47 protein-coding genes and 1 tRNA gene (1 of these 48 running past the window's edge) are annotated in these 57,398 nt (G+C 63.4%); 26 read left to right on the plus strand and 22 right to left on the minus strand.

The features are described from left to right. Positions 1-578: 578 nt before the first annotated feature. Both M2281_RS14475 and M2281_RS14480 read right to left on the minus strand, forming a co-directional pair. Positions 579-1,241: a dihydrofolate reductase family protein gene (locus tag M2281_RS14475; protein ID WP_280821881.1), complete on the minus strand. Its 663-nt coding sequence runs from the start codon at positions 1,239-1,241 to the stop codon at positions 579-581. A gap of 115 nt (positions 1,242-1,356) precedes the next feature. Continuing rightward, positions 1,357-1,692 carry an ArsR/SmtB family transcription factor gene (locus tag M2281_RS14480; protein ID WP_280822483.1) on the minus strand — a complete coding sequence of 112 codons (336 nt, stop codon included), beginning with the start codon at positions 1,690-1,692 and terminating at the stop codon, positions 1,357-1,359. A 160-nt stretch (positions 1,693-1,852) separates the two neighbouring features. On the opposite strand from M2281_RS14480, the gene M2281_RS14485 reads away from it, so the two are divergent. Further along, positions 1,853-3,028, plus strand: coding sequence for an MFS transporter (locus M2281_RS14485; protein WP_280821882.1), 1,176 nt, complete (start codon positions 1,853-1,855; stop codon positions 3,026-3,028). Positions 3,029-3,034: 6 nt separating this feature from the next. Here M2281_RS14485 and M2281_RS14490 read toward each other — a convergent pair whose 3' ends face one another. From M2281_RS14490 to M2281_RS14500, 3 genes are all read right to left on the minus strand, one after another. Beyond that, positions 3,035-3,787: a metallophosphoesterase family protein gene (locus M2281_RS14490; protein WP_280821883.1), complete on the minus strand. Its 753-nt coding sequence runs from the start codon at positions 3,785-3,787 to the stop codon at positions 3,035-3,037. A gap of 56 nt (positions 3,788-3,843) precedes the next feature. Continuing rightward, positions 3,844-5,193, minus strand: coding sequence for an Nramp family divalent metal transporter (locus tag M2281_RS14495; RefSeq protein ID WP_280821884.1), 1,350 nt, complete (start codon positions 5,191-5,193; stop codon positions 3,844-3,846). Positions 5,194-5,666: 473 nt separating this feature from the next. Next, positions 5,667-6,494, minus strand: coding sequence for a class I SAM-dependent methyltransferase (locus M2281_RS14500; protein ID WP_280821885.1), 828 nt, complete (start codon positions 6,492-6,494; stop codon positions 5,667-5,669). A 222-nt stretch (positions 6,495-6,716) separates the two neighbouring features. Here M2281_RS14500 and ypfJ point away from each other — a divergent pair, with 222 nt between their 5' ends. Beyond that, positions 6,717-7,619, plus strand: coding sequence for a KPN_02809 family neutral zinc metallopeptidase (ypfJ, locus tag M2281_RS14505; RefSeq protein WP_280821886.1), 903 nt, complete (start codon positions 6,717-6,719; stop codon positions 7,617-7,619). A 63-nt stretch (positions 7,620-7,682) separates the two neighbouring features. Here the strand turns inward: ypfJ and M2281_RS14510 are convergent, their stop codons facing one another. Together M2281_RS14510 and carA are read right to left on the minus strand one after the other, a co-directional pair. Next, complete coding sequence (locus M2281_RS14510) at positions 7,683-8,105, minus strand: DUF983 domain-containing protein (protein WP_280821887.1); 423 nt, start codon at positions 8,103-8,105, stop codon at positions 7,683-7,685. Between the two features lie 150 nt (positions 8,106-8,255). Beyond that, a complete protein-coding gene (carA, locus tag M2281_RS14515) occupies positions 8,256-9,458 on the minus strand; it encodes a glutamine-hydrolyzing carbamoyl-phosphate synthase small subunit (RefSeq protein ID WP_280821888.1) in 1,203 nt (400 codons plus the stop codon). A gap of 423 nt (positions 9,459-9,881) precedes the next feature. On the opposite strand from carA, the gene M2281_RS14520 reads away from it, so the two are divergent. Together M2281_RS14520 and M2281_RS14525 are read left to right on the plus strand one after the other, a co-directional pair. Beyond that, entirely contained in the window at positions 9,882-10,331 is a 450-nt protein-coding gene (locus M2281_RS14520) for a GatB/YqeY domain-containing protein (RefSeq protein ID WP_280821889.1), read from the plus strand. A gap of 55 nt (positions 10,332-10,386) precedes the next feature. After that, positions 10,387-10,947 (plus strand): GNAT family N-acetyltransferase, encoded by a 561-nt coding sequence (locus M2281_RS14525; RefSeq protein WP_280821890.1) that lies wholly within the window; start codon positions 10,387-10,389, stop codon positions 10,945-10,947. Between the two features lie 17 nt (positions 10,948-10,964). On the opposite strand, the gene M2281_RS14530 is transcribed toward M2281_RS14525, so the two are convergent. Continuing rightward, on the minus strand, positions 10,965-12,629 hold the full coding sequence (locus M2281_RS14530) for a Na/Pi cotransporter family protein (protein WP_280821891.1): 1,665 nt from the start codon (positions 12,627-12,629) through the stop codon (positions 10,965-10,967). 270 nt (positions 12,630-12,899) lie between these two features. Here M2281_RS14530 and dnaG point away from each other — a divergent pair, with 270 nt between their 5' ends. From dnaG to M2281_RS14555, 5 genes are all read left to right on the plus strand, one after another. Then, complete coding sequence (gene dnaG / locus M2281_RS14535; RefSeq protein ID WP_280821892.1) at positions 12,900-14,831, plus strand: DNA primase; 1,932 nt, start codon at positions 12,900-12,902, stop codon at positions 14,829-14,831. Positions 14,832-15,176: 345 nt separating this feature from the next. Beyond that, the gene (rpoD, locus tag M2281_RS14540; protein WP_280821893.1) at positions 15,177-17,201 is read left to right on the plus strand and encodes an RNA polymerase sigma factor RpoD; all 2,025 of its coding nucleotides are present in this window, start codon (positions 15,177-15,179) and stop codon (positions 17,199-17,201) included. Between the two features lie 83 nt (positions 17,202-17,284). Next, positions 17,285-17,569, plus strand: a complete 285-nt coding sequence (locus tag M2281_RS14545) for a putative hemolysin (protein ID WP_280821894.1) — start codon at positions 17,285-17,287, stop codon at positions 17,567-17,569. A gap of 236 nt (positions 17,570-17,805) precedes the next feature. Next, complete coding sequence (locus M2281_RS14550) at positions 17,806-18,099, plus strand: GYD domain-containing protein (RefSeq protein ID WP_280821895.1); 294 nt, start codon at positions 17,806-17,808, stop codon at positions 18,097-18,099. 210 nt (positions 18,100-18,309) lie between these two features. Further along, on the plus strand, positions 18,310-18,597 hold the full coding sequence (locus M2281_RS14555; protein ID WP_280821896.1) for an HlyU family transcriptional regulator: 288 nt from the start codon (positions 18,310-18,312) through the stop codon (positions 18,595-18,597). 94 nt (positions 18,598-18,691) lie between these two features. On the opposite strand, the gene M2281_RS14560 is transcribed toward M2281_RS14555, so the two are convergent. Then, positions 18,692-19,336, minus strand: coding sequence for a cytochrome c oxidase assembly factor Coa1 family protein (locus tag M2281_RS14560; RefSeq protein ID WP_280821897.1), 645 nt, complete (start codon positions 19,334-19,336; stop codon positions 18,692-18,694). A gap of 319 nt (positions 19,337-19,655) precedes the next feature. On the opposite strand from M2281_RS14560, the gene M2281_RS14565 reads away from it, so the two are divergent. Next, the gene (locus M2281_RS14565; protein ID WP_280821898.1) at positions 19,656-20,135 is read left to right on the plus strand and encodes a hypothetical protein; all 480 of its coding nucleotides are present in this window, start codon (positions 19,656-19,658) and stop codon (positions 20,133-20,135) included. Positions 20,136-20,181: 46 nt separating this feature from the next. On the opposite strand, the gene M2281_RS14570 is transcribed toward M2281_RS14565, so the two are convergent. Beyond that, entirely contained in the window at positions 20,182-21,966 is a 1,785-nt protein-coding gene (locus tag M2281_RS14570) for a GGDEF domain-containing protein (RefSeq protein ID WP_280821899.1), read from the minus strand. A gap of 221 nt (positions 21,967-22,187) precedes the next feature. On the opposite strand from M2281_RS14570, the gene M2281_RS14575 reads away from it, so the two are divergent. Together M2281_RS14575 and M2281_RS14580 are read left to right on the plus strand one after the other, a co-directional pair. Further along, positions 22,188-22,394, plus strand: coding sequence for a hypothetical protein (locus M2281_RS14575; RefSeq protein ID WP_280821900.1), 207 nt, complete (start codon positions 22,188-22,190; stop codon positions 22,392-22,394). A 27-nt stretch (positions 22,395-22,421) separates the two neighbouring features. Continuing rightward, positions 22,422-23,291 carry an SDR family oxidoreductase gene (locus M2281_RS14580; RefSeq protein WP_280821901.1) on the plus strand — a complete coding sequence of 290 codons (870 nt, stop codon included), beginning with the start codon at positions 22,422-22,424 and terminating at the stop codon, positions 23,289-23,291. Positions 23,292-23,391: 100 nt separating this feature from the next. Here the strand turns inward: M2281_RS14580 and M2281_RS14585 are convergent, their stop codons facing one another. Together M2281_RS14585 and M2281_RS14590 are read right to left on the minus strand one after the other, a co-directional pair. Continuing rightward, positions 23,392-23,928: a TIGR00645 family protein gene (locus M2281_RS14585; protein WP_280821902.1), complete on the minus strand. Its 537-nt coding sequence runs from the start codon at positions 23,926-23,928 to the stop codon at positions 23,392-23,394. Positions 23,929-24,213: 285 nt separating this feature from the next. Beyond that, on the minus strand, positions 24,214-26,724 hold the full coding sequence (locus M2281_RS14590) for an OmpA family protein (RefSeq protein WP_280821903.1): 2,511 nt from the start codon (positions 26,722-26,724) through the stop codon (positions 24,214-24,216). A 211-nt stretch (positions 26,725-26,935) separates the two neighbouring features. Here M2281_RS14590 and M2281_RS14595 point away from each other — a divergent pair, with 211 nt between their 5' ends. The 4 genes from M2281_RS14595 to M2281_RS14610 all read left to right on the plus strand — a co-directional run bounded on the left by M2281_RS14595 (position 26,936) and on the right by M2281_RS14610 (position 29,784). Beyond that, positions 26,936-27,382 carry a YcgN family cysteine cluster protein gene (locus tag M2281_RS14595; protein WP_280822484.1) on the plus strand — a complete coding sequence of 149 codons (447 nt, stop codon included), beginning with the start codon at positions 26,936-26,938 and terminating at the stop codon, positions 27,380-27,382. Between the two features lie 198 nt (positions 27,383-27,580). Continuing rightward, positions 27,581-27,949 carry a hypothetical protein gene (locus M2281_RS14600; protein WP_280821904.1) on the plus strand — a complete coding sequence of 123 codons (369 nt, stop codon included), beginning with the start codon at positions 27,581-27,583 and terminating at the stop codon, positions 27,947-27,949. Positions 27,950-28,216: 267 nt separating this feature from the next. Beyond that, positions 28,217-28,888, plus strand: coding sequence for an outer membrane protein (locus M2281_RS14605; RefSeq protein ID WP_280821905.1), 672 nt, complete (start codon positions 28,217-28,219; stop codon positions 28,886-28,888). Positions 28,889-29,094: 206 nt separating this feature from the next. Further along, on the plus strand, positions 29,095-29,784 hold the full coding sequence (locus M2281_RS14610; protein ID WP_280821906.1) for an outer membrane protein: 690 nt from the start codon (positions 29,095-29,097) through the stop codon (positions 29,782-29,784). A 106-nt stretch (positions 29,785-29,890) separates the two neighbouring features. On the opposite strand, the gene M2281_RS14615 is transcribed toward M2281_RS14610, so the two are convergent. Further along, positions 29,891-30,604 carry an SIMPL domain-containing protein gene (locus tag M2281_RS14615; RefSeq protein WP_280821907.1) on the minus strand — a complete coding sequence of 238 codons (714 nt, stop codon included), beginning with the start codon at positions 30,602-30,604 and terminating at the stop codon, positions 29,891-29,893. A gap of 134 nt (positions 30,605-30,738) precedes the next feature. Between M2281_RS14615 and M2281_RS14620 the strand changes: the two genes are divergently transcribed. Next, positions 30,739-30,814, plus strand: a tRNA-Ile gene (locus M2281_RS14620). A 177-nt stretch (positions 30,815-30,991) separates the two neighbouring features. Here M2281_RS14620 and M2281_RS14625 read toward each other — a convergent pair. After that, positions 30,992-32,539 (minus strand): sensor histidine kinase, encoded by a 1,548-nt coding sequence (locus tag M2281_RS14625; protein WP_280821908.1) that lies wholly within the window; start codon positions 32,537-32,539, stop codon positions 30,992-30,994. 453 nt (positions 32,540-32,992) lie between these two features. Here M2281_RS14625 and M2281_RS14630 point away from each other — a divergent pair, with 453 nt between their 5' ends. Both M2281_RS14630 and M2281_RS14635 read left to right on the plus strand, forming a co-directional pair. After that, positions 32,993-35,455 carry a phosphoketolase family protein gene (locus M2281_RS14630; protein WP_280821909.1) on the plus strand — a complete coding sequence of 821 codons (2,463 nt, stop codon included), beginning with the start codon at positions 32,993-32,995 and terminating at the stop codon, positions 35,453-35,455. 163 nt (positions 35,456-35,618) lie between these two features. Next, positions 35,619-37,289 (plus strand): ABC transporter ATP-binding protein/permease, encoded by a 1,671-nt coding sequence (locus tag M2281_RS14635; protein WP_280821910.1) that lies wholly within the window; start codon positions 35,619-35,621, stop codon positions 37,287-37,289. An 8-nt stretch (positions 37,290-37,297) separates the two neighbouring features. Here the strand turns inward: M2281_RS14635 and M2281_RS14640 are convergent, their stop codons facing one another. After that, positions 37,298-38,740 carry a DUF3300 domain-containing protein gene (locus tag M2281_RS14640; protein WP_280821911.1) on the minus strand — a complete coding sequence of 481 codons (1,443 nt, stop codon included), beginning with the start codon at positions 38,738-38,740 and terminating at the stop codon, positions 37,298-37,300. A gap of 326 nt (positions 38,741-39,066) precedes the next feature. Between M2281_RS14640 and M2281_RS14645 the strand changes: the two genes are divergently transcribed. Further along, positions 39,067-39,768, plus strand: coding sequence for a response regulator transcription factor (locus M2281_RS14645; protein ID WP_280822485.1), 702 nt, complete (start codon positions 39,067-39,069; stop codon positions 39,766-39,768). On the opposite strand, the gene M2281_RS14650 is transcribed toward M2281_RS14645, so the two are convergent. Beyond that, positions 39,741-42,653, minus strand: coding sequence for a hybrid sensor histidine kinase/response regulator (locus M2281_RS14650; protein ID WP_280821912.1), 2,913 nt, complete (start codon positions 42,651-42,653; stop codon positions 39,741-39,743). The two genes, M2281_RS14645 and M2281_RS14650, sit on opposite strands and share 28 nt — an antisense overlap. Before the next feature lie 303 nt (positions 42,654-42,956). Between M2281_RS14650 and M2281_RS14655 the strand changes: the two genes are divergently transcribed. After that, positions 42,957-46,058: an autotransporter outer membrane beta-barrel domain-containing protein gene (locus tag M2281_RS14655; protein WP_280821913.1), complete on the plus strand. Its 3,102-nt coding sequence runs from the start codon at positions 42,957-42,959 to the stop codon at positions 46,056-46,058. 145 nt (positions 46,059-46,203) lie between these two features. On the opposite strand, the gene M2281_RS14660 is transcribed toward M2281_RS14655, so the two are convergent. Beyond that, positions 46,204-46,926 (minus strand): DUF1868 domain-containing protein, encoded by a 723-nt coding sequence (locus M2281_RS14660; RefSeq protein WP_280821914.1) that lies wholly within the window; start codon positions 46,924-46,926, stop codon positions 46,204-46,206. Positions 46,927-47,122: 196 nt separating this feature from the next. Between M2281_RS14660 and M2281_RS14665 the strand changes: the two genes are divergently transcribed. Further along, on the plus strand, positions 47,123-47,419 hold the full coding sequence (locus M2281_RS14665) for a hypothetical protein (RefSeq protein ID WP_280821915.1): 297 nt from the start codon (positions 47,123-47,125) through the stop codon (positions 47,417-47,419). Positions 47,420-47,555: 136 nt separating this feature from the next. Here the strand turns inward: M2281_RS14665 and M2281_RS14670 are convergent, their stop codons facing one another. The 5 genes from M2281_RS14670 to M2281_RS14690 form a co-directional block, all read right to left on the minus strand. Continuing rightward, positions 47,556-48,476, minus strand: a complete 921-nt coding sequence (locus M2281_RS14670) for an ABC transporter permease (protein ID WP_280822486.1) — start codon at positions 48,474-48,476, stop codon at positions 47,556-47,558. Further along, positions 48,476-49,543 carry an ABC transporter permease gene (locus M2281_RS14675; RefSeq protein ID WP_280821916.1) on the minus strand — a complete coding sequence of 356 codons (1,068 nt, stop codon included), beginning with the start codon at positions 49,541-49,543 and terminating at the stop codon, positions 48,476-48,478. Before M2281_RS14675 ends, M2281_RS14670 begins: the two co-directional genes overlap by 1 nt. Continuing rightward, entirely contained in the window at positions 49,527-51,065 is a 1,539-nt protein-coding gene (locus M2281_RS14680; RefSeq protein WP_280821917.1) for an ABC transporter ATP-binding protein, read from the minus strand. Before M2281_RS14680 ends, M2281_RS14675 begins: the two co-directional genes overlap by 17 nt. Before the next feature lie 98 nt (positions 51,066-51,163). Then, a complete protein-coding gene (locus M2281_RS14685) occupies positions 51,164-52,258 on the minus strand; it encodes a BMP family ABC transporter substrate-binding protein (protein ID WP_280821918.1) in 1,095 nt (364 codons plus the stop codon). 46 nt (positions 52,259-52,304) lie between these two features. Beyond that, positions 52,305-53,081 (minus strand): GntR family transcriptional regulator, encoded by a 777-nt coding sequence (locus M2281_RS14690; protein WP_280821919.1) that lies wholly within the window; start codon positions 53,079-53,081, stop codon positions 52,305-52,307. A 243-nt stretch (positions 53,082-53,324) separates the two neighbouring features. On the opposite strand from M2281_RS14690, the gene M2281_RS14695 reads away from it, so the two are divergent. The 4 genes in view from M2281_RS14695 to M2281_RS14710 are tightly spaced (at most 35 nt apart) and all read left to right on the plus strand, a layout consistent with a single transcriptional unit that may run on beyond the window. After that, entirely contained in the window at positions 53,325-54,191 is an 867-nt protein-coding gene (locus tag M2281_RS14695) for an aromatic ring-hydroxylating dioxygenase subunit alpha (protein WP_280821920.1), read from the plus strand. A 35-nt stretch (positions 54,192-54,226) separates the two neighbouring features. Next, positions 54,227-55,129: an aromatic ring-hydroxylating dioxygenase subunit alpha gene (locus tag M2281_RS14700; RefSeq protein WP_280821921.1), complete on the plus strand. Its 903-nt coding sequence runs from the start codon at positions 54,227-54,229 to the stop codon at positions 55,127-55,129. Positions 55,130-55,149: 20 nt separating this feature from the next. Beyond that, a complete protein-coding gene (locus M2281_RS14705; protein WP_280821922.1) occupies positions 55,150-56,919 on the plus strand; it encodes a Rieske 2Fe-2S domain-containing protein in 1,770 nt (589 codons plus the stop codon). Positions 56,920-56,928: 9 nt separating this feature from the next. Continuing rightward, positions 56,929-57,398, plus strand: the 5' portion of a protein-coding gene (locus M2281_RS14710) for a glutathione S-transferase family protein (protein ID WP_280821923.1). 178 nt of this gene lie beyond the right edge of the window; 470 of the gene's 648 nt are visible here — the first part of the coding sequence; it begins with the start codon at positions 56,929-56,931; the stop codon falls past the right edge of the window.

Here is a 57,398-nt window from a genome sequence, read left to right on the forward strand (position 1 = left end):
GGGATGGCGAAAGCCGTTGTGGCGGTGGCACGGCGGCTGGCCGTGATCTTGCATCGAATGTGGATGGACAACACGCCATACCGCTGGGAGGCCAAAGCGGCTTGAGCTTGGATTAGAATTCCGCGTGCCGCGCGGATAGAGGTCCCGTGCAGGGACGGGTGGGTAGGCAATCTCGAGGCGGGCTTGAACGCCAGGTTTCTGGTCAGTTCGCAAAGAAGATTGAGGTGTCTCTCCGTCCGACCCGATCATGAAGCGGCCCGGTGCCGACTTCGGAGAGAAGCAAGACCCCTGGCGGGAGCTCGTAAGCACGACGCGGCAGCACCTGAATTGCTGACACGATCCTTTGTGCGCATCGTTAGAGCCTGGAGCTTGCTATCCGGGGCACTTTTCTGCGCTTGACAGTTCCCGCCCCAAAAGAGAAGCCCGCCGCCTTGCGCCCCCGGAGGCGGTCAGTCTTCCAGCTCGATCGGCAGGGCGATTTCGGCAGACGAGGCGATGATCGCCAGCTGCGTCGGGTCGCCCAGCGCGGTCGGGACGGGTGGCTATCAGGAGATCAGTTACAGCAGGCGGTTCATCCGTTAACGCATTTCCGCCAGTCCGCGCCGCCGCTCCAGTTCCGCCTCGCTGGGGTTATCCAGCCCGAAGTCGCCGGTCTGGACCTCGCCGGCGCGCTCGTAGGCAGCGACGATGACGCCCTTGGGCGTGACCAGGCTGTCGGTCAGCTTGAGCGCGGCGGGCATGGTGCCGGACCCGAACAGCTTCTTTCCCTTGCCCAGCACGATCGGCATCACGATGAGCTGGAAGCGGTCGATGAGATCATGCTCCAGCAATTGCTGGATGAGCTGGCTGGAGCCCTGGATGAGCAGCTGCGGTCCGTCCTCCTGCTTGAGCCTGCGCAGGGAAGCGGGGACGTCCTCGCCAAGCCATTCGGTGTTCTGCCAGGTGAGGCTCTTGGGGTCATGTGTGGCGACATATTTGGTCACGCCGTCGAAGATCGGGCCGATCGGGTCGTCCTTCACATAGGGCCAGTGGGCGGCGAAGATGTCATAGGTGCGCCGGCCCAGAAGCAGGTCGAAGGGCGTTTCGAACAGCTTGCCCATGACCCCGCCCAGCGCCTCGTCGAAATGGGGTGCGACCCAGCCTGCGTGCTGGAAGCCGCCGGTGGGGTCTTCCTGCGGGCCGCCGGGCGCCTGCATGACGCCGTCGAGGCTGACGAATATCGCGGCATTGATTGTTCTCATGATGTGTCTCCCGATTGGACCGGGCCTCATTGCAGGTCCGGCGATGGCCCGAGGACGCGTGGCGAGGCGACATCCCGACATTCAAAAATGCAATTCCTGATCCCGCCGGCGGCGGTCAGTCTTCCAGCGCGATCGGCAGGGCGATTTCGGCCGCCGAGGCGATGATCGAATCGAGCAGGCCCGGAAAAAGCTTGTCGAGGTCTTCGCGGCGCAACGAGATCAGCCGGCTGGTGCCCGATACTTCGGTGTAGATCACCCCGGCCTCGCGCAGCTTGGCGACGTGATAGCTGATGTTGGTCTTGGAGCCGAGATCCAAGAACTGGCCGCAGCGCATGGGCGTGGCCTCGTCGCGGGCGAGCTGGGCGACGATCGCCAGCCGCGTCGGGTCGCCTAGCGCGACCAGGACATTGGCGAGCGTGATCTGTTCGGTTGTCGGATGCGGCAGGCTCATGGCGCGAACATAGCCATTTTTCTGCTCCCTCTTCAATGCGGCGAGGCGCTCCTGACACGAGGCAGACAGGAGAACAATGCCAGACTTCAATCTGGCAGATTGACAGAACCGGGAGACAAGTTCAGTAGTTCAATAACCTTTGAACTAAGGAGAGAGTCTTATGGACAAGCGGCTCATATGGCTCGCGGTCGGTTCCTTCACCATGAGTACGGTCGGCTTCGTGTTTTCGAGCCTGCTTCCGTCGATCGCGGCCGACACGCACACGACCGTGCCCATGGCCGGCTATCTCATCACCGTGTTTTCGCTGTCCTATGCCATCGGTGCGCCGGTGCTGTCGGCGCTGGCCGGGGCGGCCGACCGGCGGCGCGTGCTGACGGTGGCGATGCTCATCTTCCTGGCCGGCAATGTGGCTGCCGCCACCAGCGTGTCCTTTGCAACGCTGCTGCTGGCCCAGATACTGATGGGCATGGCGAGCGGGCTGTTTGCCGCAACCGCGCAGGCCACCGCCGTGTCGCTGGCCGGGCCCGAGCATCGGGCACTGGCGATCTCGGTGGTCGTGGGCGGCACGACCTTTGCCGTGGCGCTCGGCGCGCCGCTGGGGGCGCTGATCGCGGCGGTCTGGGGCTGGCGCGGCACTTTTGGCGCGGTTGCTGTTTTGGCGCTGGCCTGCGCGATCGTGCTGTGGCTGCGCCTGCCGCGCGGGCTTGCGGGAACCAAGCTGACCTTACGCGAACGCTTCAGCATTATCGGCCATGCCGGGATTGCGCCGTCGCTGGCCGTCACGTTCCTCTATCTCGCCGGCGGCTTCATCCTCATCTCCTATCTTGCGCCGCTGGCGATCGAAGGGGCGGGGCTGACGAAGATCGCTTTGCCGGGGCTGCTGCTGGCCTTTGGCATCGGCGCGGTGATCGGCAATCTGTCCAGCGGCTACCTGGCCGACCGGCTCGGGGCGACGCGCATGGTGGTGGCCTCGCTGCTGCTATCCGCGACCATGGTGCTTTCGATCGCGCTTGGACTGCATCTGCTGCCGCGCGAGCTTTGCGGGCCGCTGCTGATCGGGATCATGCTGCCCTGGGGCATCATCGGCTGGGCATTTCCTCCGGCCCAGGCGAGCCGCATCGTCGGCTATGCGCCTGAGGTGGCGCACCTGACGCTGTCGCTCAATGCCTCGGCGATGTATCTCGGCATCGCCAGCGGAACGGCGATCGGCGGCCGGGTTCTGGAAAACACCGCACCCGCCGACCTCGGCTTCGTCGCCGCGCTGTTTCCAATGGCCGCGCTTGCGGTGCTCTTCTCAATCCTGCGCTCGCAGCGGAGGCTGGCCGCTGCGGAGTGAGGGCGGTCAGGCCGGCATGAAGCCCGTGCGCAACGCATGGGCCCATCCCGTCCGGCCAGCTTGCTCAGCCCGCCTTGCGGCACTTTCCCAATCGTAGTCGACGGCGATGAACTCGAAGCGCGGCTCGTCATCGCCGCGCAATTCCACCAAACCGTAGCGGGCATGGGGCGAGCCTTGCTCCGAAACATATGCGGGTTCGCTGTCGTCCTCATAGGCCGGGCAGCCGACACTGCCGGGGTTGAAGATCATCCGGCCGTTCGAAAGCCGTATGAGTTCGGGGCGGTGGCTGTGGCCGCAAAGGATCATTCGGGCCGTTGGATCCAGCGCCGTCAGCTTTTTCTCGATCGTGGCAAGAGGGGCGCGGGCCAGGTGGCCGTTCACCACTTCGTCCATCAGGTAGCGCTCATCGTGGTCCGGACGGGCATGGAAGGCGAGCACGGACGGGGCGATCTCCAACCGCATCGGCAGTGCGCCGAGATGGGCGCGCTGCGCCGGCATCAGCCGCTCATGGGCGAAGCGGTCGGAAAGCCACATCTCGTCCGAAATGTCTTCTGCGACGCGGCGATCGTGATTGCCGCGCACGGTGGGGGCAGCAAGCTTTTCGAGCAGGTCGAAGGTCTCGCGCGGCCATAGCGGCCCGGAAACGCAATCGCCCAGATTGACGACGATGTCGGCGCCACCGTGTCGCCGGAGGTCGTCAAGCACGGCCTCGAGCGCGGCGACATTGCCATGGATATCCGCGATGACTGCAATTTTCATGGCCACTCCCCGGTATCGCAAGAGTCTTACCGGGGAGCGGTGGCTGTGTCAGTGGCTCAGCCGGCCACGAAGTCGTAGATCAGCTTCAGGTTCAGCACGGCGATGACGATGCCGATGAACATGGCAAAGACCGTGAGCCAGCGCGGCGCCACCAGCGCGCCCATCTTGGCCTTGCTGGCCGTGAAGATGACCAGCGGGAACACCGCGAAGGAAAGCTGCAGGCTCAGCACCACCTGACTGAGGATCAGGAGCTTGGCCGTGCCGCTTTCGCCGTACCAGATGGTGACGGCGGCGGCCGGCACGATGGCAAGCGCCCGGGTGATGAGGCGGCGCAGCCAGGGCGCCAGCTTCATCTGGATAAAGCCTTCCATGACGATCTGGCCGGCAAGCGTGGCCGTGACGCTGGAATTGATGCCGCAGCAGATCAGCGCGATGCCGAACAGCATCGGCGCCACCGAGACGCCCAGCAGCGGGGCAAGCAGGGCATGTGCCTGGGCGATGTCCTCGACATTGGTCTGGCCGACCTTGTGGAAGGTGGCTGCAGCCAGGATCAGGATCGAGGCGTTGATGACCAGCGCGAAGGTCAGCGCGATGGTGGAATCCCAGGTGGCAAATCTCAGCGCTTCGCGCTTGTGCTCGAGGCTATCGCCATAGGCGCGGGTCTGCACGATGCCCGAATGCAGGTAGAGATTGTGCGGCATGACCGTCGCGCCGAGAATTCCGAGCGCGATGTAAAGCATGTCCGGGTTGGTGACGATCTCGGTGGTGGGGGCAAAGCCGCGGATCACGCCGCCCCAGTCCGGGTCGGCCATGGCGATCTGGATGGCAAAGCACGCCGCGATGACCGCAAGCAGCGCGATGATCAGCGCCTCGACCCAGCGGAAGCCGAGCTTTTGCAGGTAGAGGATCAGGAACACGTCGAGCGCGGTGATGAGCACGCCGATCTCGAGCGGGATGCCGAAGATGAGGTTGAGGCCGATGGCAGTGCCGATGACCTCGGCAAGGTCGGTGGCGATGATGGCGACCTCGGCCATGATCCAGAGGACGTAGGAAACCTCCTTGCCGTAGGCGTCGCGGCAGGCCTGGGCGAGGTCGCGGCCCGAGCCGATGGCGAGCCGGGCGCAGAGCGCCTGCAGGACGACGGCCATGATGTTGGACACCAGCGCCACGACCAGCAGCGAGTAGCCGAACTTCGAGCCGCCGGCGAGCGAGGTGGCCCAGTTGCCGGGGTCCATATAGCCGACGGCGACGAGATAGCCGGGGCCTATAAAGGCGACGGCCCGACGCCAGGTCGGGCCGGTGGTTCTTACTGCGATGGAACGGTGGACATCTGAGAGAGATGCTTCGCCTCTCGGCTGGCGCCACCCTTCAGCGGTTTCGGTGGCGGTGCGGCTGGATAAGTCCATGCTTTGTCTGGCCTGGTTTCGGCTTAAATTCGCAATTGCAAATCATTGGCAGTTAAACTTAGGCGAGATCAAGGAGGGGCAAGGTGGGGAGTGCGATATTTTTACGGAGGTGTTGCGGTCTGGCAGCAGGCGTCTGGCACGTTATGCCTCATTGGCACTGCGAGGCAGCGTAAAGAATTCCAGAACTATCGACGGCGCTGAGCCTACCCCCTTACCACAAGGGTCGCACTTGAATTCGACCCCCACTCCGGTTTGCTTTGCAAACCACCTCTCCCCCGGTCGACGGGGAGAGGAAACGTCGTCCGCGAGCCTGGCGCCTTTCCTCTCCCCTTTTGAGGGGGAGAGGTGCCGAGCGAAGCGAGGCGGAGTGGGGGTAAGCCGTGCCAGGGTGGGGTATTTCAGATGCAATTAGCGGCGAGCTTGGACTCCCCCAATTGCGGTTACCTGCACAACTGGGCCGAGTTGATCTCGCTTCAGCGTTTCCGCGCCAGCATCTGGATGGGGGCGATGGTGCCGGCCGAGAGCGCTGTCATGAGATTGCCCATCCGCACCCCCGCTGCCGGGCCCATCACAATGTGCATGCCGAGCGGCGACGGCCCGTTCTTGGCTATGTCCTCGCGCATCTTGCGGTTTAGCTCGAGCGCCATCTCGCGGCGGTTCCTTTCGGCTTCGATGACAAAGCCGGCATCCTTGAGCAATCGCCGGTAGGTGTCGGGCGTCTCGACAAAGCTGGTCGCGTTGGTTTCCGCCCAAGGCATGGGGTAGGACAGCTCGCCGTCGCCCATGCGCATGATGTCGTAGACGGCGAAGATGCCGTCCTGCCTGAGAACGCGATGGACCTCGCGTATCGCGCCGGCCTTGTCGGCGATGTTCATGCCGACATGGATGAGCGTTGCGCGGTCGAAGGCCCCATCCTTGAAGGGGAGGGAAAGCGCGCTTGCCGGGACAAACGAGGCGCGGTCGGAAAGCCCGCAGCGCGCCGTCAGCGCGTTGGCAACCGCCACAAATTCCTCGGTAAGATCGACGCCGACGACATTTGCGTCGTGTTGCTCGGCGAAATAGCGGGCCGGCCCGCCGATGCCCGAGCCGATATCCAGAAGCCGCATGCCTGGGGAAAGGGCCAGATCGTTCGCGAGTTCAGCGGTCGCCGCCTTCCAGCCGAGGTGGAATTCGTCGGCGGCGGAAAGGTCCGACGGCTGGAGCTTGTCGATGTCCTTTCCGCTGCTGCGCAGCGCATCCAGTATCGTGCGTTCGAGCGCGCCGTGGCTGTAATGCCGGGCGACGTCCTGTTCGGTGGTCATGGCCAACCCTCGTCTGAAGCTGTCCGGAAAAGTTTTGTGCAGCCTACGCCGTTTTCGTTGCTGCTGAAACCGTTACGGAAACGAACGGGACCGTTTCAGGCGGCGCGACGGGTCCCGGAAAAACTCTGTGACTTGCTGCAACCGTTGGACTAGATTCTGGGTTGATGTCGTGGTCCGCGGCAGCGAAGCCGCCGGACCCGAAACGAGAATAAGGTTCGCATCATGCTCTGGAAAGGCCGCCGGCAAAGCGACAATGTCGAGGACGATCGGGGCCAGGGCGGCTTCGGCGGCGGCATGGGGCCGGGCGGCGGTTTTCGTATCCCGACCGGCGGCGCATCCGGCGGGCTTTCGCTTTCGGGCATCATCATTATCGTCGTGATCTATTTCGTGCTCAAGGCCGTCGGCATCGATCCGATGATGGTTCTCGACGGCGGCCCGGGGATGGGGCCGGGCAGCAGCCAGATCAGCCGCAATGGGCCGCAATCCAATGACGAGATGAAGCAGTTCGTCGCCACCGTGCTCGCCGAGACGGAAGACACCTGGAGCGGCATCTTCCAGGCCAACGGCCTGAAATATGAGGATCCCAAGCTGGTGTTGTTTACCGGCCAGACGCGGTCGGGCTGCGGCTACGCCTCGGCGGCGTCTGGGCCGTTCTACTGCCCGGAAGATCACAAGGTCTATATCGACCTCTCCTTCTACGACCAGCTCGACCGCCAGTTTGGCGCTTCGGGCGATTTTGCGCAGGCCTATGTGCTGGCGCACGAGGTCGGCCACCATGTGCAGAACCTGCTTGGCATCCTGCCCAAGGTCAACCGCATGCGGGAGTCCATGAGCGAGGACCAGTCCAACGTCATGTCGGTGCGTGTCGAGCTGCAGGCCGACTGCTTCGCCGGCATCTGGGGCCACTATACCGGGCAGAAGGGCATTTTGGAGAAAGGCGACCTCGAAGAGGCGCTGAACGCCGCCAAGCAGATCGGCGACGACACGCTGCAGCGGCGCACGCAGGGCTATGTGGTGCCCGAAACCTTCAACCACGGCACCTCGGCGCAGCGCATGAAATGGTTCAAGCGCGGCTTCGACAGTGGCAAGGTGGCCGACTGCGACACGTTCAACAACCAGCCTTGAAGACGCCGGCCGGGCAGACGGCCGCACCGGCTCGATGAGCCGGTGGAGGATGCTGAGGCAGGGTCAGGATTTTCCCACGTCCCGGTCGCGCTTGGCGCGGGCATGCCATTCGTAGTCGATCGAGCCTTCGGCGGCCTTGTGGAAATATTGCGAGCAGACCAGCCAGCCCTTTAGAGGCCTGAGCAGCAGCAGGCAGGCGGCAAGCGTCAAAGGCAGGGTGGTCAGCAGATGCACCCAGATCGGCGGCTCGTAGGTGAGCTGCAGCCAGAGCGCGAAGCCCAGCGCCGGCACGGCCACGATGGTCATGGCGAAGAAGGCAGGGCCGTCGGCAGGATCGGCGAAGGAATAATCAAGCCCACAGACCTCGCAACGCGGCGCGAGCGTCAGAAAACCCCGAAACAGATGGCCCTTCTGGCAGCGCGGACAGCGGCCGAGACTGCCGGTGAGCATGGGATTTTCGGTGGGCTTATAGGTGGATGCTTGCATTGCGCGACCCTCTCTCTCCCACGGGAAAATATAGGGTTGGTGCGATCGTCGCCCATGCGACATGAGGGCCTGCGACAGTTCGGCAGGCTTAAAGAAAAAGCCGCCCGAAGGCGGCTTTCAAGGGGATTGTAAAAGCCGTGTGAGGCCGGCTTAGCGCTCGGCCAGAGCCGGCTCGCCCTTGCGCTCGCGGATGAGGTTCACGAAGCGGCGGAACAGGTAGTGCGAATCCTGCGGGCCGGGCGAGGCTTCGGGGTGGTGCTGCACCGAGAACACCGGCTTGCCGGTGAGTGTGATACCGCAGTTCGAGCCGTCGAACAGCGAAACGTGAGTCTCCACAACACCTTCCGGCAGCGACTTCGAGTCGACCGCGAAGCCGTGGTTCATCGACACGATCTCCACCTTGCCGGTGGTGTGGTCCTTGACCGGATGGTTGGCGCCATGGTGGCCCTGATGCATCTTCTCGGTCTTGCCGCCGACGGCCAGCGCCAGCATCTGGTGGCCGAGGCAGATGCCGAAGATCGGCAGTTCGCTCTTGAGCAGGTCCTGAATGACCGGCACTGCATATTCGCCGGTGGCGGCAGGGTCGCCGGGGCCGTTGGAGAGGAAGATGCCATCCGGCTTCATGGCCAGGATGTCCTCGGCCTTGGTCTTGGCCGGAACGATGGTGACCTTGGCGCCGAGGCCGGACAGCAGGCGCAGGATGTTGCGCTTCACGCCGTAGTCGACGGCAACCACATGCATGGTCGGCTCGGCCTGCTCGCCATAGCCTTCGTTCCATGCCCAGGGCGTTTCGCTCCAGACCGAGGACTGGCCCGAGGTGACCTCCTTGGCGAGGTCGAGGCCGACCAGGCCCGACCATGCGGCGGCCTGGCGCTTCAGGTCCTCGATGTCGAACTTGCCGTCGGGCGAATGCGCGATGACGGCGTTGGGCGCGCCCTTCTGGCGGATCAGCGCGGTGAGCGCGCGGGTGTCGATGCCGGCGATGGCGACGACGCCGCGCCGCTTCAGCCAATCGTCGAGATCGCCCGAGGCGCGGTAGTTCGAGGGGATGGTGATGTCGGCCTTGAAGACGGCACCGACTGCGCCGGCGCGCGCGGCCGGGGTCAGGTCCTCGATGTCTTCGTCATTGGTGCCGACATTGCCGATATGCGGGAAGGTGAAGGTGACGATCTGGCCGGCATAGGACGGGTCGGTGAGGATTTCCTCATAGCCGGTGAGCGCGGTGTTGAAGCAGACTTCGGCAACCGCGCTGCCGGTGGCGCCGAGGCCTCGGCCCTCGATAACCGTCCCGTCGGCCAGAACCAGTACTGCGGTCGGCACTTCGGTTGCCCAGGGGGCGGTGTTCGTGGCCATGTCGGCTACTCCATATCCTGTTGTTGCAGCAGGCTTCGTCAGCGGGCGGCCGGGTCGCGGCTTACGGGATCATGCGCGTAGCACAAAACACGGGGGTGTCGCGGCCTCCCGCAAAACCCTCGTGCACATCCGAAAACAAGTCCATGCAAGGCGCGGACGATAAGGGAAGGCCCGCGCGGGGTCAATCTTTGCGTCGGCCGCTGCCGGCAATTATTTTGCAGCGCAATAAATCGGTCCGGCGATCGGCCTCCTTCAAGGGAAACGGACCGAAAACCGGATTCCACTTTTGGGTCCGATGCTCTAGACGGATGCCTCCCCGGAGGAATCGGGGACCAGAAAGACAGTTTGCCGCCGGCTGTAGAAACCCATTCCCGCCTTGCGGGTCATGGGCTATTGTCCTTGCGGTTCCAAGGAGTTGCGGACATGCGCGAGACCATTGCCCAGGCCCTCAAAGATGCGCTCAAGGCGCAGGAGAAGCTTCGCATCTCGACGCTCCGGTTGGTCAATGCCGCCATCCAGGATCGCGACATTTCCAATCGCGGCGTCGGCAAGGACCCGGTCAGCGACGAGGACATCCTGCAGATCCTCGCCAAGATGGTGAAGCAGCGCGAGGAGTCGGCAAAGGCTTTCGAGGACGGCAAGCGGCCGGAACTGGCCGAAAGAGAGCGGGCGGAAATCGAAGTCATCCGCGGGTTCCTGCCCAAGCAGATGGACGAGGCGGCGGTAAAGCAGGCCGTGGCCGATGCGATCGCCGAGACCGGCGCTGAAGGCCTGCGCGACATGGGCCGGGTGATGGCCGTGCTAAAGGAGCGCTTTACCGGCCAGATGGATTTTAGCAAGGCCGGCGCCCTCGTGAAGGCGTCGCTGCAGTAGGCCGCCCGTGCGGGCGCTTCCCGCATTTCCCCGAAACTCGACCCTACGTGACGCGATGACGATCCAACTGGCAAAGCCTGCGCTCGAACACCTGCCTTCCTATGTGGACGCGCTGCGGCGCGGCTGGTCGCCGGACAATGTGCGGCTGGAAATCACCACACGCCAGCATCTCGCGGCGATCGACGCCGATCCGGTCGCTTTCGTCGAAAGCCTGGACGATCCAGAAGCCAAAGGCGCACCGATCACCTTGCCGGACGGCACCATCGTGCCGCGCCTGCCGGGTTACAGCCGCTTCATCTGGGATGGCGAGGTGGCCGGTTCGATCGGCTTGCGCTGGCAGGAGGGCACGTCGGCTCTTCCGTCCCATGTGCTCGGCCATATCGGCTATGCCGTGGTGCCGTGGAAGCGCGGCCGTGGCTATGCCACGCAAGCGCTGGCGCTGATGCTGGGCGAAGCGCGGGCGAGGGGCCTCGACTATGTCGAGATCACCGCGCAGCCCGACAACATCGTTTCGCAAAAGGTTATTACCGCCAATGGCGGAGTGCTGGTGGAGCGATTTTGGCAAGACCCGGCCTATGGCCGGGTCGAAGGCCTGCGCTTCCGCGTCGATCTTTGAACGGCGTGAGATAGGGCTCAGCTCGCCTTCAGTCGCGACTTGTGCAGCAGGCCCTGTCCTTCCAGCACCGGATAGACCATCGAGGTCAGCAGCGAGTTGATCTGCTTGAGGTCGCGGATGGTGTCGAGGTGGATGGTGCTGGTCTCGACGCTCTTGGCGGCCCCTTCGCGCAGGCGCTCGAAATGGCTGGTGCTGGTCGCCTTCTCGAAATCGCGCAGGCGGTCCTTCTCGACCACCAGCTGCCGGGCTGAATCGGGATCGCGCGAGATCAGAATGTTGAAGGCCAGTCGCGCATTGGCCAGCACGGCGGCATGGAACGAGGCCAGTTCGCTCCAGCCTTCGGGCGTGAATTCCAGCTTGCGCTGCGCCTTCTTCTGCACATGCACCAGCATGTTGCGCACGATGATGTCGCCGACCTGCTCGAGCTTGACGCAGGCGCCCAGCAGTTCCTGGTAGCGTAGCGCTTCGTCCTCGGTCATCTGCTGGATGGTCGCCTTGGCGAGGTAGAGCTTTATCGCGGCTGTCTTGTGATCGACGCGGTCGTCGAGCGCCGCCAGCGCCTTAATCTTCGCGTGGTCCGCGTGCTCATACAGCTCGAAGATGGTCTTCAGCATGATTTCGACGGTTTCGCAGACGCGCACCACTTCGCGGGTGGCGTTGGCCAGCGCCTGGCTGGGCGTGCCGAGGTCGGCTTCGTTGAGCGCGCTGAGTTCGACCATTTCCAGCGGTTCCGCAGGCTTGGGCGGGGTGTTCAGCGCAACCAGCGCCTGCGATGCGCGGTAGACCACCTTCGAGAAGGGGATGCCGGCCAGGAGCACCAGGACGTTAAAGAGGATGTGAGCGTTGATGATCTGGTCGGGCACGGTCGAGCCGAGCAGGGCGGTCGAGGGCTTGAAGGTCAGGAACGCCGTCAGCATCACCAGCGAGCCGAGCCCGCGCATCAGCAGATTGCCGATCGGCACCACGCGCACTTCCGGCGGCGCGTTGCGGGTGAGCAGCGGCGCGATGATCGAGCTGCCGAGATTGACGCCCAGCACCAGAACGATGCCGAGATCGGACGGGATCAGCCCGCGCCCGGCGAGCTGGACGATGAGCAAAACGCCGGCAATGCTGGAATGGAACAGCCAGGTGACCACCGCCGCCAACAGATAGGCCGTGACAGGATCGCCGGAGAAATAGTTGATGATCACCGGCATGAGGCTGCTGTCGCGCAGCGGCTCGGAGGCCTGGCCGATCAGTTCGAGCGAAAGCAGCATCAGGCCGATGCCGACCAGGATGCGGCCGAACTGGCGCCATTCGCGCCGTTCGGTCGTCATGAAAATGCCGGTCCCGGCGGCGATACAGACGGGCACCAAGAGCGACAGATCGAAGGACAGCACCTTCACCACCAGCGCCGAGCCGATTTCGGCGCCGCGCACGGCCAGCTGGCCTGCCATGCCGCTGACGATGCCCGCGCCCGCAAACGAGCTGACCAGCAGCGTGACCGCGGTGGAACTCTGGAGAGCGACGGCCAGAGCCGTGCCCAGGATGACCGCCATCAGCGGGTTTTTCATGGTGGAGCGTAGCTTTTGGCGCAGCACCTCGCCATAGGCGCGCTCGACGCCGGTGCGCACCATGCGCGTGGCGTAAAGCAGCAGCGCCACCGCGCCGGCCAGATTGAGCAGGACGACCGAGCCGCTCACGACGGCAGCCTCCGCAGGCATGCGGTCATCGGGGTCGGCCGACGGCTTCCAAGGGCGTTCATGTCGCGAATCGAGATCATCTTGCGCTCCCGCAACAGCTTAGCCGGATAATATTTTTCGTCCACCGTCCCGGGCCGTTTCACGCCGACGCAAAGTGTCGGAAATGGAGCGTAACGGCACCCTTGGCCTGTGAAGAACGGGCATTTCTCGCGTCGGGAGTCGTATCGCGCGACGGTTATGGTTATATGGGGTCGAAAGCGAGCCTGTTCCATGCGTTTCCAGCCTTCCTTCCTCGACGAGATACGCGACCGCGTGCCGATTTCGGCCGTGATCGGTATGCGCGTCACCTGGGATCGCCGGAAGACCAATGCTCCGCGCGGCGATTTCTGGGCCTGCTGCCCGTTTCATGGCGAAAAATCGCCGAGCTTCCACTGCGAGGACCGCAAGGGGCGTTATCACTGCTTCGGCTGCGGCGTCTCGGGCGATCATTTCAAGTTCCTGACGGAGCTCGATGGCCTGAGCTTTCCCGAAGCGGTGGAGCGCATCGCCGACATGGCGGGCGTACCCATGCCGGCGCGCGACGTGGTGGAGGAACGGCGCGAGCGCGAGCGCGCCTCGCTGCACGACGTCATGGAAATGGCCACCAAGTTCTTTCAGGACCGGCTGCAGTCGTCCGATGGCGCCAAGGCGCGCGCCTATCTGCGCGATCGCGGGCTGAGTTCGGTCACCCAGCAGAAATTCCGCCTCGGCTATGCGCCCGAGAGCCGCAATGCGCTGAAGGAGTTTCTGGCTTCCAAGGGGATCGACAGAGCGCAGATCGAGGCCTGCGGGCTGGTGGTGTCCGGGCCGGACATTCCTGTCTCCTATGACCGGTTTCGCGACCGCGTGATGTTTCCGATCGAGGATGCGCGCGGCAAGGTGATCGCCTTCGGCGGGCGTGCGCTGTCGTCGGACGTTTCGGCCAAGTACCTGAATTCGCCCGACACCGAGCTCTTCCATAAGGGCAATGTGCTCTACAATTTCGCCCGCGCCCGCAAGGGCATGGGCCGCGAAGGCACGGTGATCGCGGTCGAGGGCTACATGGATGTGATCGCGTTGGCGCAGGCGGGCTTCGACAATGTCGTGGCGCCGCTCGGCACGGCCCTGACCGAAAACCAGCTGGAACTGCTCTGGCGCATGTCGGGCGAGCCGGTGCTGTGCTTCGACGGCGACAAGGCCGGTCTCAAGGCCGCATGGCGCGCAGCCGACCTGGTGCTGCCCATGGTGCAGGCAGGGCACACGGCGCGCTTTGCGCTGTTGCCGGAAGGCAAGGATCCCGACGATCTCGTCAAGTCGGAAGGGCCGGACGCCTTCAAGGCGGTGCTGGCCGAGGCAAGGCCGTTGGCCGACCTGCTCTGGATGCGCGAGACCTCCGGCGGCGTGTTCGACACGCCTGAGCGCCGGGCCGAACTCGAAAAGACGCTGCGCGAGCTCACCAGCCGCATCAAGGACGAGAGCGTCCGCTACCACTACGCCCAGGAGATGCGCGACCGCGTGCTGAATTTCTTCGGCTCGCAGCGGGCCAGGCCGCAGCAGAGGCAGGGCGGCGGCGCCGCCGGCATGCGCTTCGACAAATCGCGTGGCGGCCGGCCGGGCATTGCGGCGGGGCGGCTGGCGGTGTCGGAGAGCCTTGCGCGCTCTGCAATGGTGAAGCGGGCGAGCGGCACGATGCCGCTGCGCGAGGCAGCACTCGTGGTGACGCTGGTCAACCATCCGGCGCTGATCGACGAGAATTTCGAGCATGTCGAACTGCTCGACCTGACCGACCAGGACCTCCGGCTGCTGCACAACGCGCTGATCGACGCGGTGGCGCACAATGCCGAGGAACGGCATGCGGTGATTGCCCATATCGAGCAGGCCGGCATGGGCGAAGTTTGGCAGCGGGCGACCGCGCTGGTGCGCAAGGCGCGGCTGTGGCCGGCGGAGGAAGGCGCGGCCATCGACGACGCGCGCGACGCCTTCGGCCAGGCTCTGCACTTGCACAGGAGCGCGCGAACTCTACATAAGGAGCTGAAAGTAGCGGAATCTGCTTTGGCAACCGATCCCACCGACGAGAACTATCGTCATCTGGTGGAAATCCAGGCTCAGTTTCGCGACGTGCAGGCAACCGAAGCGCTGATTGAAGGCTTCGGCATATCATCAGGACGGTCTGATCGCGGCTGAAGACAGTAGAAGCCAGCGCGAGCAGGAGCTCAGGGTCCGGCGGCATATGATTCGCAATTGATTCGCTTTTTTAAGGCGAATCATGCGACAGGCGCTTGACCTACGGTCCAAATGGCGGAATCAGAACGATTCGAGTTGTTAACCGCGGCGCGGCCCGCACCCGAAATGGCAGGATGGGAAGCTGATCTGGACGGCCGGCGCATGCCGCCCCAGATATTAGGGTTAATCAAGATGTAACTCACGCACTGCTAACGGCTTAGAGGGGCTGCATGGCAGTGCAGGTGATTTGTACCCGGCTCGGGACGGAAGTTCCATATAGCCGGTCGCTTGGAGAAAGCAAAAAGAATGGCGATAAAGGAAAAGGAAGAGGTCGAGAACGAACGCGAAGGCGCCACCGACGGCCCTCTGCTCGACCTTTCCGACGATGCTGTCAAGAAGATGATCAAGGCCGCCAAGAAGCGCGGCTACGTCACCATGGACGAGTTGAACTCGGTTCTGCCCTCGGAGGAAGTCACTTCCGAGCAGATCGAGGACACGATGGCCATGCTTTCGGACATGGGCATCAATGTCGTCGAGGATGACGAGGCTGGCGAAGAGGCCGAAGGCGAGAACAACGCCGACGCCGACGAGGACGCCAACGAGCTGGCCGAACAGACCGGCACCGCGGTTGCCGCCGTCACCAAGAAGGAGCCGACCGACCGTACCGACGACCCGGTGCGCATGTATCTGCGCGAAATGGGCTCGGTGGAGCTTCTGTCGCGCGAAGGCGAAATCGCCATCGCCAAGCGCATCGAAGCCGGCCGCGAGACTATGATCGCGGGTCTGTGCGAAAGCCCGCTGACCTTCCAGGCCATCATCATCTGGCGCGACGAGCTCAACGAATCCAAGATCCTGCTGCGCGAGATCATCGACCTCGAAGCCACCTATGCCGGCCCCGAGGGCAAGCAGGCGCCGATACTCGACCGCGAGGAACTCGAGCGGCCGAAGACGCCCGAGGACAACAAGCCGCGCCGTGCTCCGCGCAGCGACGAGGACGACATCACCAATGTCGGCGGCGAAAGCCGTCCGGAAGAGGAAGAAGAGGACGAGGACGAGACCAACCTGTCGCTGGCGGCCATGGAAGCCGAGCTGCGCCCGCAGGTCATGGAAACGCTCGACGTCATCGCCGACACCTACAAGAAGCTGCGCAAGCTGCAGGACCAGCAGGTGGAAAGCCGTCTGGCTGCCGCCGACACGCTGTCGCCCAGCCAGGACCGCCGCCTGAAGGAGCTGAAGGACCAGCTCATCAAGGCCGTGAAGTCGCTGTCGCTCAACAACGCCCGCATCGAGGCGCTGGTCGAGCAACTCTACGACATCAACAAGCGCCTGGTGCAGAACGAGGGCAAGCTGCTTCGCCTGGCCGAAAGCTATGGCGTGCGCCGCGACGAATTCCTGAAGGAATACCAGGGCTCCGAGCTCGACCAGAATTGGCTGACGCGGGTCGCCACTCTCTCCAGCCGCGGCTGGAAGGAGTTCTCGGCCAACGAGAAGAAAGCGATCAGCAACATCCGCACGGAAATCCAGAATCTCGCCACCGAGACCGCGATCTCCATCGCCGAGTTCCGCAAGATCGTGAACCAGGTGCAGAAGGGCGAGCGCGAGGCGGCCATCGCCAAGAAGGAGATGGTGGAAGCCAACCTGCGCCTCGTCATCTCCATCGCCAAGAAGTACACGAACCGCGGCCTGCAGTTCCTGGACCTCATTCAGGAAGGCAACATCGGCCTGATGAAGGCGGTCGACAAGTTCGAGTACCGTCGCGGCTACAAGTTCTCGACCTATGCCACCTGGTGGATCCGGCAGGCGATCACCCGTTCGATCGCCGACCAGGCCCGCACCATCCGCATCCCGGTGCACATGATCGAGACGATCAACAAGATCGTCCGCACTTCGCGCCAGATGCTGCACGAGATCGGCCGCGAGCCGACGCCGGAGGAACTGGCAGAGAAGCTGGCCATGCCGCTGGAGAAGGTGCGCAAGGTGCTGAAGATCGCCAAGGAGCCGATCTCGCTCGAAACGCCGGTGGGCGACGAGGAGGATTCGCACCTCGGCGACTTCATCGAGGACAAGATGGCGATCCTGCCGATCGACGCGGCGATCCAGGCCAATCTGCGCGAGACGACCACGCGCGTTCTGGCCTCGCTCACCCCGCGCGAGGAGCGCGTGCTGCGCATGCGCTTCGGCATCGGCATGAACACCGACCACACGCTCGAAGAGGTTGGCCAGCAGTTCTCGGTCACCCGCGAACGTATTCGTCAGATCGAGGCCAAGGCACTGCGCAAGCTGAAGCATCCGAGCCGCTCGCGCAAGCTGAGAAGCTTCCTCGATAGCTGAGAGATGAAAAGCCCAGGTGTCGCACCTGGGCTTTTTTTCTGGCCGACGTAAGCGGACGACGGCATTGATAGTGGAGCGAAGCGATGTTTATCGGTACGCGCGCCACACTTTGCGCCGCTTTACTAGCCCTGGCCTTCACGGCCGGGTGCTACCCAAGACCGAAGGCGGTGGTGTGGCTGGCCAATGAGGCGACCTCCTACTGCGCCGCGAACGGCGGGCAACCCGACAGTCGGGCCGACAGCAAGGGTCATCAGTTCGGCTTCTGCCGCCTTCAGGACGGCCGTATCTGCGAGATGTGGGCACTGTTGCGCCGCGAGAAATGCGTGGAGCCTCGCGGCGGCAAGGGCTGGGACCTGTTCCCGTATTGAGGCCGGGTGGCCGGCTGTTGCGTGCCAAGCGCCTTGACGGCTGCTTGGCCGAAACCATTCGCACAACTGCATTTCCCTCATGGATGTCCCCCGCTCAACCGGACCGCGTACGCCCTTAGGCGGCGCTTGCCGGCTTTCAAAGCAACTCCATATTCCCTGCTGGGTCGGAAAGGGGCGTTTCAACCCGGCGCCAGCGGGGTTCGTCCGCTTTGCGGCACCGGAAAGGGAGGTGTGTCGTGACCACTTACATCATGCTGGTGAACTGGACAGAGCAGGGCATCAAGAATGCGCGCGAGTCTCCGAAGCGGCTCGACGCGGTGAAGAAGCAGCTCCAGGACATGGGTGGCAGCTTCAAGGCCTTCTACATGACCATGGGCAAGTACGACATGGTGCTGATATGCGAGGCGCCCGACGATGCGGTGGCGGCGCGGCTTGCGCTGCAGATCGGCATGGCCGGCAATGTGCGCACGCATACAATGAAGGCGTTCCCCGAAGCTGCCTATCGGGAGATCATCTCGTCGCTGGGCTAGAGCATTTTGCAGGCAAGCGGAACGCTTGGCGTTGCACAAATGCGGCTAAAACAATGAGATGGAGCGGAGTAGGGCATCCGTGAGGATCGCCGCAGCTGCGATGAACTCTGCGTGACCGGCGCTGCCAATCCACGGGATGGCCATGCAAGCCGCCTCGACGTTGTCGGGCGAGGGCGCTAGTTTACGTGCTGAATCGAGAACGAGGTGCACATGTCCTTCCTGAAACGACTTTTCGGCGGCGGCAGCGAAGCCAGCAAGACATCGGAAACCGCGGTCAAGGAGATCGAGCACAACGGTTTTCGCATCCGCGCCACGCCGTACAAGGAAGGCGGCCAGTTCCAGACCTGCGGCATCATCTCCAAGGAGGTCGATGGCGTGATGAAGGAGCATCGCTTCATCCGCGCAGACCGCTTCGCCTCGATCGACGATGCGGTGGACGTGTCCTTCAAGAAGGGCAAGCAGCTGATCGACGAGCAGGGCGAGACGCTCTTCATCTGAGCCCCCGAGCGGGTGTGCGGTGCTGCCGGTTCCGAAGCGCCGCCGAAGCATTTTGCCGTGAGGTGGAGCCACCTCGCGGGGGTTGCGCGTGGATCTATATGCCGATCGCCGCACTGGGGATGGACTGCTCGTCCTTATTGACGAGTACGATCGGCACGCTGGTGCCATCGATCGTGACATAGAGCAGGCGGATGTCCCATTGACCGCCATTGCGGACCGCGTGGGCAGTCACGGTGCCGGTGCCCTTGTCGCCCTGAACCGGAATCTCCAGCAGGGCAGAACCGCTGCCGCCCATCTGGACATTGATGCTGCCTGAGGTCCAGAAGCCGGCCTTTATGCCGGAGCCCAGCGCCTGGCGCACATCCGAATTCGCTTGCACGGCCTCCATGCTGACGCGATAGGGCTCGCTCGCCTTCATCGCGAACGGAACCGAGAGGATGCTGCCCGCGGCGAGCGCGATGACGCCGCCCCAGAGGAGCACGCCCGCAATCGCCCAATTGCGCTGTGTGCGGCGGAAATGCTCTTCGTCGCGCCAGTAGCGGTTGCGCCATGCCCAGCGGCTGCCGCGTGCACCAAGCACGATCATCATGACGATGTTGACCATCGGGATCAGCGCCAGTAGCGCGATGAAGGTGCTGTTGCCGATGCCCCAGATCCAGTTGAGCAGAAAGGCGCCCCAGTTCCAGCGATCGAGATGGGGCGGGATTTCCGCAGGCTCGTTCAGCGCTTCACGCGACATCTTGTTCTCCGATTGCTGATCTGTCGCTGGCGGGTCGAAAGATCCCGCGCAAGGCGCAAAGTCAGCGCAGCTAGATCAACCATCATTGCATCCCGTTGCAAGTTATTCGTGAAGACCTGCGAAAACTGAACTGTTGAAATTGTGGCCGGCAGGCCGGGAATGGCATTCCGCCCACTTGAAAGCCGCTTCGACCTAAAGGAGGTTCGCCGCGACGATTTCGGAGGGGATGAATGTCGATCTGGAAGAATGTTTCGAACGGGCGGAGCGCGCTTGTGCGGGCCGGGCTGGCGATAGCCGTTCTGGCACCGGCGCTTGCCGCGTGCACCACGACCGAGGAGGCCAACAAGGCGATCAAGTCGCGCGCTTCGTCGGCCAGCCCAGCGACGTGTTTTTCTCGCAATACGGTGCGCCGCTCAGCGAATTTCCGCTCAACAATGGCGGCAAGGTCTATCGCTGGCGCGGCGGCGAGACGATGCGCACGCTGCCGGCCGAATACACCACCATCGGCACGGCCGATCCGATGGCAGGCAAGACCACGACCAAGACCACGACGACGGTGACGCAGCCCAACAGTTCGACCACCGTCACCGAAACGCGCACGACCATGTCGGGCGTGACCTTCGGCGGCGGGCCGCAGCAGGTGATGGTGAAGCCGGCGCGGGTGGAAGCGCTGTTCTGCGAGGCGCAGATTACTGCCAATGCCGGCGGCGTCATTACCAATATCGAGGCAACCCGCGACACCGACGGCGAAGGCTTTAGTCTATCGCGCTGCGCCGAGGTGTTCGGCGTGAAGAAGTAGCCAGCCGTTGCTGGTCGGCGCCTCTATGGGCGCCGGCCTGTGCGTTTCAGATGACCTTGCGCCTGGGCGCAGCCGGCTCGGGGTTCCCGTCGCCGGTTTCATCCTCAGCCATGCAGACACGGTTGCGGCCGAGGTTCTTGGCCCGGTAGAGCTGGCGGTCGGCCTGCTCGATCAGCGCGGTCCAGCTGCCGATGCCGGGCCCCCATAGTGCCACGCCAAAACTTGCGGTGATGCGAAGCTCCGGATGATTGGGGCTGACGACCATCGCCGCCAGCGCCAGCCGCAGCTTTTCGGCAAGCTGGCGGCCGCCGTCGGCCGTGGCCGAGCGCACCATCACGACGAACTCCTCGCCGCCGAAGCGGGCGACAACGTCGATGCTGCGCACTTCCTTGCGCAGCGTTTCGCCCACGCGCTGGAGCACCAGATCGCCGACGCCGTGGCCATGGGTGTCGTTGACCGCCTTGAAGTGGTCGATGTCCATGAGCAGGAAGGCTACCGGCTCGCGCGTGCGGGCCGCGTCGGCAACCGCCTGCGTGCCGATGCCGTCGATGGCGCGGCGGTTGAGCAGGCCGGTCAGGCTGTCGGTTTCCGAAAGCATTTTCAGCCGCGCCGTCAGGCGGTCGCGTTCGCTTTCGAGGGCGGTGCGCTTGCGCTGGCTTTCGCGCAGCACCTGCAGGCCCTCGAACATGTCGCGGATCTCGCGGCTGAAGCTGCGCGGCAACGGCGGCTCGGCGAGGTCGCCATGGGCGATCTGGATGATCTGGTCCTTGGCAGACAGCAGCGGCTGGAACAGGAAGCGCCGCATGGCCGCGCTGATGACGACCAGCAGCGTGGTCACCAGCAGCGTCAGAGCCGCCGAGGAACCGAGCAGAAGGGCGTCGTTGTCGCGCGAGACGGTGATGCGCGCGGCGAGCCGCTCGATGATGAGGTCGCGCAGATGCTCGACCGGCAGCATTCCCGGCACGTAGTTGGTGGTGAACTCGCCGGTGGTCATCGTTGCCGGCTCCTTGATCGCCTTGAGAGCCACGCTCCAGGCATAGGGCAGGGCGGTGTCGAAATAGGCCTGGTCCACGTCGTGCAGTATCTCGGAGACGGTGGCGTCGGCCAGATAGGCGGCGCCATATCCGGCGATCAGCTCGCGCAGGATCTCGATGCGGCCGGCGGTGTTGGCGAGCATCAGGCTGAGTTCGGTGTCGTCACCGTCCGCGGCAGTGAGCATCATGACGACATAGGAGCCGAAACGGCCGGCCTGTTCGCGCAGGCGGCCGCAATTGTTGGCCATGACGATCTCGGTGCTGACTTGCGGATAGACGGAGACGATGGTCTGGCCGAGCCGGTCGGCCACGTCGGTGGCGGCATCGGCGGCACGGAACATGCTGTTGATCGCCACGGCAAGCTGGTTGCCCTTGCGGTCGGCGATGGGCGTGCCGGCGATCGCGTCGACGGCCTTGCGGCCCTCCGCGAGTTCCTCGCGCAGGTGGACGACAGCCTCCTGGTCCTTTTCGAAGCGCGAGCTGTCCTTGGCATAGGCCGCTTCCAGGGCGGCGATCGCCTGATCGGTCTGGACGCGGCGCTTGGCAAGCTGCCGGTTGAATTCGGGCGTCATCTGCAGGTTTGCGCCCATCAGGCTGTTTGCCGGGCCGCGCTCGGCCGAAATGGCATTGGCCGCCAGCAGAGCCAGGCGGAAACGGTCGAACTCTTCCAGGCCCTGGCTATAGCGCCTGTAATCCTTCAGGCTGACGAAGAACAGCATCCCGCCGAGCACAAGACAGCCGGCCACGGCCACCCATCCGGCCAGCCAGTAAAGATGTTGCAGGCGAAAGTTCCCCATAAGCATTCTCTAAATTACCCCGGGTCCATCACTGCTTGGGAAACCTTGGGAATTGGTGAATTCGGCTGGTTGGGACCTCGACTTGGTAAAGACTTGGTATGGTTTGCGGCGACGAGCCATCGGGCCGCGAGATCGGGTCTCAAAAAGCCGGTGTGGCCCCCGAAAGGTCCAATTCTTGATCCCTGCTGCGATCCTGGCGAAGAATGCTGCAGGAGGTGACCATGCGCCCGTTCCGAACCTCGCTTGCTTGTGCGATTGCGGTTGCCTGTGCGATGGCTTTCATGTCGGGCTGTGCGGTCGGCGGCGGGGTGTTCGGCACCCGGATAGCCAACGGATCGGCCACGACGAAGATCAAGGCCGGGTCGGTGGCCGTTCAGGGGTCGGGCGTTTCTGTCGGCACGACTGATACGGAAATCACCACCGACTGAGCAGCCGGGTGCAAGGAGGAAGAAACGATGTCGTCGTTGAAGAACAAAACGCTTTTCATCTCCGGGGGATCGCGCGGGATTGGCCTTGCGATCGCGCTGCGCGCCGCGCGCGACGGGGCTAATGTGACCATCGCCGCAAAGACGGCCGAGCCGCACCCCAAGCTGCCGGGCACGATCTACACGGCGGCCGAGGAGATCGAGAAGGCGGGCGGCAAGGCGCTGCCGGTGATCTGCGACATCCGCGAGGAAACACAGGTCGCCGAGGCCGTCGCAAAGACGGTCGAAAAATTCGGCGGCATCGACGTCTGCATCAACAATGCCAGCGCAATCCAACTGACCGGTACGTTGGAGACGGACATGAAGCGCTACGATCTGATGCACCAGATCAATACGCGCGGCACCTTCCTCGTTTCCAAAATGTGCATTCCGCACCTGAAGTTGGCGCAAAACCCTCACATCCTGAATCTGGCGCCGCCGCTTGACATGGACCCCAAATGGTTCAAGAACCACGTCGCCTACACGATGGCCAAGTTCGGCATGTCGATGTGCACGCTCGGCATGAGCGCTGAATTCGCCAAGGCGGGCATCGCGGTCAATTCGCTGTGGCCGCTGACGGCGATCGACACGGCAGCCATACGCAATCTTCTGGGCGGCGAGACTGTCGCGGCCATGAGCCGTTCGCCCGAGATCATGGCCGATGCGGCGCATGCGATCCTGACCCGTCCGTCGCGCGAGACGACCGGCAATTTCTTCATCGACGAGCTGGTGCTGCGCGAGGCCGGCGTGACGGATTTCTCGAAATACGCCCCCGGTTCCAAGGGCGCGCTGGCCGGCGACTTCTTCGTGCCGGATGCGATCTTTGCCCAGACCGACACGAAGGTGAACGGCTTCCTGTAGCAAAGAAGGCCGGCATTGCTGCCGGCCTGATTCAGCAAAAGCGGCTATCCGCCTGAATTTGCTGATTGGGTTGGCGCCGTCAGGGCGCTGACTGGTGGGCTTACAGCCCGGGCCCTTCCTCGGCCGCTTCCTTCTTGCCGAGTTTGGTGAGACCGGTGAGGCGGTCGATATAGGCCAGGATCAGCGCCGAGACGACGAAGGCCAGATGCATCAGCGTAAGCCACATCAGCTGGTCGCTGGTGTAGCTGGCGTGGTTGAGGAACACCTGCAGCAGGTGGATCGAGGAGATTGCCACGATGGTGGAGGCAACCTTGATCTTCAGCGAGCCGACGTCGATCGTGCCCAGCCAATGCACCTCGCCATCATGGTTGTCGAAGCGGCTGACGAAGTTCTCGTAGCCGGAGATGATGACCATCACCACCAGGCTCGCCACCAGCGCGGCGTCGATCAGCCCCAGTATCTTCAGGATGGTGTCTGTGTCCCCCATCACCATGACCTTGGTGACGAATTCGAACAGTTTCTTGCCGAAGGACAAGGCGTAGATGGCGAGCGCGACCGCGAGGCCCAGATAGAAGGCGACCAGCAGCCAGCGCGAAGCCAGGATGATCGATTCGATGGCGTGTTCGAGACGTTTCATAGAACCTTTCCGGAAGATCGAGGGGGCTGTTTTTTCGGGGAGGGCGTGCCTGTTTGCAAGGAAAAATCGCCAAATTGGCCGGCATTTCCGGGCAATAAAAAACCCGACCGGGGAGGGGTTCCGGTCGGGTTTTCGCCTGTCCCCCGATAAGGGAGACGGGGCAGGGAACTATCTTCTTGCACAGATGAGAAAATGAATCCGGCAAGTCAATGACGCCACCTGGACTTCGCGAAACCGTGATCGAACGATTTGATCGATCACGATTTCGTTGGCCGGTTGCGTTCTTTACCGGCTGGCAACTGGGGCCACTAGCGGCGTGATACGACGGATCACGACGCGACGGTTCTGGCGTTCGGGTGCCTGGGTCTTCACCTTCAGGAACTGCTTGCCATAGCCCTGGGTCGCCAGGTTCTCCGGCGGAATGCCGAAGACATTGGTGAGCGCGGCGGCGACCGATTCAGCCCGCTTGTCCGACAGCGCCAGATTGGCGAGCTCGGAGCCGACGGCGTCCGTGTGGCCCTCGATCAGGAACGTCTCGGCAGGGTTCTGCTTGAGGATGCGCTCCATCGCGTTGGCGACGCCTTCGAGGTGGGAGATCTCGTTCTCGGCAACCGCGGCCGAGCCGAACTCGAAGTTGATCGTGTCGAGGTCGATGCGACGCGTCTTGTCGCGGATACGAGCCGAGCGCTTCACCTCATCGATCGAGTAGAGGCGTTCCACGCGCTCCACCGGCGGCTGTTCGAGGAAGTCGTAGTACATATCCGGATCGCGCACGCGTTCCGGCGTCAGCACATAGTCGTCCTCGGGGATCTCGAGCCGCAGGGGCGGCAGATCGTCACCCGGATCGCGCCAGTCGCGGACGCGGTCGTAGTCATTTTCGTCGACATAGGAGAGCACGTATTCGTGGCCGTCGGGCATGATGCGCGAACGGCGGACGACGTCGCCATAGGAGTTGCGGATGGTGACCACCCGGGTGCCGTCGCCGCGCTCGATGGTCTCGCGGTTGCGGCCGCGCGGCAGGTCCTCATAGTAGACGTCGCGGGCGCCGTGCCGCATGCGCGGACGTTCGTTGCTCTCGACCATCACCTGGTTGTTGAGCTGAATGATCACGCGGTCGCCGAACTCCTTGAGGATCTCGGTGCCCTGCGGGCGCTCCTGACGACGAAGGTCGACCGGCCGTTCCTTGACGCGCTTGCCCTGCTCGGAGGTCACCGGAACGATCTTCTCCGGCTGCACTTCCTGCTGGGCCGAGCGGTCGTCGGTGGGCGGCGGGCCGGCTTCCTCGGCCGGCTTCGGACGGCGGTTGCCGCCCTGCCACTGGCCGCCCTTGCCCTGACCCTGGCCCTGGGCGCCCTGATCCTGGCCTTCGGCCGAACCGGCCTTCTGGCTGTCGGGTCCCGGTGCAACCTTCTGGCTGTCGGGTGCAGCATTGCCCTCGCCGGTGGCTTCACCCTGAGCAGGCTTTTCCTGGCCGGGAACCGGCGCTTCCTTGGCGGGATTGACCGGCTTGCCGTTGCCTTCGCCCTCGGCCGGAATCTGCGCGGGCTGGCCGGGCGTCACCGCCTCGCCGGGGGCGGCGGGCTGTTCGCCGGCGGGAGCCTGGTGGTCGCCCTTCTTCCTCGGCTTGTCCGGCTTGGTGCCATTGGGCTGCTCGACAGGGGCGGTCTCGGTCGGAGCCGCTTCGGTCGGCACGGGCTTTTCAGCCGGCGCAGGCGCGGTTTCGCCGGTCGGAGCCGGCTGCTCGGCGACCGGTGCTTCCTTGCCGCCCTTCTTGCGCGGCTTCTCGGGCGTCGCCTCAGTGGGCTGCGCGGCAGGCGCCGTCTCGCTCGGGATCACGTCGCTTGCAGCGGGCTTCTTGTCGGGGGCAGGGATGGCTTCGCCGGTCGGAGCCGACTGCTCGGCGGCAGGGGCTGCCTTGCCATCCTTCTTGTGCTTCTTGGGCGAGGCATCGGCAGGCTGTTCGGCCTGACCGGGTGCGACTTCGCCGTTGAAGGCCGGCTGCTCGGCGGCCGGGGCTGCCTTGCCGTCCCTCTTGTGCTTCTTGGGCGAGGCCTCGGCAGGCTGCTCGGCCTGGCCGGGCATGGCTTCGCCGTTGAAGGCCGGCTGTTCGGCGGCCGGAGCCTCCTTGCCCTTCTTGCGCGGCTTCACCGGCGCTTCGGCAGGAGCCTCGGCTGGCGCGGGGGCAAATTCCTGCGTCGCAGCGGGCTGCTCGGCGGCGTGCTTCTTCTTCCTCGTTGGCGCTTCAGCAGGGGCCTCGGCCGGCGCCGGCGCAAATTCCTGCGTGGCGGCCGGCTGCTCGGCGGAGTGCTTCTTCTTCCTCACGGGAGCTTCGGCGGGCGCCTCGCTGGGAGCGGGGGCGAATTCCTGAGTCGCAGCGGGCTGCTCCGCCGGCTGCCTGCGCTCCTTCTTGCGGGGCTGCGCCGGCTCTTCGGCGGGTGCGCGCTCCATCGGGGCAGCTTCGGCGCCGGGCTGATTGCCTTCCTGCGCCTGGCGATGCTTCTTGCGCGGCTGAGCTTCTTCCTGAGCGGCACCACCGCCGGCCTCGGGAGCGGGCTGCTGGGCCTCTTCGGCCTGCCGGTGCTTCTTTCTCGGCTGGGCTTCTTCGGACGGCTGCTGTTCCTGCGGCTGCCCTTCTTCCGCCTGCGCGAGCAGAACCGGTGCCTGCGTGTTGGCGGCGAGCGGCGTCCGGGGAGAATCAAAGCCGCCGATTGCCGGCACTGGCGCGGCCGCGAGCGGCGTATAGGCCATGAGCAGGCTAAGGGCTGTCCCCGCCAATATCTTGGGTTGGCGCTTCATATGCTGAACTCTCCTGTAATGCATAAGGTCCCGTCAGTTTCGGAAGATAAGACACGCAAATTTGTTCCACGAGAGCCCCAATAACGGCAGTAGTTGGGCGATTGATAGGCAATTGTCATCAAGTCGTTTTTCGGCCCGCTTTTGAGTGAGAGCTGGGTGTCGCACGCCCTTGGCGCTTGATTTTACCGCGCGCGCGGGCCACATGCGGCCTATGAGCGAGCCCTTCTGGAAAACCACTGCACTCGAGGCGATGACGCCTGCCCAATGGGAATCGCTTTGCGACGGCTGCGGCAAGTGCTGCATGTCCAAGCTGGAAGACGAGGACACCGGCGACATCTACTGGACGAGCATCGGCTGCCGCCTGTTCGATGCGGAGTCCTGCCGCTGCGCCGACTATCACAATCGTCTCGCGCGCGTGCCTGATTGCGTGGGGCTGACGCCGCAGAACGTGCGCACCATCTCCTGGCTACCGGCGACCTGCGCCTACCGGCTGGTTGCCGAGGGGCATGACCTCTACTGGTGGCATCCGCTGATTTCGGGCAGCGCCGAGACGGTTCACGAGGCGGGCATTTCGATGCGCGGCCGCGTCACCGCGTCGGAAAGCGATATGGCCGAGCCCGAGGATTACTTCGACCATATGCTGGCCGAAGAGCCCTGATCGGGCGTCGGGCAGAGCTGCCGTTGCGTGATGCTCAGTCTTGCCGCACACGCAGTATTACGAATTGTTTTCAATGATTTACCGGATGAACGGTAGATGAACGGGCGGTTCCGGAATCATTCAGCCGCCGTGCCGCATTGTCTCCACATCGCTTCGGCAGGAACCGCCGAACGGGCACTAGCCCAAGAGGAGACATCAATGTTCAATATTCTCAAGACCGCCGCTCTTTCCGCCTTTGTCGGCCTTGGCGCATTGTCCGCCATTCCGGCCGCGCATGCCGACGGGATCTATCTCAACCTCGGCAACGGCGATGTGGACGGCGGCATGTACGTCCGCGACGGCGAGCGCTGGCACCGCCCCGACCGTTGGGAGCGCCCCGACCGCTATGATCGCTGGGAACGTGCCTGCTCGCCCGACCGGGCGCTCGACAAGGCCGACCGCATGGGCATCCACCGGGCCCGCGTCGTCGACATGGGCCGCCGCACCATCTCGGTCGCCGGCCGCAAGTGGGGCGACCGCGTGGTGGTGACCTTCGGCCGCGAGCCGCACTGCCCGATCCTGCGCTGACCCGTCGAAGCGTCGATTTGAAAAGCCCCGGAGGAGCGATCCTCCGGGGCTTTTTCTTTGGGGCGTGAAGGGCCGAATATCGACGACCTTGCACAAAACGTTACCGATTTTGCAGCTGGGGCAACTTTTGATGGCTGCTCCACCGAAGCGCGTGAACATCGAAACTTCCCTTGATATCGGAGAGCGCGGACATGAGTCCGGCTACCAAAATGGCGAGTAGCCGGCGCATCAACTCGCTAGCCTCTGATACCTGCTTTGGGGATTTCAATGTTTTCGAAACGCATCGCCGTTCTGGCGGCATTCTCAACCATTCTGTCGACCGGCGCATTCGCCGCGGATGTCGTGTCGCCGGAAGCCATCCCGGTGTTCAGCTGGACCGGTGCTTATGTCGGCCTAAATGTTGGCGTTGGCGCCGGCAAGGTCACGCATGAGTTGCCCATCTTTGGCCCTGTCTCATCCATCGGCTCCTCGTCCAATGGATTCATCGGCGGCGTTCAGGTTGGTTACAACTATCAGATCGACCAGTTTGTCGTGGGTGCAGAGGCGGATTTCCAGGGCTCTAGCCTCAAGGGTGAAACCGACTTCATTTTCCAGCCGGTCAAACTCGGCACCAAGCTTGATTGGTACGGCACGGTGCGTGCACGCGCCGGCGTTCTGGCAACCGACCGCCTGCTGGTCTACGCAACCGGCGGTCTCGCTTATGGCCACACCAAGACTTACATCGAAACCCCTGGCGGCAGCGCTAGCTTCTCGAAGAGCAAGGCCGGCTGGACCGTCGGCGCAGGCGTCGAATATGCCGTCACCGATCACGTCAGCCTCAGGACCGAATACGCCTATACCGATCTCGGCAAGGCGCGAGTCTTCGAACAAGGCGGTCTCGGCTTCGACCGGAAGGTCAACTTCCACAGCGTCAAGTTCGGGATCAACTACAAGTTCTGATCCGAGCGACGCGGGCGGCTTCGGGCAGGTGAACGGCTCGCCCGCAAGGCCAGGTTAGTTCCAGTCATCTGGTCGTCTGTTTGGGGCTGCTGGGGCCGAAGATGTCGCGGATATGCAACAACAGAAGGCTACTTACGCATTCCACGTCGCCACCGCCGTCACGGCGGTTGGTGGGTTATTCCGGCGTGGGTTTAAGGGGGAATATCATGAGAAGTTTCATCGTCGCGGCGGCACTTGTTGCCGCGAGCGTCACTGCCGCGAGGGCCGCCGACGTGGTCGTTCAGGAGCCCGTTGCGGCTTACAATTGGTCGGGTGTCTATGTCGGCGGCCAGATCGGCTATGTGGTCGGGGGAAAGGTTAACCACGACTACGATTTCGATAGCGAGAGCGAATGGAACTATCGGCTGAGCCCGCGCGGCGCATTCGGCGGAATCTTCGGCGGCTACAACTACCAGCTTGATGGCGGCGTTGTTCTTGGCGTCGAAGGTGACTTCAATTGGGGCAGCGTCAAAGCGTCGGGCGACAACGTATCAGTCGACACATACTCGAGCAGCACAAAGCTCAATTGGGCCGGAGCAGCGCGGGCGCGAGTTGGGTACGCCTTTGACCGCTTCATGCCCTACATTGCGGGTGGTCCCGCCATCGCACACTTCCGTTTTGAAGAGCTTAGAAATGGCTCATACAATAGTTCTGCTTCGCGCACGCTGACCGGATGGACGATTGGCGCGGGCGGCGAATACGCGGTCACGGACAATTGGACGCTGCGCGGCGAGTATCGCTATACCCAGTACGGCAAGAAGGATTTCATAGCGTCTCAGCCTGATGTCGCTGAGGATCAGTGGACGGCCCGGGTTCGCACGCATGATCTCCGCTTGGGCGTCGCCTACAAGTTCTGATCTGCACCACGCAACGATGTCTGCCCCCGGCGAAAGCCGGGGCTTTTTTTGTCCGCGTGGCAGACGCAGTTCCTGGCGGCGCCGGGGCGCCGCCAGGGAAGTCCGGTCACTTGATCTCGAAGGTGACGTTGACCTGAACGTTGTACGAGTTCTCGCCGGCCTGCACCGGCACCGCGCCGGCGCTGTCATAGGCCACGCTCTTGGCCATCGGCATCGGGCGCGGCTGGAAGGTCTGGTCGGTGATCTCGAGCACGCGGCCGAGCTGCACGCCGGCCGCCTCGCTCAGGACCTTTGCCTTGTCGATCGCATTCTTCACCGCCATCTTGCGCGCCTCGGTGAGGGCGGCCGAGGGGTCGTTGTTGGTGAAGGTGATGCCGCCGCCCTGGTTGACGCCGAGCGAGACCGACTTGTCGAGAATGTCGCCGGCCTTGGCCAGGTCGCGCACCCGTACCGACAGCGTGTTGGTGACCTGGTAGGCGACGAGCTGCGCCTCCTGGCTGCCATCAGGCTTGGTGTTGTAGTTGTAGCGCGGGATGATCTGGATGCCCGAGGTCTGCATGTCGCGGTCCTCGATGCCGGCGGCCTTCATGGCCGCGATCACCGCGGCCATCGCGTCGTTGTTGGCGTCAAGCGCCTCGCGCGCGGTCTTGGCCTCGCGCATGACGCTGAGCGAGAGCAGCGCAAGATCGGGAGCGACAGACTTTTCGCCTTCGCCGGTTACGACGATGCGCTGCGGCGGCTGATTCTGCGCATGCGCGGCGGCGAAGGTCGGGAGAGCCATCGCTGCGGCGAGCGCCAGTGGGAGGTAATACTTCGTCATGCAAATCTCCAATATCGTCGTCCCTATCGAAGCGGCACTATGTTGCGATTATGGGTGGATTGCGGCAAGTGCAAACTGTTTGCGGGATAAGCCTTGTGCGCTTCGCAAAAAGACACTATCCAGCCGAATGAGTGGGGCCTGTAGCTCAATGGTTAGAGCCGGCGGCTCATAACCGCTTGGTTGGGGGTTCGAGTCCCTCCGGGCCCACCATTGAAATTCCGTCGTCGCGTCGTCGTCGGTCGTCGTTGAGTCTTAACAGGTTCTTGGCGCGTCGTCGTGCAGGCTGCCGTGTGCGCGCCGCTCCTGGGGGCGGACGGCAGCAAGCCGTAGGCGCGAGCGATGGTTTCCGGCGCATGAGCGCAGACGTTTATCAATCCGTCGCCAGGCTCAGCGGCCCGCTATGCGATTGAACAGTTTACTCGGCAGGATGATCTCGATGCTCACGCCGCCCATTGTCTGGCTGCGAGCGTAGCTTCCTTGTAGTTGCGATTTGATCGTGAGGTCCAGAAGCTTGGAGCCAAAGCCGCTGTCGGCGAAAGCTGGTTGGCCGGTTGCCAAGGAAACCTTCTCGATCCACCGAATATGCACTGCGTCAACGCGGTGCTTGATGTGGACTTCCAGGGTTCCCTGCGGATCGCTCAACGCGCCATATTTGGCCGAGTTCGTTGCCAGTTCGTGGAAGACAAGAGCCAGCAGGGTGACGGTTCCGCTATCGACAAGAGCGTCATCACCATCGATGACGAGTTGTTTTTCGGACCCTCCCTCGTATGGCCGGAGCAGAACACCGATCAGTTCCTTCAGCGAAGTAAGCTCACCTGCGGCATTGTTGGATGTGTTCATGGTCCGGATGAGACCATGCGCATGCTGCAGCGCGACGAGCCGGTTCTTCAGCGTGTCGGCCAAGGGCCTAAGATCGGGGTTATCCCTGATGGATAGGCCGATCAGCCCGTTGACCAGGGCGAACAGGTTCTTGATTCGATGCTCGAGTTCGTTGGAGACGATCTCGCGCTCGGCAGCGAGATATCTGAGCTGGTCAAGGACTTCGTTCCGTGTTGCCGTGGTCGTGGATATGATGAGCGGCCCCAAGGTGATGAGTGCGCGCCCGATCGCGATCGATAGCACCAGCGACTGATCGATATTCGATAAGTCGACATAGCCCAATGTCGTCGCAATAACTGTCCAAGCGCAGTATGCGAATGTCAGCAAAGCCGTCAGAAAGACGCGATAGGAAATCGCGCACAAAAGAAGGGCAGGAACTGGAAATGCGAGCGCGGCTAGCCCGCCGAACAATGCTCCGAAGACGGCCGAAAGGACCAACACGACGATTGGCGCTTGATCGTGAAGGGTAAGCGGCAGTTGCCGCGCCCACTGGCCCTCTCGCGGGAGGGTCAGGATCATCGGCAGAAAGGCAAGCTCGTTCAAAAGCTCGACCGAAAACCAGTAGCGAAAGGCGTTGACCGTTTCCGGGGTGCTGAACACGGGGCCCTTCAGGATCGAGCCTACGAGTCCGGCGTAAAGGGAGGCAGGGACCACGGCCGCCAGCATGTAGAAGACCGAGATCGGCCGCTCCAGGCGCTGGTCGACCCGGCTGAAATTTGAAAGCAGGCCATAGCCGATGGCGACGATGCCGAAATTGTATGCGGCCAGGCTGGCGGTTTCGCCAAGCCCGTATCCGATTATCGCGACCGCGATCGCAAATCCCGCAAGACAAGCTATCCAGCCTAGAGGGCGCGCCAACAGGGGAAAGCGCACCAGCATGCCGAGCATGAACGCGTTGGCAGGCCAGGCTAGCGCCAATACGCTGCTGTCATCCGTGTAAACGCCAAGAGCAAAGAGTGCCGAATAAGCACCGCCGAACATCAGGTAAGGAAGCCAGGCTCGGTTCGAGGTGAATAGTCTCCTGACTTTGGCGTCGACTTCACCGATACTGAGCATGATCCACCATCCCAGGGACGAAGTAGTCCTGGCATCGTTGGCCAATAATCAGGTAACCACCAATTCCTCCCACCGACAAGCGAAGACCACATCGACCCAGGATGCAAGTCGGGCAAAATCGCAACCTTTGCTGGTGTGGGCCGCATTTGCGTCAGGTAGCTGGCGCACCTTCGGGACGACGGGCCGAGGGGAGCGGATTGAAGAAACACCTGCCCGCTCTACCTCATTGATTGCGCGACGGCAGGCCGGGCGAATGCGGGCAAGCGCTGAAGGCTCGCAATCTGAACGCAGCACTTTCTCACGACAGGAAGCCGCCTCGGTAAATTCAGGTGATAGCCTTGCGTGGCAGGCCCAATGCCGCCCAAACCCGCCGGCTAACTACTGATGAGGCCACGCATTTTCCAAAGTTCTGTCGCGCGCTCGCACGATCTCGACTTCGATCAGGAGGTTTCGATGACTTCGAGTCAAACGGCGCAAGACCAGGAGCTCCCGGCCAACGATAGATCGACGGCGAGCGGGCCACTGTCGGCGAAAGAACTTCAATTGCTGGATGCCTATTGGCGGGCGTCGAACTACCTCTCGGTCGGGCAGATCTATCTTCTCGACAATCCGTTGCTGAAAGAACCTTTGAGGCGAGAGCACATAAAACCTCGCTTGCTTGGCCATTGGGGAACGTCGCCCGGCTTGAACATGCTCTATGTTCACCTCAATCGGGTCATCAAGCGCGATGATCTCGACATGATCTACATCATCGGCCCGGGGCACGGCGGGCCCTCCCTGGTCGCACATGCCTATCTCGAAGGAACCTACAGCGAGGTTTATCCGAATATCAGCCAGGATGCGGAGGGAATGAAGAGGCTGTTCAAGCAGTTCAGCTTCCCAGGCGGCATCCCGAGCCACGTCGCCCCCGAGACACCGGGTAGCATCCACGAAGGTGGTGAGCTCGGTTATTGCCTGAGCCACGCTTATGGCGCTGCCTTCGACAATCCGAACCTGATCGTCGCCTGCATCGTCGGTGACGGCGAAGCTGAGACCGGGCCGCTCGCCACCGGCTGGCAGGGCAACAAGTTCCTGAACCCGGCGCGCGATGGCTGCGTGCTGCCGATCCTGCACCTGAACGGCTACAAGATCGCCAATCCGTGCTTCCTTGCCCGCATTCCCCAAGACGAGTTGAGGAAATTCCTCGAGGGCATGGGCTACAACCCGTATTTCATCGAAGGGCGCGACCCGGCAGTCATACATCAGGAACTGGCCGGTACTCTCGACACCATCGTGGCCGAAATCCGCAAGATCTGGACCGATGCGCGGGAGAGGGGCAATCTGAAGCGCCCCATGTGGCCGATGATCGTCTTCCGCACTCCCAAGGGCTGGACCTGCCCGCCAACGATCGACGGCAAGAAATGCGAGGATTACTGGCGCTCGCACCAGGTGCCCATGGGCGAGATGGACAAGCCCGAACACATTCGCATCCTAGAACAGTGGATGAAAAGCTACCGGCCCGAGGAACTGTTCGACGAGGCTGGCGCGCTCAAGCCGGAATTGGCATCCTTGGCTCCGGAAGGACATCGCCGGATGAGCGATAACCCGCATGCCAATGGCGGATTGCTGTTGCACGACCTGAAGATGCCGAACTTCGAGGACTATGCGGTGTCCGTCCCAAGCCCCGGTGCGACGACGGCCGAGTCGGCGCGTATCATGGGCAAGTTCCTGCGCGACGTCATGAAGATGAACATGGGCAGCAAGAATTTTCGGCTGTTCAGCCCGGACGAGAACAACTCCAATCGCTGGCAGGATGTGCTGGAGGTCACCAATCGCTGCTACATGGCCGAAATCTACCCGGACGACGATCATCTCTCGCCAGACGGCCGCGTCATGGAGGTTCTGAGCGAGCATCAATGCCAGGGCTGGCTGGAAGGCTATCTGCTAACCGGACGCCATGGCTTCTTCTCCTGCTACGAAGCCTTCATCCACATCATCGATTCGATGTTCAACCAGCATGCCAAGTGGTTGAAAGTATGCCAGGAAATCCCTTGGCGGAGGCCCATCGCCTCGCTGAACTATTTTCTTAGCTCCCATGTCTGGCGGCAGGATCACAACGGTTTCAGCCATCAGGATCCCGGCTTCATCGATCACGTCGTCAACAAGAAGGCGGAGGTGATCCGGGTCTATTTGCCGCCGGATGCCAACACGCTGCTATCGGTTACGGATCATTGCTTGCGCAGCCGCGACTACGTCAACGTCGTGGTCGCCGGCAAGCAGCCCGCGCCGCAATGGCTGACCATGGATGAAGCCATCAAGCATTGCAGCGAAGGGCTGGGGATCTGGGAATGGGCGAGCAACGACAAGGGCGTCGAGCCAGATGTCGTCATGGCATGTTGCGGCGACGTTCCGACCCTGGAGACGCTGGCGGCGGTCCAGTTGATCCGCGAGCACCTGCCGGAATTGAAGGTGCGCGTCATCAACGTGGTCAACCTGATGAAGCTCCAGCCGCAGGAAGAGCATCCGCACGGACTGTCAGACCGCGATTTCGATACGCTGTTCACGCGGGACAAGCCGATCATCTTCGCCTTCCACGGCTATCCCTGGTTGATCCATCGGCTCACCTATCGCCGAACGAACCACGACAACCTGCATGTGCGCGGCTACAAGGAAGAAGGCACGACGACGACGCCGTTCGATATGGTGGTGCTGAACGAACTCGACCGGTTCCATCTCGTCGAGGACGTCATCGACCGGCTGCCGCAGCTTGGTGCCCGCGCCGCCTATTTCAAGCAGGCGATTAATCACAAGCTGATCGAACATCGGCGATATATCGAGCAACATGGCGACGACATGCCCGACATCAGCGGATGGAAGTGGGGCGCGAAAGCCGCGAAAGCGGCCAAAGGGACATCCACCGAAGGCGACAATATTTGATGGCGATGGTGCGGGGGCCGTTGCCGGTTCGCCGGTTCGATCTGGGGGCGCAGAGCCTGGTCCTGCGCGGAGGCGGACGGCCTGCTGCAAGGCCGCTCGATTCCCCAACCGCGCTACATATCCCTTTGAGGACTTCATGGAGCCGTAGCCCGGAGGGGAGGACATGGAACGGCAGCAAACGCCGCTCAGGGTGACCGCACGTCGGTTCGTGCGGACGGTCAGGATTTTTGTGAACTCCGAGGTCGGCTGCAAGGCCAAGTTGATATTTGTCGCCCTGGCCGCCTTGTTGGGCGGGACAAGCGTCCTGAATGTGGTGAACAGCTTTGTCGGCCGATATTTCATGAGCGCAATTGCCGAGCGGCACACAGCCGATTTCGCGCGGCTGGCCGTGTACTACATCGGTGTGTTCGCTGCTTCGACCGTGGTGGCCGTGTTTGCCCGATTTGCCGAGGAGCGACTTGCCTTGCTCTGGCGCGAATTCCTTACGCGCCGGGCCGTGGGAATGTATCTGGCGGAGGGAGCCTACTATCGGCTGGACGTCTCGGGATTGCTCTCGCATCCGGACCAGCGAATATCGGAGGACATCCGGGCGTTCACCACCACCACTCTCTCGTTCATCATCATGGCGCTCAACAGCAGCCTCACCGTATTGGCCTTTTCCGGTGTGCTCTGGACGATCAGCCCGCTGCTGTTTGTCGTGGCCGTGCTCTATGCGGCATGCGGTTCCTATCTGACGATCATCCTGGGCCGACCCCTGGTCAACCTCAACTATGACCAACTCGACAAGGAGGCCGCCTTCCGTGCCAGCCTCATCCACGTCCGCGAAAACGCCGAACCGATCATCGTGACCCGCGGCGAGGAGCGGCAGGCCACTCTCTTGATGGCTCGTCTCGACGATCTGATCTCCAATTTCCGATGGATCACTGCCGTCAACCGCAATGTCGGTTTCTTCACGACCGGCTATAACTGGATGATCCAGATCATTCCGGCGCTCATCATCGCGCCGGCCTTTTTCCGAGGCGAAATCGAGTTCGGCGTGATCACGCAGTCGGCTGCCGCCTTCGCGATGCTGGTGGCGGCGTTCTCGTTCATCGTCACCCAGATCCAGCAGATTTCGAGCTTCGCGGCTGTGGTGACCCGTCTGAACTCGCTGTCGGACGCCATCGAAAAGGTAAGTGCGAAGACCCCGGAGGGTGTCGAAATCGTCGACGCCGAAGGGCGTCTTGCCTATGAGCACCTGACATTGCTGTCGTTCGCCAGAACGCCTCTGCTGACGGACCTGAATGTTTCGATCCCCGCCGGCCGACGAATATTGGTGACCGGTCCGGAAGAAGGTCCGGGCATGGCGTTGTTTCGGGCAACAGCCGGCCTTCCTACTGCCGGCACCGGGCGCATCATTCGTCCTGGTCCTGACCAGATCAAATTCGTCCCCCAGCAACCTTACTTGCCTCAGGGCACGCTGCGGCAGGTGCTTCTACCGCCCGACAAGTCAAGCGAAGTCCCGGATGAGCGGATTTTCCAATTATTGCGCGAACTGGATGTCGACCTGGCAAATCTGGGCCTGGATACCGAGCAGGACTGGGAAACGGCGCTGACGATGCACGAGCAGCAGCTCCTGGCCTTGGCAGGTGCTTTCTTGGCGGCCTCGCGCATCCTCTTCGTGGAAAAAGTCGAAGCGGTTTTGGATCCCGAACAGCTTCTTCGCGTGCTGGGCGAGCCTCCCGAGAGTTCGATCACCTTCGTCAATTTCGGCAAAGCCAATGGCACAGGCAGCGTCTATGACGCCGTTCTCGAATACGGGGAAGATGGCAGCTGGACCTGGCAGGCAAATTGACCTGCGGCTCAGCGCCGACGCCCACCGCCACGACCGCCACCGCCCATTGGGAGGCGACGCGGTCCGGACATGTGATGGCCGCCGCGTCCAGGCGCGGACATGGCATAGTTCCGATGCGCGCCGCCTCTCATGGACTGAGCGCCGCGATTTGAGGCGACGTTCTGCGGCCTGCCGTTACGGGCACTAGCCACGTTGGATGGCTTACGCGGCCGATTGTTGGCCTGGCTCGCCGCCTTTCCCTTGCCGGACGGCCGATTGACATTGGCCGCCGTCTTGGCGTTGGCCTTGCGGGCATTTGCCGTGTTGGGGCCGGCTTTCTTGGCGTTGACGTTCTTCGCGTTGACGTTCTTGGGCGTGGCCTTGTTGACGTTTGCCTTGTTGACATTCGGCTTGTCGGCACTGGCCTTGTTCCGGCCGGGCTGGTTCTTCAGGCCCTCAAGCGTGCTCTTGCCGACATTCTTGGCATTGCCGGTGTTGCGGGCGGCCGCCGATGGGGGCTGGTTCTTGATGCTGGCGGCCTGGCTGCGCAGGCTGTTGGCGCTGTTGTGCTCAAGGCTGTTCCTGATGTTCGACTGGTTGAACTTGGCGAGCTGATCGTGGTTGATGTCGATCTTGGAGCGATCGACATTCCTCCAATCGACGTCGTTGAAATTCACCTTGCCGTTGAAGTCACGGTTGTTGAAGCAATGCTTGCAATCGATGTCGACGTCACCGCCCCAGCGGCCGCCCCATATGCCCCAGTCGTTCCAGTCGATGGCGGCAGCCCATGCCGCTCCCGTCACGGCCGCAGCAAAGAAGGGGGCCGTCGGATACCAGTAGGAAGAATAGGCTTCCGGGTAATATGTGATCGGCTCTGGCGGATAGTCGGCCGCGTAGAGCATCTGCGGCTCATATTGCGGCACATAGATCGTCTCGGCGCTTGCCGGCGCGATGACGACCTTGTCGTTTTCCTTGGACACCTTGATCTTGTCGTCGGACTTGATGATGTCCTTGGCAACCGCCTGCTGACGCAGTTGCTGGATGGCGACCAGCACATCCTTCTGCTGGGAAGTGATCGCATCGCCCAGTTTCTGGGTCCATTCGAGATCGCTGCTCATCTTCTTGACGATATCGGGGTAGTTGAGCAGCGAGATCACACTGCTGTCCCAGCTTGCCTTGGGCTTCAGGCTCTTGTCCTTGGCATATTGCTGAAGATAACGCTCGGCCTCGACGATCTGCAGCGGATAGAGCGCCGCCTGCGAGATCGCTGCGACCAGCTCATCTGGATAGAGCGCGATCGGCGCGACCAGGACCTGCAACTCATGTTCGGTGAGCGGGGCCGCCGCAGACGTGCCTGCGGTCGGAGGGTTCGCAGCCTCGGTCTGTTCCTGCGCGAAAGTGGCTGAAAGCGGAATGCTATCAGCGACAAGAACCAGGGAGGCGGCCGCTAAAGTCAAACTCCAGCGTGTCATAGCAACCTCGCTTTTGGCATGCAGAAATGCCAGCCAGCTGAACGTCATACCAGTATTTATGAAAGTAGCGCGGTGCCGATCGGAGACAATCAGGACGAGGCATCACAAACGCAAAGTCTCGAGAGCCCACCTATTCAACGAGCGTCGGAATCGCCGTTCGCAGGTGGCGGCCTGTGAAAGAAATGCCAAGGTGATCGATGCTGGCGGCTCTGCGCCATCTGGACCTAAGAAATCTCGCTAACAAGCGTTCTCCATTCCGTCACGGCAGTTTAAGAAACGTCTGAAATGAAAGCATGCGACTCGGTCGGGAATTGGAATTGCAGATCATGGCCGGGCCGCGTCCTTCAGTCCTTCTCGTGGAAGACGAAGTCTTCGTTCAGACGCTCCTGGCGGCGTATCTGGAGAAGGAGGGCGTCTCGGTGACGGTGGCGTCTACGGCGGCCGAAATGCGCGCGGCGCTGCGGTTGCCCGGCCAGCCGGTCAATGCCATTGCCCTCGACCTTGGTCTTCCCGACGAGGAGGGGCTTGCGCTCCTGCGGCAGCTCAGGACACGGCTGAAAGTGCCGATCTGCATCACCACGCAGGACAATTCTCCGGCCAGCCGCGCCGTCGCGGCCGAACTGGGGGTCGACGACTATCTGGTGAAGCCGTTCCACCCGCGACAGCTCACCGCCAGCCTGATGGCGCTGCTGGGCAACAAGAAGAATGAGAAGGGCGCGCCTGTTCGGTTTGAGGGATGGTCGTTCGATGGCGCCGCCCGCGTCCTGACAAATCCGGAAGGGCATCCGGTTCCTCTGACGCCGGCCGAATTCGATGTGCTGGCGGCGCTGGTGAACGCCGAAGGGCGCACGGTATCGCGTGCGCAGCTGCTGGACGCAATCGGGTCCGACAGCAGCAGTGCGTTGTCGCGCGTGGTGGATGTGGTCGTCAGCAGCCTGCGTCGCAAGCTGGGCGATCCGGCGCGCATGCCCCGATTGATCGTCACGGTGCCCAGTGCCGGCTACCGGTTCTGTGCCAGCCCCGAATAAGTGCATCGCAGATCCTCGGCGGCGCGTTCCGCCAAGGTAAGCGTGACTTGGACTTCCGCGTCGATCTCAACCGTTGACGATTGGGTTAGCCGATTTTCGAGCGTTGCGGCGGCGGCGCTCAGTGCCGTCAGCCCGGCCAGTCCTGCCGCGCCGGCCAGCCGATGCGCGGCAAAGCGCGCGGCCTCCCGATCGCCAGTTCGGGCGGAAGCCTCGATCTCCGCGGCGCCCCGTTCCACCGCCGCCAGAGCCTGTCCGACCAGTCGGACCACGGTCTCCGCTCCGAGCTCCTGCTGCAACGATGCCAGAAAATCGTCCTTCTGCGCTTGCGAACCGGACTGAACTAGTGGCCGGCCCGCCCAAACGGCGTCTATCGTCCGCCGCAGTTCCTCCGGCATGATCGGCTTGGAGAGGTAGCCATCCATCCCGGCCTGCAAGCAACGCTCGACCACGCCCGCCGCAACATTGGCGGTGACGGCAACGACGGGGATGGTCGCCAGCTCTCCCCGCTGGGCACGGATCTGGCGAACCAGGTCCATCCCGCTCAGGCCCGGCATTTCGAGATCGGCCAGCACCACATCCACGGGTCGCTCGGTCAATAGCTCGAGCGCCTGCACACCGTCCGCGGCTTCCTCGACGCGATGCCCCATCACCTCGAGCAGACCGGAGAGGACAAAGCGATTGTTCTCGTCGTCATCGACAATGAGAACGCTCAAACTTTTGCGCACGGCATCGTCCGTTAGCGCGGGGGACTGGATTTCGATCTCGGCCACATCTGCCGGCGGCAGCGGCAATCGAACCTGGAAGGTGCTGCCCCGTCCAAGCTCGCTATCAGCCGTGATGGAGCCTCCCATTGCTTGGGTCAGCCGCAGGCAGATCGCCAGCCCGAGGCCGGTACCGCCGAACCGCCGGGCGATCGAGGCATCGGCCTGCACGAAGGGTTCGAACAACCGGGCGAGCTTGTCGCGGGGGATACCGATACCGGTGTCTGCCACTTCCAACCGTATCCAATCGGCATGGTCCGCATCGGGTTCTGCAGACAGGCGAATCTCGCCAGTCTCGGTGAACTTCACGGCGTTGCCGATGAGGTTGAGCAGCACCTGCCGCAGGCGGTCGGCGTCTCCCATCACCGTCGCGGGCAGTGCGTCATCGACGCTGATCGTGAGCGAAACATTCTTCTGCTCGGCACGCAGGCTCATCATCGCCTGGACATCCGCAAGGAGGGCGCTAAGGCCGAAGGGCGCGTAGCTGGTTTCCAGCCTGTCGTCGGAGATTTTCGCAAAATCGAGAATGTCGCCGATCGTCGACAGCATTGCGGCGCCGGTGCGCTCGGCCACGTCGACAGCGGTACGCACCTTGCCCTGCAGCGGCATAGACTTGAGCAGGTGGATGGCGCCGAGCATCCCGTTCATCGGGGTGCGGATCTCGTGGCTCATGACCGAGAGAAAGTCCGACTTGGCGCGATTGGCCGCGTCCGCAGTGACGAGGGCGGTTTGAAGCTCACGGGTGCGCTCGTCAACCGCGCGCTGCAGACGCTCCCGCTCCTGCAGCTGGAAGGCCGCCAATTCCTGCTGGGCTTGCTCCCTGGCGCGTTGCATTTCGCGCAAGCGCCCGATCGCCGTGAGGGTGAGCAGGAGCATGATGGACAGATTGTTCCAGGCGATTTCCGATCCGAACGACCAGGATGCCGGGAAGACGCCGAGAATGTGCCCCAGATAGAGAAAAAACCTGACGGCTGCGGGGCCGCTTGCGAACAGAACGAGCCGGGCATTGCCGAAACCGCGGCGCCAGCAGTCCAGCACGACGACGATCCATAGGGCCTCATAGACGACTTGCAGGGCGGTCAGGATGGAGACTGCGGCTCTGTAGTCGCCGAAGGCGGTCCATAGGGCGCCTGCCAGCAGGACGGCGCTGAAGACACTGAGAGTTCTCCACCAGATCGCGATGCGATCTATACCGACGAACATCGACGCCATCGTGCACAGAAGCACATGTGCAATCAGGCCGAGGACGCCCGGCGCGCGCAGGACGAGATCACCGCCGCCAGTCAGAATGAAACGGTACAGGACCCCTTGAAAGGCCATGTCGTAACCGATTTCGGCAAAGGCGCCGGCAGCAAGCGCCAGGAAGATGCGATCGCGCCGGGCAAGGCCAAGCAGCAGGCTGAACAGCGCCATGGTGCCCATGGAGCCGATGAGCAGCATCTCAATGAGCACATCGACCGCCTCCGCTTCCCGGAAGCTGGCGGGTCTCCACACGCTGGCGTCGATGCTGACGGAAGAGCGGCTTTGCACGCGCAGCGCGACGATGATCCGCTCGCCCGGCGCGAGCTTGATGGGAAATACGGATGGCGCCGCGCGGACCGGACGGCTGTCGAGCGATATGCTGTTGCCGGCGAGCAGTGTCTCGGAGGGCGTCTCCTCGCCGGGGGCAAAGCGGAAATAGCGCACGTCCTCCAGTCGCACGATGCCAATGGACAGCCATCGCGTGACCGGTTGATCACTGCCGTTATAAAACGCGCCGCGCAGCCAGAAGGTTGAGCTCGTGAAGCCCTGGGTCATCAATCGGGGCGATGCCGCAACCCATCCCGAATGCTGGAGCGCCTCGCTGGCGGAGAGCCGGCCGTCGCGGTCTTCGAGAATGGACAACGACTGGATCAGAGACAGATGATCTGTGACGCCGGCCAGGTCCACGCCATCCTCGTCTGCGCTCGCTAAACTGCACGAGAACGCCGCGAGTGCGAGCACCAGCAGGTGGATGGCCAGGTTGCGGATCAGAGCGGCGCAAGTTTCCGGCAGGCAGGCTGTCGAGCGCACACGGTGTTCGGGTCGGCGAGGGTGCGAGCCCTTGGTCTCCCGAGAGGGCGCGTGTTCCGGAATGATCGTCATCGATTGGAGACCAGGGCTTTGTAAGCCCTGGCATGCGTGCTGCATTCGGGCCGACGAGGGATGCGAGACACCGTTGATCACGCAGCCGCCAGCAGCACAAGTGCCGGCATGCGCATTCCCCCATGATCGGTGAAGATGAGCAAAGAACGCGGCGGCGTCTTTACATGCGTTTACATCGCTCAATCACATTGCCGGACAATTTTCGCGCGACGCGGCGTAAATACCTTCAATCGAGCCGTACCAGAAGGGCGGGCGGCGCTAATACGATTGGGGTAAAAATTGGAAATTTCGAGACTGCTTTGGATGGCTCAGGACGCTAACAAGGCCATCCCTCGGGCACTCTGCATCAGCGGCCTGGTGACGACACTTCTTCTCAGCACAGCGCTCACGACGCCCGCATTTGCCGGCGGCGGTACCTCGTGGTCTGACATGGCCAACTACGCTTATGGCGGCGACGATGCCACGATGCCCTGGGGCAGGGGCGACGACGGCGGCGATGGATTCCTTGTCGATAATCCCGGCCACGCCAGTGGCGGCGGCGGTGGCGGCGCCGGCGCAAGCGGCGGTGACGGCGGCATGGGACATGACGGAGTTACGGCTGGTGGCGCCGGTGGCGTTGGTTCCTCGGCCAACGGCGGCAACGGTGTAACGGACAGCGACGGTTATGGCAGCGGTGGCGGCGGCGGTGCTCATGGCTATGTTCCTGGTAACGGTCTGCTCCCGCAATATTCGACAACCGGCGGCAATGGCGGCGCCGGCGGCGCGGCGAGCACGACATATGGATATTCTGGCGCCGCAGGCGGCGGCGGCGCCGGCGGCTACGGCGCAGCCGTCCAGCTAACAGCAAATGCGAGCCAGTGGTCCAATGTCGCTCTCACCGGCGGTAAAGGCGGCGCCGGCGGTGATGGACTCTTTGGTGCTCGGGGTGGCGATGGCGGCAGCGGGGGAACCGGACTGGCACTCTATAATCCGCTCTCAGCGGGGTCGTACCCGGCCTTTTTCATCGAAGGTACGGTGACCGGCGGCAATGGTGGCGACGGTGGGGCGAACGGCGGCTACGGCGGCAACGGTGGCGCCGGAATTACAGTGGACCAGTGGGAGACCTCAGACCCCGCCACGGTGCGGCTCATTATCACCGGTGCGGTGACGGGCGGCAGTGGCGGTGCCGCTGGCTCGAATGGCGGCTTCGCTGGTCTCGGCGGGGTCGGTCTGGAAGGCTCGTCGTTGGCCATCACGATGTTCGACGGTGGCAGCATTGCCGGCGGGATGAGTGGCGACCCCCAGATGCGGGCGAACGCCATTAACTTCACGGGTGGCATTAATGGCCTGTCCTTTGCCGGCGCAACATCGCAGTTGTCCGGCAACATCAACGTCGCAAAAGACGCAACTTTGGGGTTGGATTCCTATCTGGCTGACGGCACGGAGGTCGACAATGTCATCACCGGTGGTGGATCCGTTGTGGTATTTGGGGAGAACATCATCACGCTGACCGGCGCCAATATCTATTCCGGCGGTACCCTGGTCGGTGGCATGCTGAGACTTTCCGCCGCGGGCACGTTGGGAGATGCAATCGGCAGCACCGACATCTATTTTGGTGGCATCGTCGATCTCGGCGGCACCACCCAGACGCAAGATACCGTGTATCTCGGCCGTTTCAGCAGCGAGGGCACGATCCGGAACGGCAATCTGAATGCGGCCATCAGTTCGGCCGGCGGCACCATCGAGAAGATTGGCGGCACCGCCAGCCTGACCACGACCGAGGGCACGACGAAGGTGCTGGGCACCAACAGCTATAGCGGCGCCACTGTTGTGAACGGCGGCAGGCTCAAAGTGCAGGGAGCGATTACCGGCACTTCCTCGGTCGACGTGAACGACGGCGGCATCCTGGGAGGCATCGGAGTCATCAATGCGCCTGTCGTCCGCATCAACGACGGCGGCATCGTCGGGCTGGGCAACTCGACCGGCGCGCTCACCATCAACGGCGATCTCGCGCAGGTGGCAGGCTCGACCTTCCAGGTCGACCTGACCTCGGGCCTGGCCGATCGCATGAATGTGTCCGGTACGGCGACGATCGAAGAGGGTGCGCTGCTCAATGTGGTGAAGCTTGATAACGGGCCCTATGTGCCGGGCAAGCACTACACGGTGCTGCAGGCCGACGACGGCGTCAGCGGCACCTACATACTGACCGGTGACACTGCAGTTTCGGCCTTCATGGGCCTAGTCGGCAACTACGACCCGACGCATGTCTATCTCGATGTGGAGCAGAACAAGACCTTCACCGACGTCGCCCTGACCCCGAACCAGAGGGCGACGGGCGCGGGCGCGGAGAGCCTGGGCAGCGGCAACGCGCTGTATGACGCCATCCTCATGTCGTCGACCGAGGCGGTGGCGCGGCACGCCTTCGACCAGCTCTCGGGTGACGTGCATGCTTCAGCCAAGAGCGTGATGATCGAGGACAGCCGCTTCGCGCGCGATGCCGCCATGGATCGCCTGCGCGACGCCTTCGACGCAGTCGGTGCGGTGCGCTCGCCGGTGACGACCTATGTTGACGGCAAGCCGGTGTTGGCTGCTGCCAGCACCGATGGCTTTGCCTTCTGGGGCCGTGGCTTCGGTTCCTGGGGTCAGTGGGACGGCGACGGCAATGCCGCTACCATCAAGCGCGACATCGGTGGCTTCTTCGCCGGTGGCGACGGCATTGTCGCCGACAACTGGCGCGTGGGCGTGCTCGGCGGCTACAGCCGTTCGACCTTCAACGTCAGGGATCGCTACGCGGCGGGCTCGAGCGACAACTACCATGTCGGCCTCTACGGCGGCACGCAGTGGGGCGATCTCGCCTTTCGCTCTGGCGCAGCCTACACCTGGCACAAGGTCTCGACCGACCGGGTGGTGGCGTTCCCGGGCTTCGTCGACAGCCTGAATGCCGACTACAATGCCCGCACCGCGCAAGCCTTCGGCGAGTTCGGCTATGGCATCCAGGCAGGCGGCGTGGCCTTCGAGCCTTTCGCCAATCTCGCCTATGTCAGCCTTGCCACCGACGGTTTTGGCGAGAAGGGCGGCGCGGCAGCGCTGACCAGCGCCAGCTCGACCACCAATGCGACCTTCACTACGCTCGGCGCGCGCGCCGCGACCAGCTTCAGCTTGGGTGCGACGACGGCCACGGCCAAGGGCACGCTCGGCTGGCGTCACGCCTATGGCGACGTGACCCCGGTCTCGCAGATGCGCTTTGCCGGCGGTGACGTCTTCAGCGTCGCCGGGGTGCCGATTGCGCGCAATGTGGGCGTGGTCGAAGCAGGGCTCGACTTCGCCCTGTCGCCCAGCGCAGTCCTCGGCGTCTCCTATGGCGGCCAGTTCGGCTCCGGTCTCTCCGACCAGTCCGTCAAGGCCAACTTCAACGTGAAGTTCTGAGACAGGGCAGAACCAACAGGGCATTGCTCTCGGCCAGTAGTACTTCAGGCCTTGGTTCAGAGAGCCGCTCAGGTGGGCACGGCATGCCGTGCCCACCTTTTTTCATGCCCATCACGGGGCGCCTTCGATGTTTTCCGGATTCCGCTCAGGCTTCGAAATCGAAAATCAGCAGCTCGCTGAAGTGGTTCATGTCCTCGAACGCGCAGAAGGCCGGCGGATCGAGCTCGATGATCGGCATCTGCTCGCGGATATCGGCGGCAACCTCGTCCAGCATGGCCTGCCAGTGGGGCAGCGCCTCATCTTCCAGCCAATCGATCGCGTAGCCGAAGGTGATGTGGAAACGATAGCCGTCATGGTCAGGATGGCGATAGCCGAGAAGATCGGCGAGCTCATTGCGCCAGTCCCGCATCACCTTGCGATCATGCTCCGTAGCACCCTCGACCAGAAGGCCTGACGGCCGAGCATGCGTCACCTCGACCTGAAAAGGCTCGAACAACGAAAAGGCTTCCAGCCGCTCGCCCATGATCTCGGTCATTTCGTCGATCGGCGCATCGAGCGGAATGTCGTGGGGCCAGAAATCCGGACGCCGGCGATATTCGATGATGCCCTGGAAGAGCGTCATGTGGAGGCTGGTGATCGGCGTGAAGACGAATTGCGGCGCCTCGGGCATGGCGAGAAATTTTTCGCGCGCCTCGATCAGAATGTCCTGCGTCTGCGAACCCTTCGTCACATGGCAGACAATGGTGTTGCCGGGTTCGGGCAGGAAGCCGCCGACTTTCCAGTAGCGGGTGCCAAGATGCAGGGGGGCTGCCGAATTACGGGTCTTGGAATAGGCAAGCAAATCAGGGGAAAGGGAATCGAGGTTCATCGCGGATATATCCAATCGTTGGAAGACTGCCTGGCTTTACGTGCTGACCAAGAACGCCGGATGACGGTCCGGCCAGGGATTTGGGGATGTCGGATGGGGCGCCTCCCGGCTCTCGAATAATCTTCAACGGATATGTCAAAGTTATTAGCGCGGCGGCGGCGGCGGGCGTAAGTTTGCGTCGCGGAAGGAAAGTGCCATGCGCGACTACCTCAAAATTCACTCCGGTGATGGTAACGCCCTCTCGCCCGACGAACTCGATCTCCTCGACGCGCTGGCAAAGCGTGCCATTGGCGAGCTAGGCATCACCGAGCAAGGCGACAAGAACGAAGTCGCCGCCCGGATATTGTCGCTCTATGCGATTGGCGGCAGAAGCCCGGACGAGATTTTGGAAGTCACAATCCGCCTGCAGCGCCAGGGTTTGGCACCCGGCGGCCGGCGGTCCGAATTCCCGCAACCAAAGCGCGCCGCTGGCGCGATGCGGGTTCGGCGCTGAAACATCTTCGCTCACGGCCGACTTGTGACTGATGGCGCCGGGCGGCGCCCGCAGACAGGCCGGATCGGGAAGGCAATGATACAGTCGGTCGTGGCCGGCGGTGACACGCCGGCCGACGAACATCCGGTGTTCGTGTTTAGCTGGCCGGACGGAACGGTTTGGCCAGCGATGCCGGGAAATGCAGCGCCAGGATCTGGCGGTTGCGCGAGATGATGACCAGCACCACGATGGTGGCCAGATAGGGCAGGGCGGAGAGCAGCTCCGAGGGCACGGCAAGGCCGAGTGCCTGTCCCTGCAGCTGCAGGATGGTCATGCCGCCGAATAGCCATGCACCCAAAAGCACGCGCAGCGGCCGCCAGGTGGCGAAGACCACCAGCGCCAGAGCGATCCAGCCCTTGCCGGCGGTCATGTTCTCGACCCAGAGCGGCGTGTAGGCGACCGAAAGATATGCGCCCGCCAGCCCCGCCATCAGCCCGCCGAACAGCACGGCCATATAGCGGATCTTGATCACCGGATAGCCGATCGCATGCGCGGTTTCCGGCGACTCGCCGATGGTGCGCAGTATCAGCCCACCCTTGGTGCGGTAGAGGAACCAGCTGATCACAGCGAACATGACAAGCGCCAGATAGACCAGCGGATCGAAGCGGAACAGCATGGGGCCGAGCACGGGGATGTCGGACAGAAGCGGGATATGCACCGGCTTCAGCGCATCGATCGGCGAGCTGCCGAAATTGCGGCCTAGGAAGGCCGAAACGCCCGAGCCGAAGATCGCCAGCGCCAGACCCGCCGCATACTGGTTGGTGAGGAAGGTCAGCGCCAGCACGCCGAACAGCAGCGAGGCGGCAGCACCCGCCAGCGCGCCGATGACGATGGCCACGGGCATCGGCAGGCCCGCGATCACCGCCCAGAACGCGAAGGCCGCGCCCATCAGCATCATGCCCTCGATGCCGAGATTGAGCACGCCGGATTTTTCCACCACCAGCTCGCCGAGTGCTGCAAAGATCAGCGGCGTCGCGGCTATGATAGTGCCTGTGAAGATGGCGAGGAACAGGTCCATCACGCGTGCTCCGGAATGAGGCGGATGCGGTAGAAGATGAAGAAATCGGCCGCGAGCAGGAAGAAGAGCAGGATGCCCTGGAAGATGCGCGTCAGCGACGACGACAGGCCGAGCGTCATCTGCACCGTTTCGCCGCCGAGGAACAGGAGCGACATCAGCAGGCCGCCAAGCACGATGCCAAAGGCGTTGAGCCGGCCGATGAAGGCGACGATGATGGCGGCAAAGCCGTAGCCGGGCGAGATCTGCGGCGAGAGCTGGCCGAGGGGGCCGGACAGTTCGGCCATACCGGCAATGCCGGCCGCGGCCCCGCCGGCCAGCAGGCCGGTCCAGACGGCGGCGGATTCGCGGAAGCCCGCATAGCGCGCCGCAAGGGGTGCGGCGCCGCCGACCGACATCTTGTAGCCGAGGAAGCTGCGGTCGGTGAAAAGCCACATCAAGAGCACGGCGACGCCGGTGATGAAGATCGACGGGTTTAGCCGATAGGAATAGTCGAAGGGCTCGAACATCGCCGCCGCTGGCAGGAGCGCGGTCTGCGGGTAGTTGAAGCCGGCCGGATCGCGCCACGGCCCGTGCACCAGCCACGATAGGAACAGCGTGGCGATATAGGTGAGCATGAGCGTGACGAGGATTTCGTTGGTGTTCATGCGCGCCCGCAGGAAGGCGGGGATCGCTGCCCACAGCATGCCGGCGCCGGCGCCGGCGACGACCATCAGCGGCAGCAGAAGCGGGCTTTCGGGGTCCGGATAGAACAGGCCCACGCCGCAGGCGGCGATGGCGCCGATGATCAGCTGGCCCTCGGCGCCGATGTTCCAGACATTGGCGCGGAAGCCGACGGCGAGGCCGCAACCGATCAGGATCAGCGGCGAAGCCTTCAGCAGAAGCTCGGACAGGCCGTTCATGGAATTGAGCGGCGCGATGAAGAAGGCCTGCAAGGTCGAGAGCGGGTCAAAGCCGAGCACGGCGAACATCGCCGAGCCGACCAGCAGCGTGAGCACGGTGGCCACCACCGGGGCGGCAATGCGCATGGAGGCCGACGGTTCAGGCCGTTGTTCAATTCTGAAGCGCAACTGGGCCACTCCTGCCGGTTTCATTGTTACCGCCGATCCTGGTCATGAGCAGGCCGACTTCCTCGCGGTTGGTTTGCGTCCGCATGAGGGGCGGGGAGACGCGCCCCTGGCAGATCACCAGCAGCCGGTCGCAAATCTCGAACAGTTCGTCGAGTTCCTCGGACACCACCAGCACGGCAGCACCCGCGCGGCTCAGATCCACCAGCGTCTGGCGGATGAAGGCCGCCGCGCCGACATCGACGCCCCAGGTCGGCTGCGAGACCAGAAGCAGCTTGGGCTGCAGCGTGATTTCCCGGCCGACGATGTATTTCTGCAAATTGCCGCCCGACAGGCTCTGGGCAGCGGCCTGTGGGCCATTGGCCTTGACCTTGAATTTTTCGATGACGGCGTTGGCGAAGCCGTTGGCCTTGCCGCGGTCGACTAGGCCGCGTCGTACCAGCCCTGCCTTGTGGCCGGTGAGCACGGCGTTCTGCGACAGCGAATGCGGGGGCACGGCGCCGCGCCCCAGTCGCTCTTCCGGCACGAAGGTGAGGCCCAGCTTGCGGCGCGCGGCGGCGTCCAGCCGGTCGACGGCCTTGCCGTCGATCTCGATCGTGCCGGTGTCGCGGTGGAGGCGTTCGCCGCTCAGAAGCGAAATCAGCTCGGCCTGGCCGTTGCCGGAAACGCCGGCCAAGCCGACGATCTCGCCGCCATGCACGCCGAAGGAAATGTCGCTGAGCGCAATGCCGCTCTTGCCGGCGGGGGCGGAAAGGCTGCGCACGGTGAGGACCGGCTTTTCACTGCGCACCGAGGGGGTGACGTGCATTTCCGGCAGCTTTGAGCCGACCATCATGCGCGCGAGCTCAATCGCCGTGGTCTCCTTGGGCCGGGCGGTTCCCGTGACCTTTCCGTTACGCAGCACGGTGGCGCTGTCGCAAAGCTCCTGCACTTCGTCCAGCTTGTGGCTGATATAGAGGATGCTGCAGCCTTCGCTCGCCAGGTGGCGCAGCGTTTCGAACAGCTTTGTCACCGCTTGCGGCGTCAGCACTGAGGTCGGCTCGTCGAGGATCAGCAGCTTGGGCGATTGGAGAAGGCAGCGCACGATCTCCACCCGCTGGCGCTCGCCGACCGAAAGGTCGTGCACGCGTCGCCAGGGATCGATCGGCATGCCGTAGCGTTGCGACAGCTCGGTGATCTGCGCTGCCAGCGCGTTGAGGTCGAAGGCGCCGCTGACGGCGAGCGCGATGTTTTCGACCACGGTGACGGATTCGAACAGCGCGAAATGCTGGTAGACCATCTCGATGCCGAGGGCGCGCGAGGTGGCCGGATTGTGCGCCTCGATCAGCTTGCCGTCGCACAGGATCTCGCCGGAGTCGGCCTGCGCGGCGCCATAGATGATCTTCATCAGGGTGGATTTGCCGGCGCCGTTCTCGCCGAGCACGGCATGGATCTCGCCCGGCAGGATCGTCATCGAGATGTCGTCATTGGCGACGACACCGGGATAACGCTTGGAAATATTACGTAGTTCGAGACGGGGAATCATTTCCGGTCCTGCCGTGCGACTAGTCTAGCTAGGTTGGACGAATAGGCAGGCAGCCGGCGCGGCGGGGCCGCTCCGGGTTACCCGCCGCTAGCGCTCGCTTAGGCGAGCTTTCCAATCATTCCCTTGACGAACCAGTTCATGCCGCGGATGTCAGCATCGGACAGGACCGCGCCGGCCTGAACCTTGACGTTACCGTCCTGGTCCTTGAGCTCACCCGCATAGGGGTGGATCTTGCCGGAGCCGATGTCGGCCTCGAGTTGCTTGAGCTTGGCGACGACGTCGGCCGGGATCGCCTCGTTGTAGGGCGCCATCTTGACCACGCCGGCGGCCAGGCCGTCCCAGCGCACTTCCGGCTTCCAGTCGCCCGCCAGCACGCCCTTGGCTGCGCGCAGGTAGTCGCTCGACCAGTCGAGGGTGAAGGCGGTGAGGTGCTTGCCGGCGCCGAACTTCGACATATCGCTGGCGTAGCCGATCGACCACGCGCCCTTTTCGCCGGCAACCTGAACGCCGGTAGGGGTGTCCGTCATGGAGCAGATCACGTCGCAGCCCTGCGAGACCAGCGTGTTGGCGGCTTCCTTCTCCTTGCCCGGATCGAACCAGGAATTGAGGAACAGCGCATTGCAGGTGACGTCGGGATTGACGCTCTGCGCGCCGAGCAGCAGCGCGTTTGCCGGGCCGACGATGTCGGGAATGGGGAAGCCGCCGATGAAGCCGATCTTGCCCGTCTTGCTCATATGCGCGCCGGCGGCGCCGGCCACGAAGCAACCTTCATAATACTTGGCCTCGAAAGTGCCGAGGTTGGGCGTGTGGACAATGCCCGAGCAGTGCTCGAAGGCGACCTTCGGGAAGCGGGGAGCCACCTTCTGCAGCGGCGTGCCGTGCGAGAAGCTGGTGCCGAAGATGAGTCTGTTGCCGGAAGCGGCGAGCTCGCGGAAGACGCGCTCGGCGTCCTGCGGCATGAAGATGTTGTCGATGACGGTGATCTCGACCTTGTCGCCGAGCTCGGCCTTGACGGCGTCGACGCCGAGGCTGTGCTGCTTGGTCCAGCCGATCTCGGCGATCGGCGAGACATAGACCACGCCCATCTTGAGAACTTCCTGCGCGTTGGCGATGCCGGCAAAGCCGCCGGTGCCGATCGCCGCGCCGACGGCACTCGAATATTGGAGGAATTGCCGTCTGGTAAGGTTGTGCATTGCGAAAACCCTCTGTTGGTTCCTAGGTTGCGCCTGACTTCTGCTATCAGGTCTGTTTTGAGGCGTGGACGTGGCGATGCGTCGCTTTTGCGGCTTTTTCTCCCGTTTTTTTGGGCGCTGCCGGTTTTGCGGTACCATTCACGTTGCCCTCGAGATAGGGCGCCAGCGCTTCACGCGGCGTCATCTCGGGGAAAACCTGCCTGTCCATGATGTAGCCGCGCACGACGCTGCGGTGATGCGTGTCGATGAGCTCCATCGCCTGCTTGAGTCTCCCTTTCTCGAGCAGGTCGATCAGCTTCGAATGGTCGTCGAGCAGGTTGCAGTAGTCGAAATCGGCGGTGATCAGCGAGCGCAGCAGCGTGGTGCGGCGCACAAGCTGGGCGTGGATGTCCTGCATGACCTTGTTGCGGCTGAGGCGCACGAACACGGTGTGGTATTCCTGGCCGAGCACGTCGGCCAGCGCGTCGTTGCCGTTTGCCACCGCCTGCCGCTGGCGCTCCACATGCTGGCGCAGCTCTGCCCAGCCAGCGGGACCAAGCCGGTCGCTGAGCTGGGCGGCGACGCCTTGCTCGACGAGCGTCAGCGCGTCGTAGATCTCGATGGCCTCCTGCATGCCCGGCTTGGCGACGAAGGCGCCGCGGTTGCGCTCGATCTGCGCCAGCCCGTCATCGGCGAGGCGGATCAGCGCCTGGCGCACCACGATGCGGCTGACATCGAATATTTCCGACAGCTCGCGCTCGCCCAGCTTGCAGCCGGGCACGAGGCGGTGATCGATGATGGCGCGTGTAAGGGTGTCCGCAATCGCTTGGGAACGGCTGCTCATTGCGCGGGTCTCCGCCGCTCGGGCGAGGCTTCTTGCATGGCGTTCACATTCCGTGGGGGAGGGGCTAGAAGCGCCCCGTGTCCCCGATGACAACCCGCGTGCATCGGAAGGCAATCATCGAAACCTGTCAATCAAAAAAGTGATTTTGTCAGCAACAAACTCATTGATTGATATCCAATCTTGTGTTTCCAATGCGTCACCGAGCTAGGTTCATAGTGAAGAGCTAGCCAGGGAGGACGGGCGATGCCGAACACGATCCCCTGCAGCGACAGAGTGCTCCTGAACGACTGGCATGTGGTGGCGGACAGGTCGATGCTCTCGCCCCACACGCCCATTTCCACGCGCCTTCTGGGCGTTGATCTCAGAATAACCTGCAGCGACCGCCATGGCACCCAGGTGGTTCGCGTCGACACCGGCGAGAAGGTGAAGTCGGTGGCGAAATACGGCTTCGTCTGGGCCTGCCTCGGCATGCCCGAGCGTGACATACTCTACATTCCCGAGGCCGATGAGCCGGACCGCTATCTGGTCACCGGCGGCTCCATCGCAGTGAAGGTTTCGGGCCTGCGCGCCGTCGAGAATTTCCTCGACATGGGGCATTTCCCCTTCGTCCACACGGGCTGGCTGGGCGACGAGCCGCACACCGAGGTGGCGCCTTACACGGTCGAGCTGACGGAGGCCGGCGAAGTGCTGGCCACCGACTGCAGGTTCTATCAGCCGGTAGCGTCACCCACCGCGACGGAAGGTTTCATTGTCGACTATGTCTATAAGGTGATACGGCCCTACACGGTGGCGCTCTACAAGAGCAACCCGACCCAAAAGGAACGGCTCGACGTCATCACGCTGTTCGTGCAGCCGGTGGACGAGGAGAACTGTGTCGCTCATCCCTTCCTCTGCTATCTCAGGGAGGGTATCGAAGAGGCCTCGATCCGCAGCTTCATGCAGCTGATCTTCGCCCAGGACAAGCCGATCCTGGAGAACCAGGTGCCGAAGCGGCTGCCGCTCGATCCGCGTGCCGAAACGCCGATCCGGGCCGATGCGGTTTCGGTTTATTATCGACGGTGGCTGCGCGACCGCGCCGTCACCTATGGCGCCATTCCGGCCCGCCCCTGAGCGAGCGGATGGCGAGACGGACAGGAAAGAAGACGATGCAACAGAGCCGATGCACGGACCCGGTGATCCTCAACCTCTGGCACCCGCTGGCCGCGCTGGTCGATATGCAGGCCGGGGTCGTGTTCGATACGGTGCTTCTGGAAGAGCGGGTCAGCTATGCCCATGACGGGCGAGGGGAGGCCGCCGCATGGCGCAGCTTTGCCGGGTTGCCGGCCGGCGCCGCTGTGGAGATCGACCAGCTGGTCGAAGCGCTGCCGGTCAAGGTCGCTTATGGCTATCTCTGGACCTCGCTCGGTACGCCGGGCGAACTGTTCCCCATCCCCGAATTCGCGGAAGCCGACCGCCGCAAGCTCAACGCCGCAACGCTGGGTGTCAACGTTTCGGCCCCGCGCGCCATCGAGAACTTTCTCGACATGGGTCACTTCCCCTATGTCCACACCGACATTCTGGGCGCCGAGCCGCACACCGAGGTCAAGGAATACGACGTCGAGATTTCGGTCGAGCGCGACGAGATCCTGGCCACCCGCTGCCGCTTCTACCAGCCCAAGGCCTCGACCGTTTCCACCGAAGGCGCCGATGTCGACTACGTCTATCGCGTGCCGCACCCTTATTGCTCGGTGCTCTACAAGTCGAGCCCGGCCGACGAAAGCCGGCTCGACGTCATCGCCATCTTCCTGCAGCCGGTCGACCAGGAACATGTGCGCGCGCACATGATGCTGTGCGTGCTCGACGAGGAAAACGAGGACAAGATCATCAAGCGCTTCCAGCAGACGATCTTCGGCCAGGACAAGCCGATCCTGGAGAACCAGTTCCCCAAGCGGCTGCCGCTCGATCCGCGCGCCGAAACGCCGATCCGCGCCGACAAATCCGCCATCGCCTACCGGCGCTGGCTCAGCCAGAAGGGCGTGACCTACGGCGTCATCCCGGCGGCGATCTGAGACGAGAACCGGAGACAATGATGCTGGACCAAGCCCGGACCCGGTGGCACCCCATCGCCGCCGCCCACGACCTTCCTCTCCGCCATGTCTTCCATGCGCAGTTGCTCGGCCGCGAATTCGCCGTCTGGCGCGCCGATGACGGCTACGTCAATGTCTGGGAGAACCGCTGCCTGCATCGCGGCGTGCGCCTGTCGATCGGCATCAATGACGGCCGCGAGCTGAAGTGCCAGTATCACGGCTGGCGCTATTCGAACCGCACCGCCGGTTGCACCTATATCCCGGCCCACCCAGCCGACGCGCCGGCCCGCACCATCACCAACCGCACCTTCCCGGCGGTGGAGCGCTACGGCCTGGTCTGGTCGTCGACCGACGAGCCGCAGGGCGAGGTGCCGGACGTGGCGGGGCTGGCCGAAGGCGAGTTTTTCGCCCTGCGCGGCATTCCCGTGAATGCGCCGGCCGACAGGGTGGTGGCGAGGCTGAAGGGCTATCGCTTCCAGCCGAGCGGCAAGATCGACGGCAGCGATGCCGAGATCGCCGTGGAAGCCGCCGGTGATTTCGCCGTGGCGTTGCGCGCCCGCGACGGCGACGCCGAAACGCTGGCCGCGTTCTTCGTCCAGCCGGTCGATTCCAACCGCTCGGTGATCCGTGGCGTACTCGATGGCGACGCGGAAGGCGCCGCGCGCCTTGCGGTGTTGCGCCACCACAATGAGCGGCTTTCCAAGCTGCGCGATGCGATCGAGCAGGAAGCCGCGCAGGCACCGGCGCCCGAGCCGATCGCGCCTCAATTCGAGCGCTTGCCGGCCGAACTGGCCGAAATGCCTGAACTCGCCGCGCGTGGCCGCAAGGCTGCGCTGCGCGTGCAGGTGGCGCGCAAATGGCAGGCGGCCGACGGCATCGCCGGCTTCGAGCTCAAGCCGCTCACCGGCCTTCTGCCGACTTTCCAGCCGGGCGCGCATATCGACGTGCACATGCCCAATGGCGAAATCCGCCAGTATTCGCTCGTCAACGGGCCGGGCGAGAGCGACCGCTATGTCATAGGCGTCAAGCTGGAGCAGGATTCCCGCGGCGGCTCGACCTGCATGCACGAGGCGGTGCGCGAGGGTGACGTGCTGGCGATCTCCGAGCCGCGCAACAATTTCCCGCTGCGGCGCGATGCGGTGAAGACCATCTTCGTCGCCGGCGGCATCGGCGTCACGCCGCTTCTGGCCATGGCGCAGGCGCTGCACCATCAGGAGCTCTCGCACGAGTTCCATTACTTCGCCCAGGGCGAGGGCCAGTTGGCCTTCCGCGACCGGCTCGACGGGCTGAAGAACTCGCTGGTGCCGCATCTCGGGCTCGACCCGGCGGGCACGGCTGCGAAACTGCGCGAGATCCTGTCGGGCTACAAGTTCGGCATGCATCTTTATCTGTGCGGCCCCGGCCCGATGCTGGAGGCGGCGCGCAAGATCGCGGCCGAGGCCGGCTGGCCGGAAGCCGCGGTGCATTTCGAGTATTTCAAGAACACCAACAAGATCGACGACAGCTCGAGCTTCGAAGTGGCGCTGGCGCGCTCCTGCATGACGCTCAAGGTGCCGGCCGGCAAGACGATCCTGGAAGTGATGCGCGAAGCCGGCATCGATGTGCCGTCGTCCTGCGAGCAGGGCGCCTGCGGCACCTGCCTGGCCACCGTCATCGAGGGCGAGCCCGATCACCAGGACGTCTATCTCAACGATGCCGAGAGGAAGTCCGGCACCAAGATCATGACCTGCGTGTCGCGCGCCAAGTCGGCCCGCCTCGTTCTCGACCTCTAGGAGCAGCCGATGATTACGCTCTACGACTACGAACTCTCGGGCAACTGCTACAAGCTCCGGCTTTTGATGAGCATACTGGGCGTCGATTACAAGACGGTGCCCGTCGACTTCTACCCCGGCCGCGAACACAAGTCGGACTGGTTCCTGCGGCTCAATCCGCTCGGCCAGCTGCCGGTGATCGACGATGACGGTTTTGTCCTGCGCGATGCGCAGGCGATCCTCGTCTACCTCGCTTCCAAATACGATGCGTCGGGCAGATGGTATCCGCGCGACAACCCCGAACTGCTCGGTCAGATCAGCCAGTGGCTGGCCTTTGCCGACGGCATCACCTCGACCGCCTCGGCGGCGCGGCTGCATGACGGGCTGTTCTACGATTTCGACATCGAGGCGGCGCGGGCCGGCGCCCACCGGCTGTTCCGCATCCTCGACGAGCATTTGTGGTTCGGCGAGCAGGAAGGCCGCGACTGGCTCTGCTCGGC

The sequence above is a fragment of the Pseudaminobacter soli (ex Li et al. 2025) genome, assembly GCF_029892515.1.
In the GTDB taxonomy this organism is placed as follows: domain Bacteria; phylum Pseudomonadota; class Alphaproteobacteria; order Rhizobiales; family Rhizobiaceae; genus Pseudaminobacter; species Pseudaminobacter soli_A.

Bases quoted from the DNA above. Each gene is read 5' to 3' on its own strand.
- M2281_RS14615 (WP_280821907.1), bottom strand. From the start codon at position 30,604: ATGACGAAGTATTACCTCCCACTGGCGCTCGCCGCAGCGATGGCTCTC.
- M2281_RS14650 (WP_280821912.1), bottom strand. From the start codon at position 42,653: ATGACGATCATTCCGGAACACGCGCCCTCTCGGGAGACCAAGGGCTCG.
- M2281_RS14570 (WP_280821899.1), bottom strand. From the start codon at position 21,966: ATGGGGAACTTTCGCCTGCAACATCTTTACTGGCTGGCCGGATGGGTG.
- M2281_RS14520 (WP_280821889.1), top strand. From the start codon at position 9,882: ATGCGCGAGACCATTGCCCAGGCCCTCAAAGATGCGCTCAAGGCGCAG.
- M2281_RS14695 (WP_280821920.1), top strand. From the start codon at position 53,325: ATGCCGAACACGATCCCCTGCAGCGACAGAGTGCTCCTGAACGACTGG.
- M2281_RS14555 (WP_280821896.1), top strand. From the start codon at position 18,310: ATGTCCTTCCTGAAACGACTTTTCGGCGGCGGCAGCGAAGCCAGCAAG.
- M2281_RS14495 (WP_280821884.1), bottom strand. From the start codon at position 5,193: ATGGACTTATCCAGCCGCACCGCCACCGAAACCGCTGAAGGGTGGCGC.
- M2281_RS14665 (WP_280821915.1), top strand. From the start codon at position 47,123: ATGCGCGACTACCTCAAAATTCACTCCGGTGATGGTAACGCCCTCTCG.
- M2281_RS14480 (WP_280822483.1), bottom strand. From the start codon at position 1,692: ATGAGCCTGCCGCATCCGACAACCGAACAGATCACGCTCGCCAATGTC.
- M2281_RS14645 (WP_280822485.1), top strand. From the start codon at position 39,067: ATGGCCGGGCCGCGTCCTTCAGTCCTTCTCGTGGAAGACGAAGTCTTC.
- M2281_RS14575 (WP_280821900.1), top strand. From the start codon at position 22,188: ATGCGCCCGTTCCGAACCTCGCTTGCTTGTGCGATTGCGGTTGCCTGT.
- dnaG (WP_280821892.1), top strand. From the start codon at position 12,900: ATGCGTTTCCAGCCTTCCTTCCTCGACGAGATACGCGACCGCGTGCCG.
- M2281_RS14510 (WP_280821887.1), bottom strand. From the start codon at position 8,105: ATGCAAGCATCCACCTATAAGCCCACCGAAAATCCCATGCTCACCGGC.
- M2281_RS14610 (WP_280821906.1), top strand. From the start codon at position 29,095: ATGAGAAGTTTCATCGTCGCGGCGGCACTTGTTGCCGCGAGCGTCACT.
- M2281_RS14500 (WP_280821885.1), bottom strand. From the start codon at position 6,494: ATGACCACCGAACAGGACGTCGCCCGGCATTACAGCCACGGCGCGCTC.
- carA (WP_280821888.1), bottom strand. From the start codon at position 9,458: ATGGCCACGAACACCGCCCCCTGGGCAACCGAAGTGCCGACCGCAGTA.
- M2281_RS14590 (WP_280821903.1), bottom strand. From the start codon at position 26,724: ATGAAGCGCCAACCCAAGATATTGGCGGGGACAGCCCTTAGCCTGCTC.
- M2281_RS14600 (WP_280821904.1), top strand. From the start codon at position 27,581: ATGTTCAATATTCTCAAGACCGCCGCTCTTTCCGCCTTTGTCGGCCTT.
- M2281_RS14560 (WP_280821897.1), bottom strand. From the start codon at position 19,336: ATGTCGCGTGAAGCGCTGAACGAGCCTGCGGAAATCCCGCCCCATCTC.
- M2281_RS14660 (WP_280821914.1), bottom strand. From the start codon at position 46,926: ATGAACCTCGATTCCCTTTCCCCTGATTTGCTTGCCTATTCCAAGACC.
- M2281_RS14680 (WP_280821917.1), bottom strand. From the start codon at position 51,065: ATGATTCCCCGTCTCGAACTACGTAATATTTCCAAGCGTTATCCCGGT.
- M2281_RS14490 (WP_280821883.1), bottom strand. From the start codon at position 3,787: ATGAAAATTGCAGTCATCGCGGATATCCATGGCAATGTCGCCGCGCTC.
- rpoD (WP_280821893.1), top strand. From the start codon at position 15,177: ATGGCGATAAAGGAAAAGGAAGAGGTCGAGAACGAACGCGAAGGCGCC.
- M2281_RS14655 (WP_280821913.1), top strand. From the start codon at position 42,957: ATGGCTCAGGACGCTAACAAGGCCATCCCTCGGGCACTCTGCATCAGC.
- M2281_RS14670 (WP_280822486.1), bottom strand. From the start codon at position 48,476: ATGGACCTGTTCCTCGCCATCTTCACAGGCACTATCATAGCCGCGACG.
- M2281_RS14605 (WP_280821905.1), top strand. From the start codon at position 28,217: ATGTTTTCGAAACGCATCGCCGTTCTGGCGGCATTCTCAACCATTCTG.
- ypfJ (WP_280821886.1), top strand. From the start codon at position 6,717: ATGCTCTGGAAAGGCCGCCGGCAAAGCGACAATGTCGAGGACGATCGG.
- M2281_RS14640 (WP_280821911.1), bottom strand. From the start codon at position 38,740: ATGACACGCTGGAGTTTGACTTTAGCGGCCGCCTCCCTGGTTCTTGTC.
- M2281_RS14690 (WP_280821919.1), bottom strand. From the start codon at position 53,081: ATGAGCAGCCGTTCCCAAGCGATTGCGGACACCCTTACACGCGCCATC.
- M2281_RS14700 (WP_280821921.1), top strand. From the start codon at position 54,227: ATGCAACAGAGCCGATGCACGGACCCGGTGATCCTCAACCTCTGGCAC.
- M2281_RS14585 (WP_280821902.1), bottom strand. From the start codon at position 23,928: ATGAAACGTCTCGAACACGCCATCGAATCGATCATCCTGGCTTCGCGC.
- M2281_RS14705 (WP_280821922.1), top strand. From the start codon at position 55,150: ATGCTGGACCAAGCCCGGACCCGGTGGCACCCCATCGCCGCCGCCCAC.
- M2281_RS14630 (WP_280821909.1), top strand. From the start codon at position 32,993: ATGACTTCGAGTCAAACGGCGCAAGACCAGGAGCTCCCGGCCAACGAT.
- M2281_RS14580 (WP_280821901.1), top strand. From the start codon at position 22,422: ATGTCGTCGTTGAAGAACAAAACGCTTTTCATCTCCGGGGGATCGCGC.
- M2281_RS14635 (WP_280821910.1), top strand. From the start codon at position 35,619: ATGGAACGGCAGCAAACGCCGCTCAGGGTGACCGCACGTCGGTTCGTG.
- M2281_RS14685 (WP_280821918.1), bottom strand. From the start codon at position 52,258: ATGCACAACCTTACCAGACGGCAATTCCTCCAATATTCGAGTGCCGTC.
- M2281_RS14525 (WP_280821890.1), top strand. From the start codon at position 10,387: ATGACGATCCAACTGGCAAAGCCTGCGCTCGAACACCTGCCTTCCTAT.
- M2281_RS14545 (WP_280821894.1), top strand. From the start codon at position 17,285: ATGTTTATCGGTACGCGCGCCACACTTTGCGCCGCTTTACTAGCCCTG.
- M2281_RS14475 (WP_280821881.1), bottom strand. From the start codon at position 1,241: ATGAGAACAATCAATGCCGCGATATTCGTCAGCCTCGACGGCGTCATG.
- M2281_RS14595 (WP_280822484.1), top strand. From the start codon at position 26,936: ATGAGCGAGCCCTTCTGGAAAACCACTGCACTCGAGGCGATGACGCCT.
- M2281_RS14625 (WP_280821908.1), bottom strand. From the start codon at position 32,539: ATGCTCAGTATCGGTGAAGTCGACGCCAAAGTCAGGAGACTATTCACC.
- M2281_RS14485 (WP_280821882.1), top strand. From the start codon at position 1,853: ATGGACAAGCGGCTCATATGGCTCGCGGTCGGTTCCTTCACCATGAGT.